Here is a 57,671-nt window from a genome sequence, read left to right as displayed (position 1 = left end):
ATAAATCGCAATTCGTACATTGAAAATTATTGTTGTATATGCCTCAATTTGATTTTTTAGTGATTGGCTCTGGCATCGCGGGCTTGAGCTACGCCGCCAAATTGGCGCGGCATTTTGATGCGCAAAAAGAGAAGATTTCTATTGCGGTTATCACCAAAGTACAAGCCGACGAAACCAACACCAAATACGCTCAGGGGGGAATTGCCGCCGTGTGGGCCGAGGAAGATTCGTTCGAAAAACACATCGAAGATACGATGGTAGCGGGTGGCGGAATCAGCAAAAGAAATATTGTAGAGATTGTGGTAAAAGAAGCTCCAGAGCGCATTATGGAGCTCATTTCATACGGTACTCGCTTTGACAAAGAAGCCGACGGCGAGTATGATTTGGCCAAAGAAGGCGGGCACTCCGACCACCGTATCCTGCACTTCAAAGATGCCACGGGGGCCGAAATAGAACGGGCGCTTCTGAGCGAAGTCAAAAGCCATTCGTCGATTCAGATTTTTACGCATTATTTTGCCGTAGATTTAATTACCCAACACCATCTAGGAGAAACCGTCTACCGTCACCGCGACGATATTAAATGTTTTGGAGCATACGTTTTGAACACAAAAACGGGAAAAGTAGAGAAATTTTTGGCCAAAACAACGATGCTTGCCACGGGGGGAATCGGCAATATTTATCAAAATACGACCAATCCGCGCATCGCTACGGGCGACGGCATTGCCATGGCCTACCGCGCCAAAGGCGTCTGTGACAACATGGAATTTATTCAGTTTCACCCCACAGCCCTCTATCAACCTGGCAAAAAGCCCAATTTTCTGATTTCAGAAGCTGTGAGAGGTTTTGGGGGGATTTTACGCAACAAAAAAGGCGAAACATTCATGGAGCATTATGACCCGCGCCTTTCGCTTGCACCCCGAGATATTGTAGCGCGCTCCATTGACTCCGAAATGAAAAAATACGGCGATGAGCACGTTTATATCGACGTTACGCACTGCGATTACGAAAAATTTATTGAACATTTTCCCAATATTACCGCCTACTGTAAAGACAATCTAGGCATTGATATACGCAAAGATTACATTCCAGTAGTGCCCGCGCAGCACTATATGTGCGGTGGCATCAAGGTGAATGAATTTGGACAGACGAATATTTTTTACTTGTACGCAACTGGAGAGTGCGCCTGCACAGGCCTACATGGAGCCAACCGCTTGGCTTCTAACTCGCTCCTCGAAGCCGTGGTTTTTGCACATCGGGCTTTCGAGAAAACAATCGAAAATTTAGCCGACGCCTACATCCCTGACAACATCCCTGAGTGGAACGACGAAGGAACTACGCATCCCGAAGAAGCCATTTTGGTTACCGAAATGACCAAAGAATTGGAAGCAATCATGTCAAATTATGTCGGAATTGTGCGCACCAACCGTCGTTTAAAACGCGCCCACGACCGTGTAGAACTTATCTTTCAAGAACACGAAGAATTGTACTGGCAATCAAAGGTTTCGGTACCGATTATGGAACTCCGCAACATGATTAACGTATCATATTTGGTCTTGAAAATGGCCATGGCTCGCCGCGAGAACGTGGGACTTCACTTTAATTTAGACCACGTGAAGAAATAAAAATAACATTCTCGAAACGTAGAATTTAATATTTTTGGGTGTTTATCAACAAACACCCTTTTTTTAGTTTTACTAAACCCTTTTATGAAAAAACCTTCTGAATTTCGCCTCATGGTATGGGGGTCTACTGCCGCTTTTTGTGCCTATGCCTGTATGTACGCTTTTCGAAGGGGAATTACGGCCGCCACGTTTGACGGGTTGGTTTTTTGGGGTATCAATTATAAAATCTGGTTGATTACGCTGCAAGTACTTGGTTATGCTTTTTCCAAACTTATTGGTATTAAGGTAGTTTCAGAAATGAAACCTGCCCAACGCGCCATTTATTTGCTATCTTTTGTGGGGTTTGCAGAATTAGCTTTGTTAGGTTTTGCCGTCGTTCCAGCCCCTTATAATATTCCTTTTCTATTTTTAAATGGCTTACCGTTGGGCATGGTGTACGGCACAGTGTTAGGCTTTTTGGAGGGCCGTCGTCAAACAGATGCGCTAGTGGCTGGACTTACTGCGTCGTTTATTTTTGCTTCAGGATTTGTCAAAACCATCGGCAAAACGCTCTTAAATTCGGGCGTATCAGAATTTTGGATGCCGTTTACGACGGGCTTGCTGTTTGCGGTTCCGTTGGTGTTGGCGGTTTGGGCATTGGCAAAATTACCAGCCCCTACGGCCGAAGACCGCGCCGAGCGCACCGAACGCGCTCCCATGAATGCCGCCGACCGCAGCCGCTTTATCCAAACCTTTTCCGTAGGGCTGATTACCCTGATTGTATCCTACGTTTTCCTAACGGCCTTCCGTGATTTTAGAGACAATTTTGCTCCTGAAATATTAAAACTAGCGGGCGTAGATAATCCCCTAATTTTTACCCAAACCGAAACCTTTGTGTCGGTCTTTATTTTACTCCTGATGGCTACTCTGCGGTGGGTAAAGGACAATTGGAAGGCGTTTTATCTCATCAATCTGCTGTTGATTGCAGGTGGTATTACGGTCGGCGTCAGTACGTGGATGTTTCAGCAGGGAATGCTGTCGCCTGGCGTGTGGTTTACGCTGACTGGCGTGGGGCTGTATTTAGCGTATGTGCCTTGCAACGGCCTTTATTTTGAGCGTTTTGTGGCTTCGTTCAAGTACGTAAGTACGGTGAGTTTTGTGGTGACCCTAGCCGATTGGTGGGGGTATTTGGGAACGGTGGGGGTGTTACTTTACAAAAACTTCGGCCAACCCAACATCAGTTTTCTGGACTTCTTTATTTACGGAGCCTACATTTTGGCGGTGGTGTATGTGGTGCTTGTAGTGGTTTCGTTTGGGTATTTTAAGCGAAAGTACAAAACCATGCAACCTGAAGTTGTCAGCTAAAAACTTGCGCCCTAATACAGCAACGTTGCAGTATTAGGGCGCAAGGCGTTCCTCTTTTATTTCGTCTTTGATTATTCCTTCGCCAAAAACGCTTCAATCTGCTCCGCCGTTAGGTACACTTTTCCTGAACGGGTTTTGAGGTGCTCACGGAAAGCGGCTTTGATAGGCTCTGACCATTTCATGTCTATTTCGCCCGGCGTAAATTTATTTTCGCGGAGCATTTTGTGGCCAAATTCATCTTGAAGGGCAATAAACTCTGCTCTATTCACCACTTTTTCGGCCAAATGCGCTGGAATAAAAATCACGCCTTCGGGTTTTCCCAAGACTAAATCTCCCGGCAATACCGACGCTCGACCGATACGGATGGGGCAGTTGATACAGGTCATGGTCATGTCTTTGATGGCCGATGGATCGTAGCCACGCGTAAAACCCACAAAGCCATCAATGGCGCTCAAGCCCTCCAAATCGCGCACGCTGCCGTCAAACACCACGCCCGTTTTAGATTTGGCGTAAATAGAATTGCCGAGGTTATCACCGATGAGCGTTCCATCCACGATTTTTCCGAAACCATCGGCTACGTACACGTCATTGATCTGTAGGGCATCAATCGGCCAAGAATTAGAGGCGCCTTTTCGCCCCTCAGCTTTACCTTTTTCTTTAATTGGCTTTTCCATGTCGGGGCGGGAAGGCATGTATTGGGCCGTAAGCACGCGCCCGACGAGTGGTTTTTCGGGGTGAATAATCTGAAAGCCTCCTTCAAATTGGTTGTTATACCCATCGCCGCGCATAATCCCCCAAGCTTCTTCGATAGATACATTGGCTAGGCGTTTCACAATCTCATCGGGCACTTTCGGACGACCATCGGGAAAGCGCTCACCTTTCCATTCTTGGGTGTAAAATTGGATAAGCTCTTTGGGAGCTTGGATTTGGGCCAGTAGTGCGTAGTGAGTAGCGAGTAGTGAGAAAAGTATAATTAGCTTTTTCATAATCAAAATAGTCCACCTCCCCCGAGGAGGATGTTAAGTTTGGTTTACTCCCCCTCTGGGGGATAAGGGGCTTACAAAAATCAAACAATTACCTCATTTACACTTCTATCTTTTTCCAACGGTGAATTTTGAAATATTTTCAGAAAAAATTGACCTAATCTTGTGTTTCCGTACTGTTGACCATCAGAGAAGCAGTAGTTCGGAGCCTAAATTCGTTATCCCCGGTTTCATTATTTCTTTTCACATTTTTAATTCTAAACCCCAATGAAAAAACTATTAGACCGATTCAAGCTCCCTGATACCCACGCCCAATCCGAAAACAAGCGCCGCGATTTTCTAAAAAAAGGTATGTTGGGCGGGTTGTCGTTAGGGTTAATGCTGGATGGTAAACATGAGCAAGAAATGGAATACATTACGCAAAAAGTAAAGCGTGATTCTAAACCTGCCGATCTTAAAATTACGGATGTACGCATCGCGCATTTGCAGGGAGTTCCGTTCAAAAGCCCCATCATCAGAATTGATACCAATCAGGGGTTAATAGGTTGGGGGGAAGTACGTGATGGGGCAAGTCCCAACTATGCGCTCATGCTCAAAAGTCGCTTGCTGGGCCAAAACCCCTGCAACGTTGAGAAAATTTTTAAAGAAATCAAGCAATTTGGCGGACACGGTCGGGCCGCTGGTGGCGTTTGCGGCGTAGAAATGGCGCTCTGGGATTTGGCCGGCAAAGCCTACAATGTACCTGTTTATCAAATGTTGGGTGGAAAATACCGCGATGAAATCCGGATGTATGCCGATACGCCCGAAATTACAGACCCTACCAACTTTGCAAAAAAACTAAAAGAAACCCGTTTGGATAAAGGCTATACCTTCCTTAAAATGGATTTTGGTATTGGTCTGTTGGCAGATAAACCTGGAATGCTCACGGGAGCAAATGTTTGGAAACTCAACCAACGCGACAATAAGACCAAAACCGTGGGTAACTATGGCGCCACCAAACACCCTTTTACGCGTATTCAAATTACCGATAAGGGGTTGGATTATATTGCCGAGTATGTAAGCAAAATTCGTGAAGGAGTGGGGTACGAAATCCCCGTTTCAGCCGATCACTTTGGACACTTTGACGTTAACACGGCTATTCGTCTTGGCAAAGCCGTTGAAAAATACCAATTGGCGTGGCTCGAAGACCTTGTGCCTTGGTTTTATACCGACCAATGGAAGCAAATTTCGGACGCTATCGACACGCCCACACTGACGGGAGAAGACATTTACTTAAAAGAAGAATTTATTAAACTCATCAACGCCAAAGCCGTTGACATGATTCACCCCGATTTGGCCTCTTCTGGGGGTATTTTGGAGACCAAGAAAATTGGCGATTATGCCGAAGAGCACGGCATTCCGATGGCAATGCACTTTGCAGGTAGTCCGATTTCGTTCATGGCCAATGTTCATTGTGCCGCTGCTACCGAAAACTTCGTAGCGCTTGAGCACCACGGCGTAGATGTACCCGGCTGGGAAGACATTGTAACGGGCAGTAAGCCACTCGTGGTCAATGGATTTGCCCCCGTACCCAACAAACCAGGCTTGGGCGTGGAGCTAAACGAAGAAGGAGCAAAACGCTTCTTGATGAAAGACCAGAAATGGTTTGCCCCGACCGACGAATGGAACACCAAAGATTCGTGGGACCGGGATTGGAGCTAGTTCATTTTTAACCTATCAATAAGTACATGTGATGTAGGCGTCGGGCGGTTCAAAACCGTCTGACGCTTTTTTGTTTCCAACCATTTAGGCTTGATTTTCGTCCAATAGAAAAAAGAATTACGCAATGAAAAATCTCCTGCTGTTGGTGTTTTTAGTGGGTATGGTGGGGTGCCGTGAAAAGGCCCTTTCGCCAGAAGAATTACAGCCTCTGGTAGGTAAGTGGCGATTAAGCGCGGTTCAACCAACAGGCAAAAACGAATGGGAGGATGTGACCCAAAGCAGCCAGTATCAATTTGAAATACGCTACGATGGCGTCATCCTTGATCAAAATAGTTTACCTGCCTGCTGCGCCCCAAAATACCTCAGTGTAAACGGAAAAACATTTACCATTGTGCCCAAGGAAAGCCTTCCCAACAATCCCCAATGTGCATTGGTGAGTTGTTTAGCTTGTGATACGTGGAATATGGATTTACAGGGTGATAAGCTGATTGTCAGTTACTGCGAGGGAAGCGGTCGCAACCGTTTTGTGAAATTGTAAAGAGTTCCTTCCCTGTCATTCAAGCAAAAAAATCACGGGCAAATTATATTTAACCCGAACTTTTTGACCGCGTTCCACACCAGGAAGCCATTTTCCACTCATCTCTTTGACCACGCGTAGGGCTTCTTCGTCGCAACCACCACCGATTCCTTTGAGTACTTCGTAGTCGCACAGGGAGCCATCTTCACATACAACAAAAGAAACAAAGACTTTTCCTGAAATATTTTTTCGAGACGCCTCTTTGGGGTACTTGAGATTTTTTCCCAAAAACATACCCAAGGCTGACACCCCACCCTGAAACTGCGGATTTTGCTGTACTTCGGTATAGGTATGCTCAGTACCATCCAACATCAAACGTCCCTGTACCAATTTTCCTTTATCGTAAATTTCATCATAATAAAGCGTGCTGTCTGGGCGTTTGGCAATCCATTTTCCTACTTTCTTCCCATTTTCAAAAGCGCCCTGTTCTATAATCAACTGCTCTTTTCGAACTTTGGACTTATAAATACCCCAACCGTTCCCTCCTTTGACATAAACTTTCCCTTCACGTGACCACAAATCAACGACCGAAATTTCCGCTGTTTTGGTCGGGTCGGGCGCTTCCTGTGTTCGAACTTCTTTCAGTTGACCGTTATCATACCATGTCACTATCTTTTCACTTTTCCCGTCTACCATCTGCCGTTCTCTCAAGGCGCCGCTTGCATAATATTCAGCGTAAGAAACGACCTTATTTCCCTGTTTTTCTATGGTGGACAATAGTTGTCCATTTTTCTGAACAATCGTTTCGGGCACGTATGAATTCAAATCTTTATCACTGACCGTCAACCGATAAGCTCGAACCGAATCGGTCATTGTTTCATGCGTAATCTTGTACATCAATGAATCCCGTTTAAACGGCACTGACAAAAAAGGCTTCCATTCTTTTTTCTTCAACTCTTCAAAAATCACATCATCCCTTACAAGACCGTTTTTATCAACGGGAATGTATCTCCGAAAATGGTACTCGGTGGGGTCTTGCGTAAACTGGAATTTTTCGTTAAAATAATCCACCAGTCGTTGGCTGGTGCTGTCATAATTGGTAACGGGCATATCAGGAAAAACAACGAAAAAATTGAAATCCTGACGAACGGGCTTCGTGTCTTTAAGGGCAGGCTCCCACGCCCGATATAGCCCCACAACCCTCAACGCTTCGGCATCACAAAGTGGATGAATGCCTTTGATGATTTTCAGGCCAGAAACACTGCCGTCGGTTTCTACAATACCACTAATAAATACCCGCCCCTGTACTGATTTAAGTCGTGCCTGAAAAGGTATCTGCAAATTATCCTTGACGAATTGCTGCAAATACGCAAACCCGCCTTGGGGTTGAGCCGCTTTGTCTACGTCACGTTCGGGATAAACGGTCTGGCTGTAAGCAGTAAGCGAGAGCAGGGTGGATACCCATAGAATCAAAGTAAATTTCATGGAGCTGTAAGTAGTTGAGGTTGTATTGTGTAAAAATAAAAAGACCGGCATTTAAACAAAAAGTGATGGATTGTCCAAGGTTTTTTGGCAAATTATGTGATTACTCATTCACTGTATGCCATGTTTGGGTAGATGGGATGATTTTAGCAATTTTGTTGCTGCTTACTTATGACAGACGGGCAGTCTGTACCACTAAATATGAAAATTGGATTTGTCGTTTCTTTCTTTGATTTCCGCAACGATGTGCGGCGCGTAATGGCCGAAGTTGATAAACAACACGAAGTAATCATTTTTGGCCGCCCCGAAAATCGCGACGAAATTCTGCGGCATCTGCCCAAAGGACTGGAATTCAGGGTTATCAACGAGCGCAAAAACAGTTTTTGGAATAACGTTTGGATGAAATTGTTCGTACTCTTCAAACGTATTCCCAAAAGTCGTCATAATTTTTTCCTGATGGAGTTGTTCAAAGCCTCTCATGCCACCGACCCAGCAGTTCGAAAAAAGAATTATAAAATCATCCAATGGATCCGACGACTGCCCAAGTTCATTTCATACGATACTTACCTAAAAGGTCTAAACTATCAGAAAGGTACTGACTTAAGCGAAATCGACCAATTTGTGTGCTTTACGGCCATTGCCGACGATTTCCTATTGGCCCGCCTTCTCCACGAAAAGTATCCCGTAAAAGTATATGTATACAGTTGGGACCACGCCTGCAAGCACATCTGTTTTTCGGAACGCGCGCATTATATCTGCTGGAATGAGCGCATCAAAGAAGACATTGTTCATCTACAACATGTTCCACCAGCCCACGTAAAAGTAGTTGGCGCAAGCCAATTTGCTTACATCCATGAGTATCAGCAACGACAAGCACAACTACCCCGAACTTACTCCTTTCGGTATGTATACTTTGGCTGCGCCATTGGCATTGATGATCTGGTCAAAGAAGAAGTCAGTGTGGCCATGTCAGTGGCACAGGTGTTAGCAAAAACCCGCCCAGAGCTCACATTAGTGGTTCGTCCTTATCCAGTACAGAGCAATTGGGAAGTGTATCAAACCCTCCGTAATCTACCCAATGTAATCATGGACGATGGTTTTCGGACGGTTGATTTGTCGGTAAAAGACGGGCATATTCTGGAGAAATTTGAGAAAATTGCCCACGCCGAGGCCTTTTTTCATTTAGGCACCACCATGGGCTTGGAAGCATGTTTCACAGATACGCCTTCGTTCATCTTAGATTATGGCTACAAAAACAAAGACGGTCTGAGTTTGTACAGTTTTATTCACCAATACCAAAACGACCGCCACTTGATTGACCTTGCGCCCCAGAATGCCGTTCGGTCCGAACGTCATTTGACAGAAATTTTAAAAGAATTAAACAACCCCACGTATCGTCTACTCAATAAACAGGTACAAGCACAATATCAAATCAAGTCATTTGAACAATTCTCGGAGGATTTGTTAACACCGTAGTTTCTCTTAACTTTGGTCATTTTCAAACCCTTAACGATATGCCCTTGAATCAATTTTGCCGTGCCGTGGTATTGATGCTGTTGTCAGCATTACCTCTTTTTTCTCAAACGGGTACCCGACAAGCCCCTCCTCTACTATCGACGGCTACGCCCGAGTCGGTGGGGATGTACTCAGAGCGGCTCAATCGGCTGGACGGCATGATTCAGTCGTATATCGACAAAGGCGCTTTTCCGGGCGTGGCGGCCATTGTGGTTCGTAATGGTAAAATTGTGTACTACAAAGCCTTCGGAAAAGCAGACCTTGAAAACAATAAACCGTTGGCCAAAGATGCCATTTACCGAATTGCTTCTATGACCAAAGCCATTACATCGTTGGCCGTGATGATGCTCCACGAAGAAGGCAAAATCATGCTCGATGATCCCATCAGCAAATACATTCCAGAGTTTGCTAAGCCAGTTGTGCTCGACCAATTCAACCCGAAAGACAGCAGCTTTACGACCGTGCCCGCTAAGCGGGAGATTTCGGTGCGGCATTTGTTGACACACATGTCGGGAATCAATTACAATGTCATTTCCAGCGATGAGCGTCTTCGGGCCATTTATACCAAAGCAGGAATTGTGGATGCCTTTACCACCGAAAATCTCAAAATCGGGGATAACATCCGAAAACTAGCAAAACTTCCGCTCAATCATCAGCCCGGCGAAAAATGGACCTACGGCCTAAGCGTTGATGTACTAGGGTATTTGGTGGAAATTGCGTCCGGAATGACCCTTGACCAGTTTTTTCAGCAACGGATTTTTGCCCCAATGGGCATGAAAGATACTTACTTTTATCTGCCTGATTCTAAAAAAGACCGTTTGGTGCCGCTGTATTCCGAAGATAAAGACAAGAAGTTGGTCAAAGGCACCACCAACTCGTTATCGGCAAACCCCAATTACCCGATTGAGGGAGCCAAAGCCTTTTATTCAGGCGGCGGTGGCCTATCAAGCACGGCCTACGACTATGCCATTTTTCTTCAAATGCTCCTGAATGGCGGCGTGTACAACGGCAAACGGCTGTTGAGCCGCAAAGCCGTGGAGCTTTTTACCAACACCAACCAAAGTGGAACGTTGTTTCCCGACCCACGCAGCTACTTCAGTTTGGGGTTCAGCGTCGTAAGCGAAGCAGGGCGCTCAAAAGGTTTGGGCAGCGTGGGCACATTCAGTTGGGGCGGGGCATTCAGTACCAACTATTTTGCCGACCCCAAAGAAAAAATTTGCGCCGTTATTATGAAACAAATGTGGCCTACCAGCTACGGTGGCGAAATAGACCGTAAGTTTGAAATGATGATTTATCAGTCATTGGATGATTAAGGCACAAGAACGATTTTCCCGATGTGCTCGGAGCTTTCCATCAAGCGGTGGGCTTCGGCCGCCTCGCTAAGGGGAAAGATTTTATAGAGAATCGGTTTGTATTGACCCGTACCCATGAGGGGCCAAACGTACTTTTCTACTTCGGCCGCCAAAGCCGCCTTAAATTCGGCATCACGGGGGGCAAGCATGCTTCCCGTGATGGTCAGGCGTTTGCTCATCACTTCCAAAATATTGAACTGCGTTTGCGCGCCGCCCAAGCTGGCAATAAAACACAGACGACCATCGGTTCGCAACAGACGTATATTTTTGGAGGTGTACTCTCCGCCAATGTAATCCAAAATAGCATCCATTCCGAAAGGTTTAAAGACGTCTTCAAAATTTTGGGTTTTGTAATTTACGCATTTTACCGCCCCCAATTCTTCACAAAATCGACATTTTTCATCCGTTCCTGCGGTAGCAAATACCTGTGCTCCAAAGGCTTTTGCTAGTTGAATAGCGGTGACTCCAATACCACTAGTACCACCGTGTATGAGCAGATTCTCGCCTGTCTGCAAGTGCATCCGTCGAAACACATTGTCCCATACGGTCATGCTTGTCTCTGGCAAACAGGCAGCTTCTTCAAACGAAAGGCCTTCTGGAATGGGTAAACAATGATGGGCATTGGCCAAGGCATATTCGGCGTAACCACCGTGACGAATGAGCGCGCATACCCGGTCGCCTACTTTCCAGCGGCTCACCGAAGAGCCTATTTGCTCCACTACCCCCGCGATTTCTAAGCCCAACGGCTCGACAGGCGCCTGACCCGAAACCCCGTAACGCCCTTGACGCATCAATAAGTCGGCCCGGTTGACCCCTGCTGCATAAACCCGAATCAGTACGTCTTGCAGCACAGGTACGGGCAAGGCACGTTCTTGCAAACTCAGGACTTCGGGCCCGCCCGTTTGGGAAACAATAACTGCTTTCATTATATTCGAAAATTAGATAAACAATTGTCAATACAATCCATGAAGGTACATGACACTCCAAAAATAAACATCCATTAACTTTGTATTATTACTTTTGAAGTATTTACTATAACAATCCTTAGAACGATCCAAACTACTAATACATAAATATGTCAGCGACAACCATTCAATTTAAGCATGTAAGCTACCTTTGGGATGACGCCAAAGCCGCCGAGTTGGCGGGCGATGAAGTAGCTCTCTTTATCTACCGCTCCAATATCCTTGGTGCCGACCTTCGCCTAACAAACTACGGGGGAGGAAACACATCGGTCAAAATTACGGATAAGGACCCACTTACCGCAAAAGATACGGAAGTAATGTGGATTAAAGGTTCAGGAGGGGATATTGGTACCCTCAAAAAATCGGGTTGTGCGGCGTTGTACCTGGATCGTTTGCGTAGTTTGGAGAATGTTTATCGCGGCTTAGAATTTGAAGATGAAATGGTAGAGTTGTTTAACCATTGTATCTTCGATTTAGCGTCAAAAGCACCTTCTATTGATACTCCTTTACACGGATTTTTACCGTTTGCCCATATTGACCACCTTCACCCCGACGCAGCGATTGCGATTGCAGCGGCCAAGGATGGCAAAAGAATTACGGACGAACTCTTCAACGGCGAAGTAGGCTGGGTAGAATGGCAACGCCCAGGCTTTGAATTAGGCCTCCAACTTCGTGCCTGTTTGGAAGAAGCCGCCGCAAAAGGCATCAAATTACGTGGTATCATGCTCGGCTCACACGGCTTGTTTACGTGGGGTGATACTTCTTATGAAAGTTACATCAACACGCTCGAAGTCATCGAAAAGTGTGCTGAGTATTTGGAAGCAAATTACGGCAAAACCCGTCCCGTATTTGGGGGTCAGAAAATTGAAAGCCTGTCGCCAGAAGACCGTCAAAAACAAGCGGCTAAATTAGCCCCTGTATTGCGCGGTTTTTGTTCGTCATACCGCACCATGGTTGGCCATTTTACGGACGACGAACGCGTATTGGAATTTATCAACTCCAATGATTTGGACAAATTGGCGCCTTTGGGCACTTCTTGTCCTGATCACTTCCTTCGCACCAAAATCAGCCCGCTGGTATTAACCTTGGCCCCTGACGAAGATTTGTCGGACGTAGCGGCGTTGAAAGAAAAACTTCTGCCGGGCTTTGTCGCGTACCGCGAGTTGTATACGGATTACTACGAAACCTGTAAACATCCTAACTCGCCCGCCATGCGTGACCCTAATCCAGTGGTGATTCTATACCCTGGCGTAGGGATGTTTACGTTCTCAAAAGATAAAACAACGGCCCGTTTGGCCTCTGAATACTACATCAACGCCGTCAACGTAATGAAAGGCGCCGAGGCAGTATCAGAATACACCTCATTGCCCCGTCAGGAGGCTTTCAACATTGAATATTGGCTGTTGGAAGAAGCTAAACTTCAACGTATGCCCAAGCCCAAGGCGCTTTCTGGACGCGTAGCGTTGATTACGGGAAGTGCGGGAGGTATCGGAAAGGCCATCGCTCGTCGCTTTGCCGAAGAGGGTGCGGTAGTGGTCTTGAACGATATTAATGAAGAGCGTCTGGCGGGAGCCAAAGAAGAGTTTGTGAAGAAATTCGGTAAAGATGCCGTGTCGACCACGCTTCTGAACGTGACCGATGCCCAGAGCATTTTATCGGCAATGGACGCCGCCGCATTGGCCTTTGGCGGTGTGGATATCATTGTCAACAACGCAGGAATCAGCATCTCTAAACCCATTGAAGCCCATACGATTGAAGATTGGGATAAGTTATATGACATTTTGGTAAAAGGTCAATTCCTCGTTACCCAAGCGGGTATTGCGGTAATGCGCAAGCAGGGCTTTGGCGGAGATGTCATCAATATTGTGAGTAAAAATGCCTTGGTATCAGGACCCAACAACGCAGGTTACGGTTCGGCCAAAGCTGCTCAATTGCATTTAAGCCGACTTAATGCCGCCGAATTAGGCGGGGATAAGATTCGGGTCAATACCGTCAATCCCGACGCGGTTATTGCCGATTCAAATATTTGGGCTGGTGGCTGGGCCGAAGGCCGTGCCAAAGCCTACGGCATTACAGTAGAAGAATTACCCGCATATTATGCCAAACGAACATTGTTGAACGAGGCTATTTTGCCCGACGACATTGCCAATGCCTGCTTCGCCTTCGTGGGAGGGTTGCTCAGTAAATCGACTGGTAACGTGTTGAACGTAGACGGCGGTGTAGCAATGGCTTTTGTTCGTTAATTAAAGATTGTTTTTTCATCATAGGTTAGTTTAATACTCGAATCTAACGTCTGACTTCAGGCGTTAGATTTTTTAAATCGTTTATTTCCTAACTTCAAATCAGTCATTACCATGCAACTCGAAAAATACAAGATACAACAACACAACGACGACCTACTCAAAGGCCACGAGCGCCGTTTGAGCTATATTACTTCCGAAATCGAAAACGCGGAAGCCATCATCCAAAAAGTCGTTGATTTTCAAATTGCCATTCCGTCCTGGGCATTGGGAACGGGCGGCACCCGTTTCGGGCGTTTTTCGGGCGGCGGTGAACCGCGTACATTAGAAGAAAAAATTGAAGACGTAGGTCTGTTGCATTCTTTAAATCAATCCAGCGGAGCTATTTCACTGCACATACCGTGGGATATTCCACAGGATGCCAAAGCCATCAAAGCCTTGGCAGCACAACACGGTTTGAAATTTGATGCCGTCAATTCCAACACCTTTCAAGATCAGCCTGACCAAGCACTGACTTATAAATTCGGTTCGCTGCAAAACGTCAATAAAGCCATCCGCAAACAGGCGATTGAGCACAACATTGAGGTGATCAAACAAGGCATTGAATTGGGCTCTGAATCTTTGACGGTGTGGCTTTCAGACGGTTCGTGCTTCCCAGGCCAATTGAATTTCCGCAAAGCGTACCAAAATACCCTCGAAAGTTTACAAGAAATTTACGCGGCTTTGCCAGATAATTGGAAGCTGTTTTTAGAATATAAAGCCTTCGAACCCAATTTTTATTCAACCACCGTCGGCGATTGGGGACAATCGTATTCGTACGTTCAGAAGCTCGGCAACAAAGCCTATACCCTCGTAGATTTGGGCCACCACTTACCCAACGCCAACATTGAACAAATCGTTGCGTTGCTGTTGATGGAAGGAAAACTAGGTGGTTTTCACTTCAACGATTCCAAATACGGGGACGACGACTTAACTGCTGGCTCCATAAAGCCCTATCAATTATTTTTGATTTTCAACGAATTGGTAGAAGGAATGGACGCACGCGGCATGAACCACGCCACCGATTTGGGTTGGATGATTGATGCCTCACACAACGTCAAAGACCCCCTCGAAGATTTGCTGCAATCGGTCGAAGGCATCATGATGTCGTACGCGCAAGCGCTATCGGTAGATAGAAAAGCGCTCGAAGAAGCCCAAAACAATAACGACGTGGTGCGGGCACAAGAGATTTTGCAAAACGCGTTCAGAACCGACGTTCGCGCCTTGGTCGCCGAAGCTCGTCTGCGGGCGGGTGGAGCCTTGAATCCTTTAGAATTGTACCGCAGCCAAAAAGTACGCGAGAATCTCATCGCCGAAAGAGGACTCAAAACAGTAGCGACCGGTTTGTAATATGAAAATTCCCGTTTGTGCCGTATTAGACATCGGCAAAACCAACAAAAAGCTTTTCCTTTTTGACGAAAACTATAAAATTGTCCTCGAAAAATCGGGGCAATTTCCCGAAACTACCGACGAAGATGGCGACCCGTGTGAGAACGTAGCACTCCTCACCTCTTGGGTTAGCGACTCACTACAAGAGGTATTTGCGTTAGAAGAATACGATGTCAAAGCCATCAATTTTTCGACCTACGGGGCTAGTTTGGTCCACGTAGACGAAAAGGGCGCACCAGTGGCCCCCTTGTATAATTACCTCAAACCTTACCCTGAAACGCTCCAAAAGCAATTCTACAGCGCCTACGGCGGCGAGCAGGAATTCACCCGCAAAACGGCTTCACCTATTTTGGGAAGTCTCAATTCAGCGATGATTATTTATCGACTGAAATACGAAAAGCCTGAACTGTTTGCCAAAATCAAGTATTCGTTGCATTTGCCACAGTATGTAAGTTCATTGGTAACACACCTGTTCGCTTCTGATATCACGAGCATTGGTTGTCATACCAACCTCTGGGATTTTGACCAAAACACCTACCACGCTTGGGTAGCGCAAGAAGGTATTCTAGAAAAATTAGCCCCGATTGAGCCTGGCGACAAAGTAGTCACCAAATCCATTAACGGCCACGACCGACTCGTGGGTATTGGCCTGCACGACAGTTCGTCGGCGCTGATTCCGTATCTGGTTAGTTTTCATGAGCCTTTTGTCTTGATTTCTACGGGCACTTGGTGCATCAGTCTTAATCCGTTCAATCATACGCCCCTAACCGACGAAGAGCTTCAATATGATTGCCTTTGTTATATGCAATACAACGGCAAGCCCGTTAAAGCGTCGCGGTTGTTTGCTGGTTACGAACATGAACAACAAACCAAACGGTTGGCTGAACATTTTCAAAAAGAAGCCAATTATTACAAAACCGTTGCGTTTGATGCGCGCATTATCAATGAATTGAAAGCCGAGAAAAAAACCGATGGCATTGATTTTGGGCGCCTTTCGAAGCCTCCCATGACCGAAGGTCTTTTCGGACAACGCGACTTAGCGGGGTACGATTCCTACGAAAAAGCGTATCACCAACTTATATTGGACATTGTCAATCAACAGATTATCTCGACGGGGTTGGTCCTGACGGGCTCAAGCGTGAAGCGCATTTTTGTAGACGGAGGATTTGGTAAAAACCCTATTTACATGAATTTGCTCGCGGGTGCATTCCCCGAAATGGAGATATTTGCGGCGTCGGTAGCGCAAGCCACGTCGTTGGGCGCGGCGCTGAGTATTCATCGTCATTGGAACACCCAACCCCTCCCCCCTGACCTTATTGATTTACGATTTTACAATAGCGGCTCAACTTATATTCAGCAGTAACAACTAAAAACAAAAATCTCTCTGTAAGAGCTTATAGTGGCTTTTGCAGAGAGATTTTTTTGATTGACGACAGTGAACTAACTAGCTAGCACTTTGTCTAAAAACAAAAAAACTCTGCAAATGCAGAGTTTCTCGTGACGAAGGCGAGACTCGAACTCGCATGCCGTGAGGCACACGCACCTGAAACGTGCGTGTCTACCAATTCCACCACTTCGCCGGTTGTTTTGATGTTGCAAAGTAAGCGCTACTTCCTCATTTTCGCAACTTTCAGAGAGTGTTTTTTAGTAAAATCTACAATCGTAGGGGCAGGCCTTTGAATCTGCCCAGTATAAGGCTTGGTAGACGCAAGCGGCCGCCGATGCGGTTATTTAAAGAAAGAAACCTTCGCCCTGCGCGGGAATTTCAACATTTCGAAATCCTTCGGCTTCGAGTCGTTCCTTGAATACTACTTGATTTTCGTATTCGCCATGAACCAAAAACACCGTTTTTACCTGCGTGGGGTCTTGGCATTTCAAGAACTGAATGAGTTCGGTATAATCAGCATGGGCTGAGAATGAATCCATTACCTCCACTCGTGCCCGTACTTGGTAAGTTTCTCCAAATATTTTCACCTCTGGTTGACCACGCTTGAGCGCAGCACCGAGGCTATCAGGCGAGCAATAACCTACCAACAAAATAGTACTGTCGGGGTCAAGAATATTATTTTTAATGTGGTGCTTGATACGCCCCGCTTCGGCCATACCCGAGGCTGAAATAATCACACAAGGTTCTTTGAGGTTGTTAATCGCCTTGGATTGTTCTACATCAGATATGTAATGTAAGTTAGGAAAATTGAATGCATCCCCGTCTTTTTCGATGTATTCTACAATATCGGGGTTAAAATATTCGTCGTGCTTTCGCATGATAGAGGTTGCTTTTATGGCCAACGGACTATCAATAAACACTTTGAGACGCGGCAATAATCCTTCATTTTCAAGTTGGTCAAGCGCATATATTAGCTCCTGCGTACGGTCAACGGCAAAAGCAGGAATGATAAGCTTGCCCCCACGCGTTACGCAGGTATCGCGCACAATGCGCAGCAAATGCGCTTTCATGTCGGGCTCGGGCTCATGGACCCGGTTGCCATAGGTAGATTCACAAATAATCACCTGTGCTTGTGGAAAGGGCTCGGGACTGCGTAAAATTTTATCATTCGGACGACCCACATCGCCTGAAAAAGTTAACTGCTTTTTAACACCTTGCTCTTTAATCGTCAAATGTACCGCAGCACTGCCTAAGATATGGCCCGTGTCGGTAAATCTGACTTTTACTTCATCGCGATTGAGCCAAAAATCTTCGTGGTATCCGACCGTGACAAATAACTCAAGCGTTTGGCGCACATCATTTTCGTCATACAGTAACTCCAGTACAGCATCTCCTTTACGGCGGCGACGCTCGTTGATGCGTTCGAGGTCTTTTTGTTGAATAAACGCACTGTCGAGCAGCATAATATTACACAAGTCGGCCGTCGGTGGGGTACAGTAAATAGGCCCACGGTATCCCTGACGGACCAAACGAGGTAATAAACCCGCGTGGTCAATGTGGGCGTGAGAAAGAATAACAAAATCAATATCTTTGGCGCTAAACCCAAGGTTTTGATTGAGATCTTGAGTATTGATACCCTGAAAAAGCCCGCAATCAAGCAAAATTTTCGTTCCCTGTTCGGTCGTAATCAAGTGCTTAGTGCCCGTTACACGGCGTGCTGCACCATAGAAGTTTATTTTCATCTGTTTTCGGAATCGTTTATCTTCCAAGTATACTAAAAATTTACAAGGAATGCTTTGAGGACTGAAACTAAGAAGCAGGAAACATGAAGTAAGAGCGCTAATCGTCTATTCTTTCGTCACTACTTCATCCAAATTGAGCATGGCGTTGGTGGTTACGGTCAGGGCGGCGAGTTCTGGTCTCGCATTGGGTTCGTTGGCTAATAGTTTCTTTGCCCCTTCGGGGTTTTTGCGGTATTCGGACAGTGATTTTTGATATAACTTCGTCAACACCTGTAAGCGTTTGGTCGAAATAGTACGGTACGTCAGGCGGCGATATGCCTCCCGAATCTGCTGCTGAGGCTGCGAATATTGCGCCGCAATCGTTTCGGAAAAACAATGAGCCACTTCCAGATACACGGGGTCATTGAGCGTTACTAAGGCCTGCAAAGGCGTGTTGGTCCGTAAGCGTCGCACTTGACAAAACTCCCGACTCGGCGCGTCGAAAGTCACCATAGAAGGATACGGTGCAGTGCGTTTCCAATAAATATACAACGCACGGCGGTAGCGATCTTCACCCGCGCTGAGTTGCCACTTGGCCCCATCGTAGGGCGACAGCCAGATATTATCGGGCTGCAAAGGCATTACGCTTTTTCCGTACATTTTTCGGGACAATAATCCACTTACGGCCAGCATTTGATCGCGTACCTGCTCGGCCGTCAGGCGGACCCGCGCCCCGCGCGACAGCCATTTATTGTAGGGGTCTTTTTCCAACTTTTCGGGTGTCACCGCCGAGCTTTGACGATAGGTAGCCGACAACACAATCTGTTTCAACGCCTTCTTAATGCTCCACTGCTGCGTTTCCATAAGCTCTACCGAAAGCCAATCAAGCAATGCTTGATGGGTGGGGGCAATCCCCTGAGATCCAAAATCTTCTACCGTTTCTACAATACCCGTTCCGAACAATTGTTCCCACAAACGATTTACGGCCACGCGGGCTGTCAGTGGGTGGTTGCGCGAGGTCATCCACTGGGCCAACCCCAAACGATTGGGCGATTTTTGTGGCAGTTGATCGTTTTCTGCGCCTTTTACTTTAAAAATACCTGGTACATCAGGCTGAACTTTAGCCCCTTTTACGGTCCAATTTCCGCGAATAAACACGTGGGTTTGGCGCGCCAAGTCCCCGTGACCATCGTACATAATAGGTGTGTTTTCGACATTACCCGTCAGGATTTGGGCGTATTCTTTTTCAATTTCGGCAAATGCGGGTTGGTCACTTCCCGGTAACGCCTGCTGAAACGTCGCCCATTTAATCTGCACCCATTCTTTGGGTGTTTTGGGGCTTTTGAGCGTCCAGTAAAGCGTTCTTTTTCCAGCATCAGGCAATACTGGCAAAATCACAACGGTATCTCGCCCTGCGCCTCCCGTCTTGGGAACCGCCAACGATGCTACTATTTTGCCGCGCAAACTATCCTGATGAAGTTCTAACAACGCATTTTCGGCGTTGGTCCCAATGGCTATCAAAAGGCGACGTTTGCCCGTCAACGTCACATTCTGCCAACGCGCCGAACCATTGTCTTGAATACCAAAATATTTAGCATCTAGCAACGACGCATTGACATGTTGGTCAAAATCGTGCGAGTTAACCTTAGGCTCCATGATGCGTACAAACTGCCGAAACTCCGCAAGATTCATTGCCTTCGTCCCATTTTTGGGGGCATTTTGTTGAATCCAGCTTTCAACTTTCGCAATCCTCAGCGAGTCTTCGCTCTTATAAAAACGTAGGGTGGGCGTTTCGCTGGTGACGTCTTCATCACGAGAATTATTGAAAAAAGCCATGTATTTGTAGTATTCTTCGTGCCTGAAGGGGTCGTAAGGATGGCTATGGCATTGCACACAACTGAAAGTCGTTCCCTGAAAAACATCCCAAGTGGTATTGACCCGGTCGATAACCGCCGCTACGCGAAACTCTTCGTCCTGTGTACCGCCTTCATCGTTGGTCATGGTGTTGCGGTGAAATCCCGTGGCAATGAGGTTATCGTCCGTCGCGTTGGGCAACAAATCCCCCGCCAACTGTTCCGTCACAAATCGGTCGTAGGGTTTGTCTTCGTTGTAGGCTTTGATAAGCCAATCGCGGTAGCGCCAAATGCTGCGTCCGGGGTCGCGCTCGTAGCCTTTGGTATCGGCATAGCGCGCCAAATCCAACCATGTACCCGCCCAACGTTCTCCGTAAGCCGACGAAGCCAACAGCGAATCGACGAGCGTTTCGTAAGCTTTAGGCGACGTATCTCGAAGAAATTGTTGCACCTGAGCATCCGTAGGTGGGAGACCCGTCAAATCGAGACTTACTCGCCTAATGAGCGTGGCACGGTCGGCTTCTGGGGCAGGTTTAAGGCCTTGCTCTCGTAGTTTTTCAAGAACAAAATGGTCTATTTCATTTTTGGCCCAACGGGTTTCTTCGTCGTCAGTTAAGCCGATTCGCGCCAAAAAACTACCAATCTTGGGTACATCTGGGCGCTCGATGCGGTTATAAGCCCAGTGGTTTCCCCATTGAGCACCTTGGTCAATCCACTTTGTGAGTACCTCCACGTCTTCTTCCGTCAACGGCGGACCGTCTTTGGGCATTTTATCTTCGTGGCCTTCTGGCAATAAAATACGCCGCATCATTTCACTATCATCGGCATCACCCGCCACTACGGGCGGTTTGCCTGATTTAGCGGGTTGGTACATATCCTGTTCGAACAGAAAACTTACCCCCCCCGCCTTTTTGACACCTCCATGGCACGCCATGCAATGCTTGTTCAAAATGGGTTTCACTTCGTCGTTGAAATCCACCCGATGTTCAAACATTCCTAAAAACGAAAATGAGCTCAGCAATACCACTGCGACCCCTCCCGTAAATATCCATTTTGGTTTCATTGCCATTTTAATCTGCACATTAAACTACTTTTTATAAAGGCAAGAAATGGGTTTTTCTTACCCGTTTGGAGCGGCGGTTTTAGGTTTTTGTTTATCTTTCATCCAAAAACCTAAACCATGTCAGAAATTACCCAAAACCTTATTGCAAAAGATGGGCTTGCGCTGTTTACACGGGCATGGCCCATCGAAACCCCCAAGGGCGTCATTGCGCTCATCCACGGTTTTGGAGAACACAGTGGCAGGTATGTGCACGTAGCCGAATTTTTCAACAAAAATGGGTATTCAGTTTATGCCCTTGATAACCGAGGTCATGGAAAATCGGAAGGTAAACGCGGGCACGCCCCCAAATACGACGCGTATTTAGATGATATTGAGAACTTTTTGGAGTTTGTCACCTCAAAAGCCTCTTCCGCACCTTTGTTTCTTTACGGACATTCAATGGGCGGAAATTTGGCACTAAACTATGTATTACGCCGCAAGCCAGCCCTGAAAGGACTGATTGTCAGTGGACCGTGGATACAATTAGCGTTTGAGCCTAAACCCATTTTGATTACGTTGGGCAAACTAATGCGCTCGGTTTTCCCTGGATTCAGTCAAGACAGCGGCTTGGCCCAGGAGCATATCTCAAAAGACCCAACGGTGGTAGAAGCGTATAAAAATGACCCGTTGGTGCATGGTTTTATTACGGCATCGGCCAGTATCGGCATTTTAGAAGCCGCCGCTTTTCTCAACAGTTATTCGGGTGCCATGCCTGTTCCAACCTTGCTGATGCACGGCGCAGAAGACAAACTTACCTCACAACCTGCGAGTGAGGCATTTGCGCATCGGGTAAGCGGCCCGATCACCTATAAAAAATGGGATGGAATGTACCACGAAATTCACAATGAACCCAATAAGTTGGAAGTGTTTAACTACATCCTCGGGTGGATGGAAAGAAACGGTTGACACCCTTCTAAACCAATAAAAAAGCCCTGCCAAAAACAATCAGCAGGGCTTTTTTAGGTAATAACCGTTATGCCAGCGCTCGACGGCAGTAGTAACCTGCCATACCCGCAAAACCTGATACGATTCCGCCAATCAGCGTTGTAATCACTACCAGAACCAGCACATTGGGGATTTTAAAAATGTCGGCTACTTTTTGGCCAATGAGCCCTTCATTGACAAAATGCTGATAAGAAGCGTAACCTAACCATAACGTTGCCGCTGCAAAAAAAGCAACTCCAAAAGCTTTTAAGGCAGCATCTGCTTTCCACAAGCATAACACAAAACACACGATAGGCATCAACCACCAAGGGCCAAAATATTGCGCAATGGCACTGAATAGAATGATAAGAACGTAAAGCATAACTTTGAGTTTAGGAGAATGAAAACGTACTTTAATCTATGAAGTACTAAGGAATTACACAAAAATAGTTAGTTTACACTTATTTTAATAGTATAATTCCCTAGTTTTCAGTGGATTTTAACAAAATCACCATCAAATACCTAGTTTAATCACAATTTCGGTAGCATTAAACCGTTCACTTACCCAATTTAAGTGTCGAAATAATCTTAGGATGATTCTCTTCTTTTGATTTCAAAAACACCAATTCGTTCAATTCTCCCTTGGCCCAGCGGTCAATCATATTGTCATACAAACGGCTTCCTGGGTTTCCAGACTGACCTCCCGGATACAATCCGAAGGCTTTGGGCCATGTTTTGTCTAATTGCACCACCATCCGCCACGACGGACCATGACCTCCCTCAGTCGTGGCATTGACGATGTTTGCACCACCACCGTTGATGACATCCATCCGTGAGAACGACTTAAAAAGTGGCACAAGATGTTTAATATCAGTGCCTTTTGCCTTCCCCCACGCCCAAGATTCTTCATTGATACGTCCGTGTTTATCAATGAGGGAATCTATCGTAGCCGCAAAGGTCGTGCGAACAATATCGGCGGCCGTTTCAGTCTTTTTAGGAGTTCTTTTATCATCAAACCATTTCGAATTTGGTTGCTTTTGAAGCAAGGCCCACGTGCGGTCACGGGTGGGAAGCATCATGGGAGCTTTTTTATCAGTTGACGGAAAATCATCATCCCATATTGCCAAACGCAGTTCTTTGACCCAACGCTCAAAAATCGTCGGCCCCAGCTCTTCGGGGTCATTTCTTAAGTTCCAGCTCGCCAAAATCTGATACGCAGGATTGGCTTTTGAGCTTGAATCTTTTTCCAATATTTTGAGCAAATCGGGCAAAACCCGGCGAGCTTCTACGTTAAAATTGTCGTTTTGGAGCAGGCGTAGACTGTCGATGGTGGCTTGTGTCATTTTTTCCAGACGCTCATTTATCCGAATTCCCCTCTCGCCTGGCGCAAATTTCCACCCCAAATAATAGGGATAAGAAGGGTCAGCAGGAAATTGATTGGCCGAACTGACGTACCCACGCGCTGGATTTTTGACGTACGGATTTTGCTCAACGGGAATCCAATCACGCCAGTCATGTGCAGGATTAGCCCCATCTAGCACAAACTTGCCCTGCTCCTTCCATTTAAGCGGCAACTGTCCCGCCGATGTGATAGCCACGTCATTTTGATTGCTTGCAAACACCACGTTGAACGCTGGTGAAGCCAAATAAGGCATGATAGCGCGGTAGTCATCGTAGTTTTTGGCGCGATTAATCATGTACAACGCTTTCAACGAATTGCCCACCGCCACGGGCCCAATCCACGTGAGGGCATGACCCACGGGCAAATCTCCCATAAACGGCGTTTGTCCGTCACTGTAAAGAATCGGCCCGTGATGGGTATACCGAACCGTATCCTGCACGGCTTTTGCCTCCTCTTTCACCCTAAATTCATTGATTTTCATGGTTACTGGTCGCCATTGCCCGTCGTGTTGGTACTCTTTCTGCGTTTTGTCTTTGAATTGAATTTGGTAAAAATCAAAGACATCGGAGCCTACATTGGTCATTCCCCAGGCAATGTCTTTATTAAAACCAATCCCTATCCCAGGCCAACCGGGCACACACACACCATATACATTAACCGTAGGCGACACGAGTTGCATCTGGTACCAAATAGAAGGAAGGGATAGACCCAAGTGCGGGTCATTGGAAAGCAAGGGCAATCCAGTTGCAGTGCGCGAACCATGCACAGCCCAGTTGTTGGACCCAATGCCAGGGTTTTCTGATTCTATGTCTAACCGGGCGGCTACGCTTGCTTTCAACATTTCGGGCACTTTGGGCACGGCCACGGGCGTAAAACCCCACTTGGTCCCTTTAGGAATGATGGGTGATTCTTCGATAGGATAATTGGGGAACAAATCTTTGACGACCTCTTTTCCGTGCGCAGCCAAGGTATTTGACATACGATAATCATCGGAGCGGGCGTTCATGTCTTTGCGCATTAGCATCTCCACCAAGGCCGTTTTTAACGGCGACCATGGTTCGGGGCTATACCCCAAAATCTTGAACTCAATCGCTAAATCTTTGTATTCAACCTGCTCGATATACGCATTTATCCCTGCCGAATACGACTCCGCAACCAGTTTTGAATCAGGGTCTTTCATGAATACTTCGGCGAGTTTTGCGGCTCCTTCTGGTAATTGGAGACGGCGATTATAACGGTCAAAATCAAGCGCTAAAGGCCCCATTACTTCGCTCAAACGACCAGAAGTAACCCGGGTATAAAAATCCATTTGCCACAGACGGTCACGCGCAATGATGTATCCTTGCGCAAAAAATAAATCCTCGTCGTTTTGGGCAAAAATATGGGGTACACCGTTGTCGTCGTATTTTACAATCACCTCGCCCTTTAGACCTTGTAATTTTAATTCAGAAGAGGATACTTTTTGGGGCGCTTCGTCATTTTGCCAAAACCCAGTAAAAGGACTAAAAAAAGGCCCTAAAGCGGGAGCAGGACCTAATGGTTGATTGAGCAGGTACGTCAGTCCACCAGCTACCAGCAGACTCAACAACGCACGGATGTACTTCATTGATGAATAGAAAAAAATAATTAATATGGATTTTTTAATAAAAAATTGACTTTTAGAACCGCAATTTAGAACAAAACTAGACGAACAACTCATACAGGATTAAAAAATCGTAAACTAATTTTTAAAAAAGCGACAAAAAACAAAAAGCCTCAGAGAATGACAAAACCATTCACTCAGAGGCCCTTAATTCTATACTTATAAAAAAAAGTCTTTGCGTAGCTTCTATTTCTTTTTACGTTTTTTCTTTTTCCGCCCTTCTTCCAATTCCTCTATTTCGCGCAAGAGCACCTGCAAGTTTCCAGAATTATCATTTGTAAAATCAATCATGCTGTCGTATTCGGCTTTGCTGATTTGGAGTACATCGATGGGCTTATCGAGATAAGTCTCAATTTCGTCCAAAATGGGTTTTTCTTCTGGGCTGCAAAACGAAACGGCATGGCCCTTGAGCGTACCACGCCCAGTACGCCCTACCCGGTGGACGTAGTTTTCGGCTTGTTCGGGTAAGTCATAATTAATAACATAATCTACTCCTGTAATATCAATACCACGGGCGCTGATGTCGGTGGCTATCAGCACTTTGGTTTTTCCGCTTTTAAAATCATTAAGTGCCGCCAATCGGTCTTTTTGGTCTTTATCTCCGTGCAGCGTCAGGCTCTTGATTTCCATGCGCTCCAACGCCTTGAATACCCGCTCGGCACGCACTTTGGTCCGCACAAAAACCATGATTTTACTTTCAGGATGCTCATTGATGATGCGTTCGAGAAAGAAGCGTTTATCGTCCATTTCCACATAAGCCACAAAATGTTCAATATTTTTGGCTACGGGGTCTTTGGGAGAAATCTGAATACGAATGGCCCCGCTGTTGATGAGCGAATAGGCCAATTTCTTGATTTTATCGTCAATGGTAGCCGAAAAAAACAAGGTCTGCCGCCGACGCGGTAGGTGACGAAGCAAATCGCGAATGTCTTTGATAAAACCCAAATCCAGCATGTGGTCGGCTTCGTCGAGAATCAGCACTTCAACGCGGTCCAGCTTGAGGTGGCCCTGACTGACCAAGTCAAACAAGCGACCAGGGGTTGCCACCACCACATCAACACCCTTGTTCAATTTGGCTATTTGTGGGTCCTGCGCCACGCCTCCAAATAAGCCCAAGGTTTCTACTAACGTAAAATGGCCAAGGCGGTTAAACACTTCGGTAATTTGCAAAGCCAACTCATGCGTAGGCACCATCACGACGCATTTGACGCCGTCGGGGCGTCGATTGTTGCGTTTGCGCTCGTTGAGCAAATGAATGATGGGTATGGCAAACGCGGCGGTTTTTCCCGTACCCGTTTGGGCAATGGCCAACACATCTTCCCCTTTCAGAATGGAAGGAATCGCTTTAAACTGAATGTCGGTAGGACGTTTAAATCCCAGATTCACTAAACTTTTCTTGATTTCGGGGGCAATGTGATACTCTTCAAACTTCATACGCTTTGCTATTTATAAAACACAAAGGTACGAAGGAGATTGGTCTTTTTGCGAGAAGGCGTTTTTTGGGGCGTTTTGTTTATTTCTGTGCCTGTTTGTTGCCGCTCATGGTTCGCATGTATTTTACCAAATCCAGTACTTCCTGTTCGGCCAATGCATCAAACAATCCCACGGGCATCAGCGACGTGGGCATCACCTCCCGCGACTGAATCGACGATTTGTTGACTACCACCGCATCTTGGCCCACCACGCGCATTGTCAACTGTCGCTCATTTTCTGAGATAACATTGCCAGAGTACGTGCGTCCATCGCGGGTGGTCACCACCACCAACTTATAATCTTCTTGGATTTCGCCACTGGGATTTAGTACATTAAACAACAGATAATCCAGATTGGCACGGTTAGACCCCGTTAAGTCGGGGCCAATGTTTCCACCTTTGCCGTACATTTTATGACAACTTCCGCAGGTGCGTTGAAAAACTACTTCACCCTTAACCGCGTTGGCCGTGGCAACGGCTTTATCGGTAATCATTCGTTGGTATTTTGAATACGATTTTTCCAACGACGGCTCCTGTTCAATGGGGCCCCACACTTCAATAAATCCACTACCCACTACCCGTAGCAATTGTCGAGCGGCATAGGGCGGTACATCACGTTTAGGAATCGTCTGATTTTTAAGGGCCTGCGTTAATTGCCAACCATATTTAGGACGGGATGAAAGGGTCTGTATGGCCTGTTGTTTTTCGACAGCACTAAGGTCTTTATATTTAGAAATCAACAATTTAGCCAACGGCTCCTTGTCATAATCGGCAATAGCCCTAATCACATCCATCCGCAATTTAGGTTCATTCAACAAGTTGGGAATTTCATTTACCAGCTCCTCTCGTTTACGGGCTGCAATGGCTTGCAGTGCCTGTTGGCGCAGGAGTAAGGGCGCATTTTTATTTTTGAGCGTAATCATGGATTTTTGAGTAGCTTCAGTATCCCCAAAACGTTGGGCTATTTGGGTGGCAAGATTTGCTACTTCGCCTTTTTCTTGGCGCAGCTTAGCGTATACGGCGGCCCAATTCGCAGGTGCTTTTAAGTCAAATCGCCCTTCCAATCCATCGCGCATACCTTCCAGAATACTTACCTGATTTTTAGGTGATTTGCCCACCATCGCAATTACCGTTTCGGGGGCATTGGCATCTATCAACCGACGCGCCACGTACTTAGCAATCAGTGAAATCTGCGTTTGTGACGCCAATTCAAGGGCGCGATTGGGGTTGGTTTTGACCAATGGCTCCAGGCCAAACCATATCATCTTGGGCAGGTTGTGGTCTTCGTTGTCTTCGCCGTGTTTGGCCAGATGTTCCACAATTTTCCACCCAGATTCAGTATCAATCCGCTGCATAGCCGAAGTCAAATAAAGCCGTACCACAGGCGATGCATCTTCTTTCGCCATTTTTACAAACGCGGCTAAGGCTTCGGTAGGTGGTGTTTTGTCTTCGCATAACAGTTGAATTGCCCAAGCGCGAATGTATTCATCTCGGTCGGTCAAGGACTTCTGTAACTCTGCCGCCGTGATACTTCCCGTAATATGCAACGCCCACAGCGCCCGAAGTCGGTAATCAGGATTCGCATTTGTCTGAAAAATAGTTTGTAAATCAGCCAAGGCACTTTTGTCTAAACTTCCTTTGGTGGCCCTAGATTGAAGAATCACCCTGCCCCTTCTTGAATGCCAGTCGCTAGGGCTTGTTTGCAGCTCAACCAATTGTTTATCTGACAGTTTAGTCAAATCACCAAAGCGCCCATCCCAGTTTTTAGCCAATGATTCTTTGGGCATAATTCTAAAAATACGCCCCGTTTCTCCGTTTATAACTTCTTTGCCGCAGATGTCGGCGTCGTGCCAGTCGAGTACGTATAAGCCACCGTCGGGGCCTACTTCCATGCTAAACCCTACCCATTGGGCGTTGTTGGCCATGAGCAATTCATCGCCGTGTTTGGCCACAAAACCCGAGCCTTTTTTCTCTAAAACATCCGACAAAACGGCGTGCTCGTGGATGTTGGCCATGAAAATTCGACCCTTATGCTCCTCAGGAAACGCATCCGATTGATACACCCGCGCGCCGCCATGCGCCGAGCGGTGGCTGTGGTCGGCAATTGTACGAATATCGCTGTAGATATACGGATTAAAATGTTGTCCACCCTGCCGGTGATAAATTCCACCCAGAATGACATGCCACATGTGCGGAATCACGCAGGCGCTGATAAACAGCTGCCCCTTAGCATCATAATCAATTCCCCAAGGATTACTGAAACCATGCGCCACCACTTCAAATTTATCTTTTGTTGGATGATAGCGCCACACGCCACCGTTGATATCTACGCCTTCACCCTGCAAAATATCTTCGGGAAATGGGTCTTTATGCTTGTAAATTCGGCCTTTGCCTTCGGGTTTGCGCACTTTTGAGGGCGTAGCAAATCCTTGGCAGCCATACAGCCAACCATCGGGCCCCCAATGTAAACTATTGAGCGTTTCGTGGCGGTCGCGGATACCCCAGCCCGTAAGCCGCACTTCAATATTATCCATATCGGCCACGTCGTCGTGGTTGCGGTCGGGCACAAAAAGGAGGTTTGGCGGAGCACCTAAATAAAGTCCGTCGAAGCCAACCGCCATGGCGGCGGGAAAAGCAATTCCTTCCAAAAACACCTTTTTGGTATCGGCTACTCCATCATGATTGGTATCTTCCAGAATGAGAATTCGGCTGTTGCCCGCGTTGGAAAATCCATGCCCGCGCGATTCATAGTCACGGTTTTCGGCCACCCACAGGCGACCTCGGTCATCCCAGCAAAAAGCCATCGGCTGCGTCATCATGGGCTCAGATGCCCACGTATTTACTTTAAAACCTTCTTTAAGGGTCATGTTGGCAATGGCTTCTTCGGGCGACAGGAACTTAGCATCACGGCCTTCCTGCTGCGCCACTCCCCAGAGGGCGTATGCCATATCTTGCCCGCTAAATTCACTCCAAGTGCCCGACAATTTAACATCGTTGAACTCGCCCGTATAAATCACCAATTGATGCTTTATGACCTCCACTTTTCCCTTTTTAATTTGCCAGTCTCCCGTACGAGCCCGGGCAGGTCCAGCCCCCAATTGGCCGTCTACCCGCCAATATTGCGGAAAGCCTTTGTTTTCAGGATGGTCAAAAATAGCTATATGCGCCAAATCACTGCGACCTTCTACCTGCATTCCAATGTCAACCCAAGTGGCGCGTTGCCCTTCGGCTTTCTCATTTTTTTGACGAGCGGCGTTTATCACTTCGCCTTTGATTCCCTGTTTCCAAGGCATTCTTACAAACAACCCGCCGTAGTCGTATTTCCCAATCGTTACATCGGTTTGGGCTTCCCCCGCCCATTCAAGATTAAGAATATATTTCCCATCTTTCTCCGTCATGGTCCAAGTTTGGGTTTCGGTCAGTACCGCGTTGCCCTTTTCGTCGAGCAAATCGTACACCGTTTCCCACTTTACTTCTGGGCCTTTGCTTCTGATTACTTTGGCCGAAACCCGCCGCCAATAATCCCCCTCAGGATGATGAAAATAATCACGCCCGTTCACGCGTGTGTAGCCCCAATAAATACCCGTTTGGTGTTTGTGGTGCCCCGGACTATACTCGGTCAGAACTCCCTTGCCATCGGGGGCCATGATGGGGTGCAGATAAGGACGAAAATCTGCCTTGGCATTTTGGGTCAAAATGGGTTCTTTTCCGTTGAGTCGAAACACTGAAATGGTCCCAGCTTTTTCATCCTGCACCAATCGCAGCTCCGTTTTTTTGGGCGGAGCTTTCACTATATTGGGGGCTTGGGGCTTAAAAGCGAACCATCCTATACTGCACAGGGCTACCGAGAGAAAAAAATGAAAAGGTTTCATTCTGAAATAAAGTTAGGAACAATGAACGTCATGGTAATTGCTGGAACCAATTTTCCTGGGCAATCAAGTATAAAAGGCAAAAACGCCTTTTTATTCCTGCTTTTATTTAAATATTCCTAAAAGATTTTGAAGAAAACTGAGAAAACATCTCAGCCAATTTGCCGCAAAGCCAAGTATTCGGCCACCAATGTCCAACAATGGGCTTCACATTCCCAGCGCATCTGAAACCACGGAGAGATGGCCAGACGGTACAACAACGGATTTTCGTAAGCCGTCAACAAACCTGCAATGAAGAAATAAAAACCCTCAAAATCAGCGTTCGAAACGGGAAGTCGGGCTTCAGGCACTTCTTTTACGCCCAGCCTCATCAATGATGTTTTTAGGCAAATTTCGTCTAGTATAGACAGCGGCTTTTGCAGAAGACACTGAGTATCAGCAATTAGTTTTTCGCGAATAGGCTCTAACTCGGAAATCACAAATGCCCCCATCAAACGCGCAACGTGGTAAATAATCGGCACCGTACGCGGATACTGGTGCGCGCATCTGAAGGGCTTATTCAAATAACGATCGGTTTCAATCACCGACTGGATATACTTCAAACTGTCTGTATCATGCTGATTAATAGGCAAATTATATTCATAAATACAATACAGGGCATTAGCCAAAACACAGGCATCAAACTCAATGTACATGTTTTTACCAAACCAGGTTGAATACCCTTTCAGTTGCCTGTATTCGGGATAGGTATTTTGAATGAATTGCTTCGTCCCGTTGGCGTGCAAACTCAATTTTTCTTTCAGCCAAAGCACCTCCTCCCGCGTGGGCGCCGAAGTGAGATAAATCATGGCCGTGTCGTCGGTATCGTCAGGAATTCGAAAATGCTCAAAATGTCGAAACACATGGCCGTTCGGAAAATGTTTGGAAGGTGTTGTTTTCCAGAAATTGTAGGTTTTGAGCCCGTCTTTATTCTGAAATTTTGGGTAATTCTGAACGCCCTTTTGCGCAATTTCATCCACCAATCGCTGACTCTCCGTCGAAAGAAACGGTTTTAGTTTTTGCAGCGTAAACACAATCACCGCCGTAAAAAACACGGTCGTATCGGGGCGTTGGTATCCAATCAGGCGATTAGTGCGCTGCGCTGGAAATAGTCCTTCGTCAAAATACTCCTCTCCTCTCGACTGCAAGGCTGCAATCCGCGCTATGGTTTCATCCAATACATTCATTCTGAAAATTTCAAGCTGCGAATATCGTAAAACATTTTCTGTTCAAAGAAATCAGTCGAAAGTTGTCTTGTAAATCAAGCTATTAAAATTTGGCACGAATGTTGTGGATAGCCTTTTATACCAACCTTAATCCCATAAGTTGTTATGAAGAAAATATACACTCTTGTCATTGGGTTACTCGTAACGGGCATGAGTTTTGCCCAACAAAGTTTTATTTTATCACACATTGACCACCGAGGTTTTGTGAATTTTTCGGGCGGCACTAGCATTCCCGTCAAATCTCTGATGAAAGCAGATCCCAACGCATCTTCGGAAATCAGCACTTTGCGAGGCTCGTCCATGCAAGTATCGGCGGGGTACCGCCTTACGCGGCGGATAGGAATTATGGGGTCTTTTACCAATTGCCTTAACCAAACAAGCACACTCAAGCTTGTTGAAAGTATACAAAAAAGCCATCCAGGAGGCACATGGGCGTCTTCGGGCGGCACGTGGAACTGTTCGCATTTTTTGGCAGGGCCTTACATGACCTTCAAAGCAGGAATTTGGATGTTTGACGCCCGCGTTACGGGAGGCTATTCGTGGATTCAGCGTCCCTTCACCGAGCTGAAAGGAACATTTTTTGACGTTCCGCTGACTATTAAAACCGCCCAGAGCCGCAACGGCTCGTTTTCGGTAGGAAGCGGCGCGAGCGTTCGTTGCAAAATCACGCGCAATTTTGCCCTTGCCGTCCATGCCGACTACGTAAGCACCAAAGCGTCTTTCAACGACATTACCAGTACTTTAACCATTGGAAAAGACAAAGGCGACGAAAAAATCAGCGAAGTGCACCCTATCGGCTTACTAAGTATCGGCGGTGGACTGAGCTTGTTATTCTAAGCCAGCAAATGCTGAAAATTTAACGATATAAAAAAGCAGGGCGGTTGAAGCAAAATCTTCAACCGCCCTGCTTTTTATAAAATCTTCTCAACGCTGGATGGTACATTTGACAAACGAGCTCGGTTGCCAGCCTTTTTTCCAACCCGTTTTGGGGAGGGACTTACGCGCAGTTTTCAATAACCCCTCCGCGCTAGACTGCATTGGCACATACCGTTGGGTCAAGTCACTAGCCGACGAATCCTTCAATCTCATTTCAACATTGGTCCAGTTAAATTCCACAAAATTCAGAAATTGTTGAACCGAAGTCCGCAGTTTGGAATCTTCGTCGTAACGAAAGGCCGTCACATAGATGGAACGGCCGTCGGGCAAGCCGACGGAGGTGTGTGTTTGTAAGAAATTATTACCAGAAAAGTTCTTAAACTCGTAGCGCTCTCCCCTCGACACTTTATTCACATCCGCAAAATTTTCTTGTGGAATATACCAGTTAAATTTCCAAAGAATATCGGTCGCTTTGCAGGACTCTACAATGAAGCCGTTGTAGAGCGGAGTATCATTTTTAAACTTATTCTCGCGACTTTCAAACGTCGCCTGCGTGCCCACTTCCTGCGTGATGGCTCCGATTTTACAGTTTCCCATCGCAAACGTCACCCCTGTGCCTTTGGCCAAATGTAGTCTGTCGATGGTTAAATCCGAACCCAAAGGTTGCACATAATTCTTCTTGGCGGGGATTCGGCACACAAATGTACCGATGCGGTGCCGCCCGTCGGGCACGTCGGGATAGTTAAAATAATACCCGTCGCCATAAAGCTTTAGCCGAACGTCGGTTTCTATCTCGTCAAATACCGCTCCCGTAATGGCTTTATTGAGCCACAACACCGTCATTTCGTTCATCACCGACTCACTCATAAACGCCGAATTGGTATTTTTGACCAACATTTTTTTGATATGAAAACTACTTTTCGGACTTCGATAGGAGGTCCAAGTATGCTTAGAGCCAACCCAAGAAAGATTTTTTTTCAGCATATTGGGGTAGGCCGCGGCATCGGCTACGCCTGGCTTTCGTAGTACGTCTTCCATCACATAGTTGTCGATGCGTACGTTGTTGATGGCCTGCGTGTACAGCACAATAGCGCAGGAATACTTGACATACAGGTGTTTAACGTACAAACTATCCTTGCGTTTGTGAACGGTAGGGTCTACTTGGTTTTCAAAAGTAAACGTATAAAAAGGCTTCTCGATGGGCGCATCCCCCCACACTTCTTTGTCCTGCTGCGCATACAAAGAATCAATGATAACGGCTCGGTGGGCGCCCCGCACGTTGACACCCCACACCGCAAAATCATCTTTTTGCAGATTCAAGCAATTAAACCCGTTGATTTCACGAAAAGCTTTGACCCGTATTCGATCATAGCCGCTGTCACGTTCTTGGTCGCGGGTAAAAATATTTATTGCACACATTGGGATATTTCTAAACGTAATCGACCCTATAGTTAATCGCGACTTGGGGTTATTGGCGGGGGCTGTGATTTGCAGAAACGCCTCTCCGCCTTCGTTTATCGGATTAGCAATTTTAAGATTAGAAGTATTTCCATCAAGGGTTAACGAACCTCCTAACGTCAACTCCTGAATATCTTCCAAATGAAGCACTTTGATTTTGTTAAGTCCATTTTGGGCTTTTAAAACGGTATTTTGGAAGTACAAACGTAACCTTCTGGGATTGACGAGTTGTTTAGGCGTAATGACAATTGGAGCAATGATGTAGGTTTTGGCCGTAAAATTGACGCGGTCGCAAGCTGCTAAGGCCCACAACAAACCCTCATTGATGGGGGCTGAGGGATTGTCGAGAAACCAGTCGATATTTACACCGTCTTCATACTCAAACACCCGCTTATATCGGCCTTTGATGGTCCGATTGGCACTTTCCAGCACCGTACCACCGTTGGCAATAGACTCATTATCAGTAGCATCGTACTTCCAATCGCCTTGCTTTCCAGCGTCAGTAACACGATAGATTTTGTTAGAAGAGGGGTTTTTCAAAGTTATTAATCCACGGAGACTTATGGATTCTATCTGCGCCTGAGCCGAACCCACTAGTGCAGACAGTAAGAGGCAAAAAATATAAAAAGACGATTTAGGCATGGGCATACAGGTGATTCTGCTTATTAACTCCGAATGGCCCCAAAATCGTTTATGCTTTTGGAAAAACCTTGCTTAAAAAGCTAAAATAAACATTCTAAGTAGCGGAGTGAATGTCTCCCTCAAATGTATTTTGAGGGGTTGAAAGACTACAAAAAGGTGATTGATAGAAAATGCGTTATTGAAATCTAGCTAATTTTTTCTTTGGAAAATACCAGAACAATGATGCTTTTGACTATTTTAGGTATTTTCGTCCCGAAGGCAAAAAAACCATGCGACTACGGCTATTACTTCTTTTGATATGTATAGGTTGGGGCTGTCAAACGCCCACTGAAAAGAAAACCTATACCATTGGTTTTTCGCAATGCACAGGCGGCGATGAGTGGCGGCGGGTCATGCTCAACGACATGAAACGCGAACTGGCCCTTTACCCTCATTTTCAGTTACTCTACAAAGACGCCGCCAACAGCACGGCTACCCAATTGATCCAAATAAAGGAATTGGTACGGCAAGACATTGACTTACTTATTATTTCCCCCAACGAAACCTCGTCCGTTTTAACGGCTGCCATTGATGAAGTTTTCCAAAAAGGCATTCCCGTGGTATTGCTCGACCGCAAAATTACCTCCGACTCCTACAATTCCTTTATCGGGGCCGACAACCTTGAAATCGGGCGTATGGTGGGTGAGGCAGTTCCTACGCTCTTAAAAAACGGCGGTAAAGTGGTTGAAATATGGGGACTTGCAAGCTCCTCACCCGCGCAGGAACGCCACAAGGGGCTGATGGAAGGCATTGCTAAAGCGCCTAAGATTCAGATTAGTAGCCAATTGTATGGGCAATGGGAACAAGATACCGCCCGAAAAGTAGCATTGGCAAACCTTGACATACTTCGTGAAGCTGATTTGGTTTTTGCGCACAACGACGTCATGGCGCTGAGTGTTCAACGCGTCTGCCAAGAATCGGGCATCAGTCCGTTGCCGCTTTTTGTGGGCATCGATGGACTTCCTGGCCCTAAAAGTGGTTTACAAAAAATCATGGATGGTACCCTCACGGCCACGTTTTTGTATCCTACTGGCGGAGAGGAAGCCATCGAAGTCGCTGCCCAAATTTTAGCAGGGAAAGCCGCCAAACGCGAATATCTATTGAATTCCATTCGGATTGACCGCAGTAATATCAAAGCCATCAAAGCCCAGAGCGACAAGTTATTACACCAACAACAAGACATCGAAAAGCTCAACCAACGAATCGGTCAGCTGAACGATACCTACGCCAGTCAAAAAAATGCGCTGTATGTAATCATTACGTGTCTGGTGTTGGCGGTATTGCTGGGAATTTGGGCGTTGTATTTGGTGAGAGCCAAGCAGTTGTCCAATAAAAAATTAGAACTCCAGAATCGACAAATCAATGAGCAGAAAGATAAAATTGAGGAGGTTTCCAACAAAGCCCGTCAGGCTACGGAAGAGAAACTTCGCTTTTATTCGTACATCTCCCACGAGTTTCGAACGCCGCTGAGTTTGATTCTTACGCCCGTAGAAGATTTACTGATTCAAAAAGCTATTTCACAAAAAGACCTCAAATCGGGTTTGTTATATATCCAAAAAAATGCCCATCGGTTGCTACGACTGGTAGACCAAATGCTCGACCTCCGCAAAACCGACGCTGGAAAACAACTTCTTTTAGCATCAGAGCAGGACATTGTGCAATTTCTCAGGGACATCGTAACGGATTTTCAGCAGAAGGCCCACAAATCCAAAATTGATTTACAATTTATCACTTCTACCCCACGACTTCCCCTTTGGTTTGACGCCGAAAAGCTAGACAAAGTATTGTTCAATCTGCTTTCCAACGCCTTCAAATACACGCCGAAGGGCGGTTTTATCCACGTAGTATTGCAAGAAACCGCCAAAAACGTGCAAATTATTATCAAAGACAACGGCGAAGGAATGTCGGAAACCGAAAAAGAGCGTGCGTTTGATTTGTACTTTAGCGGACAAAAAAAGTACAGCCTCGGCACGGGACTCGGTTTAGCTTTGTCGCGGGAGTTTGTGCATTTACACCACGGCGAAATTGAAGTCACTTCCACCAAAAACGAAGGGACAACATTCGCCATTTCGTTACCCAAAGGAGACGCCCATTTGATGCCTGATGAAAAGGCGCTTTTGGACAAAACGGAACGCCCAACTCCTACCTTTTTGGAAGAAACCGAGGTAGTGGCCCCCACGCCAACCGCGGAGGTTTCTGGCGAACCAACCACCGTTGTATTGATTGAAGACAACATTGATTTGAGTCATTATATAGTAGACAAACTGGCTAAAATCGTTTCTATCAAGTCATTTACCACCGCCGAGCGCGGCTGGGAAGGAATTTTGTCTATGATTCCAGACCTGATTATTTGCGACGTAATGTTGCCCGGCATGGATGGATTTGAGCTGACCCAACGCGTCAAAGAAGATTTTCGAACGTCGCATATTCCCGTTTTGCTGCTTACCGCAAAAAGCCAAATCGACGCAAAAATCGAAGGCTCAAAAGCGGGAGCCGACGTGTATTTGACCAAGCCTTTCAACACCACGCACCTGACCGAAACCATCAAAACCATGCTCAACAACCGCGCCAAGATTCAGCGGCGGTTTAGTTCAGAATACGTATTTGCCAAAGAAAACAAAACCGAAAAACGCTTTCTCAACGAACTCACGGCGCGCATTGAAGCGCACATTGCCGATACTGAATTTGGAGTCGAAAAATTAAGCACCGACATGGGCATGTCGCGGGTGCAGTTGTACCGCAAAGTACACGCGCTGTTGCAGATGAACGTCAACGATTATATTACCGAAATCCGAATCAACAAAGCCAAAGCGCTCCTGCGCGATACCAACAAGAGTATTGCCGATGTAGCCTATGAAACGGGCTTCAACTCCGCCGCCTATTTCACCACGCTCTTCCGCCAAAAGCAACATCAAACGCCTTCAGAATTCAGAAAAGGCGTTGGGGTTTAAGAATCCCCAAGTGTCGGTTACTTATAACCGACGCCACGGTTGTGAACGCCGTTGTGCCGTGGTTGGTGTTTTCAACGCCGTTGTTGGTGTTTTTTCACCAACAACATCCTGACCTCCTCTTACCCCTTCCTTTAGAGTGCAGAGGCCAATCTACTGCTCCATCTACGTACTTCGCCCCTGACCCATTGCTCCCAAGCCATGTACGATTTTTGAAAATAGCCGTAACATTTTTGAAAGAAAATTATCATTCAATGACTATAAAAACCTAAAAAACAACAACTTACGCATTGTACGAAATTTATAAGTATTTGAAAGAATACCAAAATCCGATGCGCTGACCACCAGCTACTTTTGACCCATTCATTTAAATCTTTTACACGAATGAGTCGTCAGAACAGCATCTTCTTTTGGTCAATTACCGCCGCGTTGGGCGGCTTTCTTTTCGGGTTTGATACGGCCGTTATCTCGGGTGTAGAGCAAACCCTGCAACGGCTTTGGTCGCTCACTCCTTTCCAACACGGCCTGACCGTTTCTATCGCCTTAATCGGAACCGTGGTGGGGTCGTTTTTTGGCGGCATTCCCGCCGACCGCCTCGGGCGCAAAAAGACGTTGTTCTGGATTGCCATTTCGTATTTACTCTCGGCGCTTGGTACGGCCTTGGCCCACGATTGGAGTTTATTTTTGGTGTTCCGTTTTTTGGGCGGTTTGGGCGTGGGCGCTTCGTCGGTAGCGGCACCGATGTACATCACCGAAATCTCGCCGGCCCGTTCGCGCGGCAAAATGGTGGCGCTGTTTCAATTCAATGTCGTTTTCGGAATTCTGATTGCTTACATTTCCAATTATTTTCTACAAGATATACCGCAGGAAGCATGGCGTTGGATGTTGGGCGTGCAGGCATTTCCAGCGCTGTTGTTTATCATTACGGTGCTCAACATTCCCGAAAGTCCGCGTTGGTTAGTCTTAAAGAAAGGCAAAACCGCCGAGGCCTTGTCTATTCTTCAAATCATTGACCCCGAAACGGCGACCCAAACGCTTGAGCGCATTTCCAACAGCCAAGCCGATACCACTCAACGCAAACCTCAACTTTTTTCGGGCAAGTATAAAACCCCTGTGATGCTGGCGGTGCTGTTTGCTCTTTTCAACCAACTTTCGGGCATCAACGCCATCATCTACTACGCCCCCCGCATTTTTGAAATGACCGGTTTGGGCAAAGATTCGGCCTTACTTTCGTCGGCGGGGATTGGGTTGACCAATTTGGTTTTCACGCTGTTGGCCCTGAATGTCATTGACCGTTTCGGTCGTCGTAAGTTGATGCTCGTGGGTTCAATAGGTTTGATTGTGACGCTGGGTTTGGTAGCACGTGCCTTCTATTTAGAAGATTTTGGCATGACCGTTCCAGTTTTGCTTTTTGTGTATATCGCTTTTTTTGCCTTCTCTCAGGGAGCGGTGATTTGGGTGTTTATTTCAGAAATCTTCCCCAACGAAGTACGCGCCAACGGTCAGGCATTGGGCAGTTTTACGCACTGGATTATGGCGGCAATTGTAGCCTTCAGTTTCCCGTCTATTGCGGCCTATTTGGGCGGCGGCAATACGTTCCTGTTCTTCTCTGGCATGATGCTACTCCAACTGCTTTTTGTCTGGAAAATCATGCCCGAAACCAAGGGTTCTTCGCTCGAAAAAATCGAACCTACCGTTTTTGCTCACTAAGACTTTAATCCTTCTACCAATATGAAAACCAACATTATTTGTTTTGGAGAAATGCTTTGGGATGTGTTGCCCACGGGAAAACAGCCTGGTGGAGCGCCGATGAATGTGGCCGTTCACCTCAAAAACTTAGGCCATAACCCTCAGATGATCAGCCGAATCGGCCACGATGAATTAGGTAAGAAACTCCTCGACTTTCTCAAAGAAAAAGGACTAACTACCAGCTTGATTCAACAGAGCGAAACGCACCTGACGGGCGTGGTCAAAGCCAACGTCAGCGACAAAAACGAAGTTACCTACAAGATTGTACAGCCCGTGGCTTGGGACTATATCCAATGTGATGAAGCCCTCGAAACCACCGTCGCCAATGCCGAGGTATTTGTCTACGGCAGCTTGGCCGCTCGCAGTGCGGCGTCGGCAGATACGCTTTTTCGATTGCTCAAAAAAGCACGCTTCAAGGTTTTTGACGTCAATTTGCGCGCTCCGCATTATGCCCAAAATACCCTTGAACAACTCTTGCGCGCTGCCGATATGGTCAAGATGAATGCCAACGAACTAGACATGTTGGCAGCGTGGTATGCGCCCAATGACGACGAGCAAAGCGCCATCATCACTTTGGCCGAAACCTTTGATATTCAAACCATTTGCATAACCAAAGGTGAGCACGGAGCTGTGCTCTGGACGGGTGGGGAATTCTACCAAAGTGCAGGTTTTCAGGTCGACGTCCAAGACACCATCGGCAGTGGAGATTCGTTTTTGGCCGCCTTGCTCACCTGTCTGTTAGAAGGTCAGTCGCCCGCCGACAGTGTACAGTTTGCCTGCGCCATGGGCTCGTTGGTTGCCACATACCGTGGTGCTACGCCTTTGGTTACTGCTTCCGAAATTCATTCTTTTCTCACCCCCCAAATACAATAACAATCTACTATGAACACTAAAATTCTCTACTTAACCAAGATGAAGCACTATCTTCCGGTCATCGCAGCATGGCTGCTTTCGCTGCAAATCGTTTTGGCGCAACGCGTCGTAACGGGCAGCGTTATGGGCGACGACAACAACGAACCACTCGTAGGGGCCAGCATTCTAGTGGCTGGCACCACCATCGGAACTACCGCCAACGGCGAAGGTAAATTCTCGATTTCAGTACCCGACAACGCCACCACGCTCAAAGTTTCGTTCATTGGTTACACCACCAAAGAGGTGTCAATTACCGGAATCAGCACAGTAAACGTCAGCCTCACTCCTGGCGGTGCCCTCGGCGAAGTAGTGGTGGTGGGCTACACTACGCAGCGAAAAGAAGATTTGACCGGCTCGGTAGCGGTGGTTGAATTGGCCCCCATCAAAAACAACAGCTCAGGCAATCCCATGCAGTCTTTGCAAGGACGGGTACCAGGCTTGTATATCGAAAGAGACGGCTCTCCCAACGGTTCCAACAGCCGAATCTTGATTCGCGGGGCCAATACTTTGGGAAACAACGACCCGCTTTACGTCATTGATGGCATTCCGACCACACGCCCCGAAGTGTTCCAAAACATGAACCCAGCCAACATTGAGTCTATTCAGGTGTTGAAAGATGCCTCGGCCGAATCCATCTACGGAGCGCGCGCTTCCAACGGTGTGATTATCGTCACGACCAAAAACGGCGGTAATACCAACGGCAAAATCGAATTTCAGTTCAACAGCAGTGTATCGGCACAATCGGAAAAATCAATGCGCTTCAAAATGCTGAACGCCGTCGACAGAGGGCGCGCTTTGTGGCAGGCTTCGGTCAATGACGGCCAAGACCCAGCGGCAGGTTACGGTGAGATTTACGATTTTAACTGGAACAAAAACTTTAGTAATCCCGTATTGACGGGCGTGACGGTGAAGCCTTTCGTGGGCGGCGACCCCAATACACCCGCCGGTGATACCGATTGGCAGGACGTGATGTACAAAACGGGTATCGTGACCAGAAATGACTTTACGGCTTCATACGGCACCAAAACCTCCTCACTCGAAATAAACTTGGGCCACCTCAAGAATACAGGGATGCTGCGGTTTACCAACTACGACCGTTTGAGTGGCAGCATCAATGCCCTTACCCGTGCCTTTGATGATAAAGTGCGGTTTGGCATCAATTTACGCGTTGCCAACTCCAACGAAACCCTGACTTCCACCGACTTAGGAGGGGCTTCCACCACTTCATTGGCCGTTACGTTGGTGCCTACCATTCCTGTTTTCCAAAAAGACGGAGTTACTTATGCGGGGGCTTCTGGCGCAGGCTATTCTGATAGAAACAACCCGCTACACATGCAGGACATTGCCAAGTGGAACAACGCCAATCGTTTGAGCACCTTCGGGAATATTTTTGTGGAAATTCAGCCCATCAAAAATCTGTTTTTTAAATCCAATTTGGGTGCAGATGATGCGCGTTTTTTGAATAAAGTAATCACGCCAACCTTTTCAGAAGGAGCGTTTAACCGCACAACCAATAGCTTATTCTTTGACCAAAACCATTTTTTGAGCACTACTTGGTCAAATACATTACGGTATAATTGGGACCTAAACGACAAAAATCACTTCAAGTTTTTGGTTGGTACCGAGTACATCAAAACAGATTTGAACTTCCAAACCACCAAAAAAGAAGGCTTTGCCCTGCAAACCGAAGATTATTTTACACTGAACGCTGGCACAGGCAACACCACCGTAACGGGCGGCTCAACGGGCCACCGTTTGCTGTCGCAGTTTGCGCGGGTTGATTATAATTTTTCGGATAAATACTTAGTGGCGGTCACTATTCGTCGCGACGGTTCGTCTCGTTTTGGTACCGACAACCGCTACGGTATTTTCCCAGCAGCTTCATTGGGATGGAGAATTGACCAAGAAGAATTCATGAAAAACAACAGCCTCTTTTCAGAACTGAAAGTAAGAATCGGCGCTGGGCGCGTTGGAAATCAACAAATTGGCGACTTGGCTCGTTTCGGATTGTTTGATACCCGCTATGGCACCACGCAGGCACAGTTGGTGGGTGGTTTTTGGGAACAATACATGAACATCGGCACGGCCTATGCTTTATCAGGGGCCAATACGGGCACATTGCCTTCGGGATTTGTTCAAACCCAAGCCGCCAACTCAGCACTGAAATGGGAAACCACCGACGAAATCAACGTCGGAACTGATTTTGCCATTTTGAACAATCGCATCTTTGGCTCTTTTGATTATTTTACCCGTAAAACCTCGGGTATTTTGATTACTCCTCCCGTTGCTTCCGCGCTTGGCGAAGGACAGTCAAAAGCCGTAAACGGAGCCTCAAAATCAAACAAAGGCTGGGAATTTGTGCTGGGCTATCGCGGTATGACGCAACGGGATTTGAAATACAATGTTGTGGCAAACTTCACCCACTTCCGGGATAGAATTACCGAACTGCCCGAGAACGTACGCCCTGCCTACGCTGGTAACCTCGTCAATACCATCATCGGTCACTCCCAATTTGACATCTTTGGCTACAAAACCGACGGATTGTTCCAATCGCAATCGGAAGTAGACGCCGCCCCCGTGCAAGTAGGCGCAGGGCCAGGCCGAATCCGCTACGTGGACATCAACAACGACAACAGAATCGACGATTTGGACAGAACTTGGATTGGTACTACCCTGCCCGCGTTGGAGTACGGGTTACGGGTTGATTTGACCTACAAAAAGTTTGACCTTTCTCTCTTTGGTTCAGGCGTCGCTGGCCGCAAAGGTTTTGATGTCTATACGCTGTTCAATAATTTAATGAAAGGACGTGAGAACGTAGGCCCCGGCGTATTTGACGCCTGGACACCTCAAAATACCAATACCAATGTTCCCGCTTTGACCCTAAAAGATAACAACGGCGAAGGACGCACTTCTGACTACTTCATCGTCAATACCTCCTACTTCAAAATGCGTAACATTCAATTGGGATACAGCATTAACGCCAAAGGAGTCTTTACTCGACTGCGCGTATTCGCCATGGCCGAAAACTTGTTTTGGTTTAAGAGTAAAAATTATTTAAGTCCTGACCCTGAGCGCATTGACCTTGGACCAGTGCCTATTCCCAAAACGTTCACTTTCGGTGTTAATGCGTCATTTTAATACATTCTAATTAGAGAAAACATGAAAAAGAAACTATTCTCCACTATATTTATTTCGGGAGTGCTGGCGTTCAGCTCCTGCCAAAATGCCCTTGATTACACTCCTACGGGCGTATTGTCGTCCTCTGACCTCACCTCACCCACGGCCATTGACGGCTTGGTGACCTCCGCCTACGCCGCCATCGGCAACGGCGACATGATTGGGCCCATCTATAGCAACTGGGTATACGGCAGTGTACGTTCCGACGACACCTACAAAGGCGGCGGCGGTACGGGCGACGTGGGTGAAATCGACGCCCTTGAGCACTACAATTTGGTCACGCCTACCATGGGGGCTTTCGTGACCCGCACGTGGCAAAATTTGTTTAAGTCCATTTCGAGATGCAATGTGGCGCTACGCGCGGTCAACACCCTGACGGAAGCCAATTTCCCCAATAAAAAAATACGTTTGGCGGAGTTACGTTTTTTGAGAGCGCACAGCTATTTTACCATGAAGCTGTTGTACAAAAACATCCCAATTTTTGACGAAACGGCCACCGAAGCGGATATTTTAAAAGTCTCCAATACCCTGACCAATGAAGAATCATGGAACAAAATTGCGGCAGATTTCCAATTTGCCATTGACAATCTGCCCACCTCGCAGGCAGAATTGGGAAGAGCCAATAAACTATCAGCGCAGGCGTATTTGGCCAAATTAAGGCTGTATCAAGCTTACGAGCAGGACAGTAACCACAAACTAACCAATATCAACAAAGGCCGCTTACAGGAGGTAGTGACGCTGACACAGGCCGTGATTTCTTCAGGAAAATACAGCTTGAGCAAAGACATTGCCGACAACTTCCTGCCCGAAACCGAAAACGGTCCCGAGTCTATTTTCGCCATTCAGTTTACCGTCAACGACGGCACCACTGCGGGTCGCATGAGCTACGAAGATGGTCTGAATTACCCACACGGCGCGCCTCAATACGGGTGCTGCGGGTTTCATGCAGGAAGCCAGAATTTGGTCAATGCCCACACAACCGATGCCAACGGACTGCCCAATTTTGATACTTTCAACAATAAACCCGCCGATTTGGCCACCCAAACCGTTGACCCGCGCCTCGACCATACCGTAGGTATTGACGGGCACGTGTACAAATACGACAACACTAAGTTGTTCAGCAACAGCTGGGTACGCGACCCAGGCGTGTATGGCAATTTTCATACCATGCGCTTTCAGCAATTGGCCACGAGCGGGTCGTATTTCAAACTCGGTCCTTTTATGGGAACCGCTAAAAACTACGATATTCTTCGATACGATGATGTGCTGCTGATGCAGGCCGAGGCCTATATCCAATTAGGTCAACCCGCCAACGCGTTGCCGCTGATCAATCAAATCCGAGAAAGAGCCGCCGCCAGTACGGGCCGCCTCAAAAAACTCGACGGGACCTTTGCTTCAAAGTACAACGTAAAACCCTATTCGGCTACGGGCTGGACGCAGGAGTTTGCTTTCAAAGCTTTGCAATGGGAACGCCGTTTGGAGTTTGCAACCGAAGGTTCGCGCTTCTTTGACTTGGTTCGTTGGGGCATTGCTGAGCCCACGCTCAATGCCTACATCGCCAAAGAGAAAGTGAGCAGAACATACTTGGCAACGGCAAAATTTACCGCGGGACGCGATGAATATTTACCCATTCCGCAGGCTGAAATCACCTTTACCAACGGGCTTTATAAGCAGAATCCAGGGTATTAAAAGGCAAATACTGATAGATTAGAGACACATGAAAGAAATGGTAGTGGTTATATCTTACTGCTACCATTCTTATTGTAAAAAAGTACATTTGGAAACTTTTTAATGACACATACGAATGAAAAAAATAGCCCCTTGTCTGTTGTTTCTCCTTTTCTCAGTGGCTTGTTTTGCACAAAACAAACCCCAAGATTATCGTCCGCAGTACCACTATACCGCGCCAAAAAACTGGGTAAATGACCCCAATGGAATGGTGTATCTTGACGGAGAATATCATTTGTTTTACCAATACAACCCTTTCGGGAATGTATGGGGGCACATGAGCTGGGGACATGCCGTGAGCAAAGACCTCCAAAAATGGGAAACGCTCCCCGTGGCCCTGCCCGAATTTGACAACGCCGACGGAACCCAAACCATGATTTTTTCGGGCTGTGCCGTCATCGACAGCATGAATACTTCGGGCTTTTTTGAGAAAGGCTTTACCAAAGGAATGGTGGCGATTTTTACGTCGCACATTGAAGGCAAAGCCCAGCACCAGAGTATCGCGTACAGCGCCGATAAAGGCAGAACCTGGAAACGTTACGACAAAAACCCCGTGTTGGACTTAGGCATGAAGGACTTCCGCGATCCCAACGTAATTTGGTATCCCGAAAAGCAAGTCTGGATTATGACCGTCGTAAAGCCACTCGAATACATAGCTCAGTTTTATGAATCCAAAGACCTGAAAAATTGGACATTACTGAGTGAATTTGGCAAGCAGGGCGACATGACCAAGATTTGGGAATGCCCCTCCCTGACCAAAGTACCCGTGGAAGGCACCAATGAAACCAAGTGGGTTTTGATGATTTCGAGTGGGCACCGCCAAAAGAATTACTTGGCCATGCAATATTTTGTGGGCGATTTTGACGGAAAAACCTTCACGCCCCAAAAACAAAATGAAATCCTGTACGTGGACGAAGGCAAGGATTTTTATGCGGCCATTCCCTTCAATAATTTGCCAAAATCGCACGCCAAACCCGTTATGATTGGCTGGATAAACGATTGGGAATACGCCCGCGAAATCCCCACGGGTGACACGTGGCGGGGAGGGTTTTCGGTGGCTAGGGAGTTTTCATTGAAAAAAACAACCGATGGACTCCGACTTGTTCAACAGCCCATTATTCAACTTAAAAGTGCCCAAAAAGAAGCTCTCAGCGTTAAAAATAAGGTGGTTAATGGCACCTATGAAGTGCCGTTCAAAGGCGAAGTGTTTGATTTGACACTAGAAATCCAGCCACAACAGGCCAAGATAGTTACGCTCAATGTCTTCCAAAGTCAAGGCGAAGCTACGGCCATTCGCTACGATGCCAACACTCAGGAATTATCCCTCGACCGCACGCGTTCGGGACAGGTAAATTTTCACCCGCGCTTTTCGAGCGTGGAACGCGTGAAAGTGCCGTTGAAAGATGGGAAGCTTAAAATCAGGCTATTGGCCGACAAATCAATCCTTGAATTGTTTGCGCAGGACGGCGAGCAAGCCCTGACCGAATGGGTTTTCCCCACAAAACACGAAGGCCGAATCACGTTGACGTCGGAAGGTGGAAAGGCGAAGATAACGACCCTTTCGGTTTATACTGTTCATTAAAAATACAAACATCGGCGAGGTTTGAACCAGGGCGTGCAGCCCTCGCCGATGTTATAAATGAGTTTAGCCTTTCGTGCGATACAATGTACCGTTTTCAATGACGTAGAGTGTGTTATCCATGGCAATAATGTGCGTTACCGCGCTCAGGAGGCCTTTTTCGCCTACTTGCTCATAGTTTCCATTTTTATCCGTTTTGAAAAGCGTTCCGTCGGCTTCTACACTCCACAAAAAGCCACGGTCGGCCACCATCGCGATGGTATTTTCCCAATCTCCCACCTTTCCTACCTGCTGCCAGCGCAGGGTCTTCATGTTGCTTTTGTAAAGCGTACCTTTTTCGACCGTCCACAGATGCCCGTCCATGGCAGCGAGCATTTCGGCATCGGTAAATTCCCCATCATTACCGATTTGTTGCCAAGTGCCGTCTTTTGAGGTTTCGTAAAGTGTTCCGCTGGTTTCAATGCTGTAAAGCTTTCCATTCAGCCCTACCATTCCTTGCGTATCTTTCCAATCGCCCGTTTTGCCCACCTGCCGCCAAACTGCCTTTGAAGGAATGGTCTGGTAAAGAGAACCATCTTCAATGGTCCAAATTTCGTTGTCCAACGACACCAACAGGTCGGCATTATCAAATAATCCCTTATCGCCAAGCTGTCGGTAATTCCCCTGTTTATCAGTTTGAAACAGCGTCCCGTCTTTTTCAATGCTGTATAAGTAGCCACCCATGCCTACCACACCGATAGTATTTGCCCAGTCTCCTTTTTTGCCTACCTGTTCCCAGCGTTGGGCGTTTAGAAGCAGAGGTGATAAAAATGCCGTACAAACCAAGGTTGCGAGTAATAATTTTTTCATTTTCATTCAAAGTATTTTTTAGCGTTCGGCTCAAAATTACTACAAATCGGTATAATTTATTAACTCTTAAGATTTTCTTATTTTGGGCTAGAAAACGAATATTTTGGGGCAAATCGTAGGCCTTAAATCAATAACATTCAAAAAAATAAAAATATTTTTATATTTATGTAAGGAGTTCCGACCTCCCAACTTGTCTTAGTAATAGATTACGGAAAGGTATATAAATCCTTCAGCAATATTACCCTCAGGCACAAACGATGGAGCAGGCCTACAACGAACCTTACGAAGAGCGAAACCCAAAAGCCTTGGGGACTCCTTCCATTCCGCTTAACCCAGCCAACCCACCTCTCAAAACCGCTTTTGAGTTGGATGATGAATTGTTTATCCGCAAAACGCTGGAAACCAACCTACGGCTTGGGGTAGAGTTGCTGTACAAACGCTATTACCAACCGATGTGTACGCACGCGGTGAAGTTTGTCGGCTCGCGCGAAATTGCCGAGGACTTGGTTTCTGAGATTTTCTTTCAGTTTTACGCCAATCAAACTTTTCTTACAATCGACTCTTCTTACCGTCTGTATTTGTTTCGTACGGTACGCAATCGGGCGTATAACTACCTCCGTTGGGATTTGAGCCGCAAAGCCGATTTGGGCGAAGCCTCCCAAAAACCCATCCTCGACGAGCAACAACCCGACCAAATCAGTCAGTTTGAAGAATTATACCACGACGTAGAAGAGGCCGTCAACAAGCTACCTCTCGAACGGCGGCGGATTTATCTGATGCAAAAATTTGAAGGTAAAAAATACCGCGAAATCGCCGACGAACTCAATCTTTCCGTCAAGACCGTCGATGTACAGCTCACCCGCGCCAACCAGTACATTCGAGATCTTTTGAAAGACAAGTGGTTGCTCTCATTATTCGCCTTCCTTGCGGGGCTTTTCCACTGATTTTTTATGTAGAACTCCCCGCTTTAAAGGAACAAAAAAACGATTCTTGTCGGGTCACAAAAGAAAGCATCAATGAACGCAGAAATCAACAAAGAATTCATATTCAGCTATTTGTCAGGCAAAACATCCGCTTTACAAAAACAAATGGTTGACGAGTGGGTTAAACAACCCGCCAATGAAGAGCTATTTTATAAGTGGTTGGTCGAGTACGAGTACCAACGTCCTCAATATTTGACGAGCTTGCCCGAAGCCCTTGAACGCTTTCATGCCTACGCCGACCAATTTGACCAAAATCCGTCCCTTATTTTCCCAACGGAAGAAACCCCACTTCCTACCCCGCGACATTTCGGGCTATGGATGCTGGCGGCCTGTTTGATTGGAGGGCTGTTGGTTGGCAGTTGGGTGTTCAGAAACAATATCATATATCAAACCCACAGCACGGGGTTTGGTGAGACCAAATCATTGGAGCTCAGCGATCAGACCAAAGTGACGCTCAACGCAAATTCATCACTGCAGGTACCGCGTTTTGGTTTTGGGGCCAAAACCCGTGAAGTATTGTTGACGGGAGAAGCCAATTTTGACGTAACGCATACACCTAATCATCAGAAGTTTATCGTCAAAACCAACAAAGGGTTTGAGGTTGTGGTGCTAGGGACGGAATTTACGGTGTACTCACGTCAGCAAACCGCCAAAGTAGTACTCAATAAGGGTAAAGTGCAGTTGCGCTACCGCGAAGGGCAAACCCAAAAACAGGTCATTATGAAACCCGGCGACTTGGTGACGCTCGACCAAAGCAATCACCTCCAGCAGGAAGTAACCCCGCAACCCGAAAAATACGCCGCGTGGAAAGACCATCGCTTTGTATTTGATGATACTACGCTGGAAGAGTTTGCCAAAATAATGGATGAAAACTACGGGATTCAGGTCATTATCAAAGATGAAACCCTTTCAAAACGCACGCTCGTAGGGTCTTTTCGCGCCGAAAACGCGGACGAATTACTCGGTATTGTCTCCGAAATCTTCAATATCAAAATTGTAAAAACGGGTAACACCGTGATTCTAACTGATAACCAATAGCCGCTAAACCGTTCTCTACTATGAAAAAAAGCCTACAAAAATCCTGCGGGATGGGTTTCATGCTCCTAGCTTTGTCGCTAAGCGGGCATCCCATTTGGGCGCAAACCTACGCCCGTGCCTACAAGCTACCTCAAAAATCAGAGGCCGCCGCGCCCACCATGCTGAAGTTAAGGGATGTTCTCAAAGACCTCAAAAGTCGCTACCAAGTAGATATTTTGTTTGAGGGTGGCCTAGTAGAAGGCATTACCGTTTCTTCTGATGTCGTCAATTTGAACGCAAATCTGGAACAAAATCTGGACCGTATTTTACGGACATCGGGCCTGAGTTACAAGAAAGTCAAAAACGGTTCCTACGTTATTTTAGAAACCAAAAAATCTCCTAAAACGGCGGAAGCTGACGCCCGATTTCAGGAGAGTGTCAGTCCCGAACAACCCACCGAAAAACCCATAACGAGCGAAATACCGCAAGTGAAGAGTTTGGAAAAGGCGGAGGTAATGGCACAAACCGTCAAAGGAAAAGTTACCGATGAAAAAGGCACGGGGCTACCTGGTGTGAGCGTGTTGATTAAAGGCACCCAGCGAGGCACCACCACCAACGTGGATGGCGCTTTTCAGTTGGAAGTACCCGAAACCGCTGCCGTATTGGTTTTCAGCTACGTAGGCTATGAAAGCAAAGAAATCACCATTGGCAATCAGACCAATATTTCCGTTTCTTTAGCCCCCGAAAGCAAATCTTTGGGCGAGGTTGTCGTGACGGCCTTGGGGATTAAAAAACAGGCCAAAAGCATCGGCTACGCCACCGCCACGGTAGGTACGGAAGAAATGACCATAAACCGCACCGCCAATTTTATGAATGCTTTGCAGGGAAAAATGGCAGGGGTAAACATTACGTCGTTAGGCTCTGGTCCAGCGGGAACAAGCAAAATCCGTATTCGCGGGCAATCTTCGTTCGGCGGCAACAACTCACCCCTGATTGTGGTCAACGGTGTGCCGATTGACAACACCAACAACGGTGCCCGGGGCGATGTTTCCGAAAAGGGAAGCAACCGAACCTCCGACGGTGGCGACGGGTTGAGCAGCATCAACCCCGACGACATCGAGGCCATGACGGTCCTGAAAGGGGCAGCCGCGTCAGCCCTTTACGGGTCACGAGCCAAAGACGGGGTTATCATGATTACCACCAAAACACGTGGCACAGGCTCGGGGATTTCACTAAGTTACAACTCTAATTTTACGTCTGAAACTCCGTTGGATTACACTGATTATCAATACGAATACGGACAAGGTGAAAACGGCGTTCGTCCTACGGCACCTTTTCCCACCTCAGGTCAGTGGAGTTTTGGAGAGAAGTTTCAGCCTGGCATGACCCATATTCTTTTTGACAACATCACAGTTCCGTACGAGCCGCAGCGCAATCAAATCTCAAAGTTTTATCAAAAAGGTTACACTTGGACCAACACCTTGACGCTGTCTTCCGGCAACGAAAACGGGGGCTTCAGTCTTTCTGTTTCCAACTTAGACAACCGTACCATTTTGCGCAACTCTGGCTACGACCGCCGAACCATTAATTTGGGTTTTACGCAAACGCTTAAAAAACTGACCGTTTCGGGCAACGTTAACTACTCTAACGAGTACCGCAAAAATCCACCAAACATTGCCGAGCAGGATTATAGCCCAGTAATTATCTTCAACATGGCCAATTCGATGCCGTTGGATTTATTGGAAAAATACGCCTCCGATGCCAACGGCAACGAAACTGTATGGTCGCGCTTTACCAACCGCACCAACCCTTATTTTGCCCTCAAACGTTTTGATAACATCCGCAACGACCGTGTGTTTGGCAACCTGACCGCTCGCTATAATTTCACCAATTGGCTGTTTTTGCAGGGTCGGGTTGGTCAGGATTACTATTCTCGTGAACAAGACTACAACTTGCCCACGGGCACCCAACGTCAACCCGCCGCTCCCGCCGGATTTGTGAACGGCCAATACGTGCAGGATGCCCGCAACGTGCGCGAACTCAACGCTGACTTCTTGTTGGGAGCCAATAAAACCTTCGGTGCTGTGGGCGTAAACGTGAACGTAGGGGGCAACCAAATGTATCGTCGCATCAGCCGCCACAATGTATTTGTGCAAGATTTTTACACCCGCGACCTGTACACCATCGGCAATAGCCGCCAGCGCGACGCTACCTATGAGTTCTCAGAGCGTCAGGTAAATTCGCTGTATGCATCGGCAGAGATTTCATTCAAAGATTATTTATTCTTAAACGGAACCGTCAGAAACGACTGGTTTTCAACATTATCACCCGCCAATCGCAGCATTTTATACCCTTCCATTACGGCAAGTTTTGTGTTCTCTCAAGCATTTGCTACCTCTTTACCTTCTTGGATTAACTTCGGTAAAATCAGGGCAGCATATGCCGAAGTGGGAAGCGACACCGACGTGTCGCCGTATGCCAACAACCTTTTTTACGGCATCAATCCCCAACAGTTTCCGTCGCCAAGCGGCGTAGCACAGCCTTTGGGAAGCATCAGCGGCTCTACCGTTCCGAATGCCAACCTTCGCCCAATGCGGGTTTCGGAGAAAGAGTTTGGATTGGAGTTGAAGCTGTTTAACAACCTGATTGGATTGGATTTTACGTACTATGACAAATTGTCGTCCGACCAAATCCTCCGCGCTCAAACCTCCAACGCGGGCGGCTACCTCAATCAATTAATCAACGTCGGCCAAAGCCGTAATCAAGGTTTGGAAATGTTGGTCAATCTAAACCCCATCAAACGTCAAGATTTCAGTTGGAATTTCATCTTCAACGCGGCTTACAACAAAACTAAAGTACTCGATTTGGGTAGCGGCGTGAGCGACAACATGATTACCGTCGGCACGGGCGACTTTACGGGCGAACTGCGCCAAGTGGTAGGCCAACCAATGGGACAATTGTTTGGCTTTGGTTACCTCCGCGACGCCCAAGGCCGTCAGGTATTTGATGCTGGTAATGGCCGTCCGTTGCGTACGCCAACCCAGATTGGGTTTGGCAGTGCACTGCCGCTGTGGGTGGGTGGATTTACCAATAACCTCACATACAGAGGTATAAGCCTTTCATTCTTGATTGATTTCAAACTGGGTCATAAGATGATTTCGGGCACCAACCACAACGCGTGGCGGCACGGCTTGCACAAAGCGACGTTGGTGGGAAGAGCAGAAAACTTCGTCATCGGAGATGGTGTAAACCCCAATGGTGAGGTCAACAAAACCAAGTCAGGCGTGCAAGCCTATTATGAAACGGTACGCTCTCAAAACATCGCCGAAGAGTTTGTCTACAACGCAGGTCTGTGGCAATTACGCCAAATCACGATTGGCTACGATTTCACCAAATTCCTCCCCACAGCCATTCCGTTTATCAAAGGACTTCGGCTCAATGCCGTCGCCAACAACGTGGCCGTGCTCAAAAAATGGGTTCCCAATATCCACCCCGAACAGTTCGGTTTTCCTTCCGATAACCTGATTGGCCTAGAAGCCACGGGATTGCCCGTTACGCGCAGTATCGGATTTAATCTGAATGTTAAATTTTAAGATTCAAATCACCAAAAGAGAATCAAAATGAAAAAAATACGTATTTATCTCCCAATAATCGCCTGTTGCTTTCTGGCTTCCTGCGACAAAGGATTTGACGAAATGAACGTCAACCCCATTGCCCTGACCGCCGTTGACCCCGGCTATCAGCTCAACACCGCCATAGTCAACACCGCGCCAGGCTACGGCAATTTGAGTTACGAAACCACCATCGTCAAGCAAATGATTACGCCTTTCAGTGGTCAGGGTTCGGCGGCAAACTTCAACCAGGACAATCGGGGCGTAGCCTCTGGCAACTGGAATACCTACTATCAGACCAATATCAAGGAATTGACCGACGTGGTGGCCAAAACCAAAGACCTTCCTGCGCGTTCTAATCTTTACAACATGGCCCGCATCTGGAAAGCCTATTCCTTCATGCTGTTGACCGATACCTACGGCGACATTCCGTATACGCAGGCGGGCAAAAACTATCTAGAAGGCATTGCCACCCCCGTTTACGACACGCAGGAGTCAATCTATACCGCTATTTTGAGTGAATTGGATGCCGCTTCGGCTGGTCTGGATGCTTCCAAAGCAAAAGTAGCCAGCGATGTGTTGTACGACGGAGATGTGACCAAATGGAAACGATTGGGTTATTCGCTACTGCTGCGCGCGGCCATGCGCCTTTCAAAAGTTAACCCGGCCAAAGCCGCCGAATACGTAGCCAAAGCCGTGGCGGGTGGGGTCATGCAAGCCAATGCCGACAACGCCATCATTCGTCATAATGCCAATTTTACCAACCCTGTGGGTTCGCAACTCAACGGCGGCCAATCGGCTTTCTTTTATTTAGCCGAAGATTTTGTCACTTTTTTAAGCAAAAACAATGACCCGCGGTTGGCTTCGATTGCGGTTAGGTACGTGGGGGCCACCAGCGGCGCACAGCAGGTAGAAGCCCGCGCTAATCGTACACCGGGGGTTCAAATCGGGGCACCTTTGGGCTACGACAACACCACCATCAGCGCAGCCGTAACGGCCAACAAACTGGCGAGTCTGTGGGATTACAGCCAACTTGACCGCACCCGCATGGCGGGTCTGGCCGCGCCAAGTTTTCTGGTTACCTACGCCCAAACACAACTTTTACTGGCCGAAGCCGCTTTTCGGAAATGGACCACAGGCGACCCCGCCGTCTTGTACGCCAACGGTATTCGGGCACACATGCAGCAATTTGCAAATTATGGAGCAAGCACGGCCATCGCCGACGCCGCCATTACCACTTACGTCCAAGCCAATCCGCTCGCGGTTGGCAAAGAATTGGAGCAAATCAACACCCAATACTGGGTTGCTTCTTTTCTGATTGGGCCCGAAGCGTGGGCTAATTTTCGTCGCAGTGGTTACCCAATTTTGACGCCAAACCCTTATCCGGGCAGCGACCTTAAGACCGAGCCGTTTATTCGTCGCCTGACTTATACCGACGCCGAGCTGAACGTAAATAAAACCAATGTAGAACAGGCCATTAGCCGCCAAGGCCCTAACCTTTTAGATACCAGAATATGGTGGGACAAGAAGTAAATCATCTTGTTTTCATCCTTTTTTATACATGAAAAATTTAAAAAAACGACTCCAACAAGGAGAAACCCTCAACGGGTGTTGGTTAAATCTTGGAAGCCCACTCACGGCAGAAATCGTAGGACTCTCTGGGTTCGATTGGGTATTGATTGACTTGGAACACGGTGCTGGTACGGAAAAGGATGTATTGGCGCAGTTACAGGCGCTGGAAAGCACGCCGACTGCCGCCTTTGTGCGCGTCGAAAGCAGTGATTCTGCCCGTATTTCACGGGTGTTGGACATGGGTGCGGCGGGGGTTATGTGTCCTAAAGTAAACAATGCTATCGAAGCAAAAAAGGTAATCAACGGCCTGCATTATCCGCCGTTCGGCAACCGAGGTGTGGCCAAAATGGTCCGGGCAACAGGATTTGGACAAAATTTTCAGGCGTATTACGACGCCTCAAAAGAAAGCCTTTTAGGTATTATTCAAATCGAAACCGTGGAAGCCCTGAACCATTTGGACGAAATCGCCGCTTTGGAAGGGGTAGATGTGCTTTTCATCGGGCCAGCCGATCTTTCAATGGAACTCGGAATTTTCGGTCAGTTCGACAATCCGATTTTCATCAACGCCCTCCAAAGAATCATTCAGGCCGCCCAAAAAGCGGGCAAATCGACGGGTATCTTGTTTTTCAATCCCGACGATTACCCAAAGTACCACGACATGGGCATCCGTTTCATTGCCTGCGGTGCCGATGCCACTTTTGTGGCCGATGGCGCACGGGTCATGGCTAAAAAATTGGCTGCTGCCCGGGCAACGTATACCTAGTACCGAAGCTTTCCGACGATTACCCACCAACCAACCTCCGTTCCTAAACCTTTTTTTGAATGACTGATCCCATTTTTATCCTATCCGTTGGTGTTCTTATCGTAGTCGGTGGCATCATTGGGCTTAAATTACACCCCTTTTTGGCGCTTTTGTTAGGGGCTTTCGTAGTGGCGTTGATGACGCCTGCTGCCGTCATTGAGCAGTTTGCATTGGCCAAAGGCACCGCTTCTGCGGCGGCATTGGCGTTATCCAAAAAAGGCATCGGCGAGCGCATTGCCACCGAATTTGGGAATACCTGCGCCAAAATCGGTATCCTGATTGCCATGGCCGCCATCATCGGCAAATGTATGCTCGAAAGCGGTGCCGCCGAGCGCATCATACGGTCGGTTTTACGCCTCACGGGCATCGACAAAGCACCCGCCGCATTTTTAGTGAGCAGTTTCTTTTTGGGTATTCCCGTGTTCTTTGACACCGTTCTTTTCCTGATGATTCCTTTGGCCAAAGCCATGACTTTACGAATTGGCAAAAACTACCTTTTACTCGTCTTGTGTATTATGGCGGGTGCGGCCATGGCCAATTCACTGGTGCCACCCGCCCCTGGGCCGTTGTTTTTGATTGGAGAAATGCACATTCCGATTGGTTTAATGATGATTGCTGGCACGATTGTCGGGCTGTTTACCATTACTGCTGGCTATTTTTTTGCCCTGTGGGCCAACAAAAAATGGCCAATTGAACTGCGAGATTCATTGGATGCTAAACTGGAAGACCTAAAATCCATTGCCGCCAAAGAAACAAAACACCTGCCCGGGTTGGGCGTTTCATTGCTGCCAGTACTGATTCCCATCGTGTTTATCTGCGCCGACACATTCCTGAGTAATCTATTCAAGCCGGGAGAGGCACAATCGCCCTTTTTGAGCAATCTTATCACAGTTGTAAAGTTTTTCGGCGACAAAAACATTGCCATCGTCACGGGCGGGATTGCCGCTCTGTTGCTGTTGGCCAGCCAAAAGAAAGACAACAAAGAGGGCCTTACACCTTTTGTACAGGCGGCTTTGATGAGCGGCGGCGGCATTATTTTGATTACGGCGGCGGGCGGAGCCTTTGGCGGAATGTTGCAGCAAACAGGCATCAGCGCCCGAATTGCCGACATGACCAAGGAATACCAAATGGCCCTCATTCCGATGGCATTTTTCATTGCCGCCGTGGTGCGTACTGCCCAAGGCTCGGCTACGGTTGCACTGATTACCGCGTCCGGAATTTTGTCGGGAATGGCCAATAATGCCAATTTGGAGTTTCACCCAGTGTACTTGGGCTTAGCCATCGGCTGTGGCTCTAAGTTGGTACCTTGGATGAACGATGCAGGTTTCTGGATTATCTGTAAACTCAGCAATTTGACCGAAAAAGAAGCCTTGAAAACCATTTCACCCCTACTGGTGGTGATGGGGTTGACGGGCCTCGTGGTCATCATGATAGGCGCAAAACTATTCCCTTTAGTATAAAGAGTCTAAGCATAACATCATCATTCTTTGCCCCTTTGCGGCTCTGCGTGATACATTTATTTTTAAAAATATGGAAAAAGTAGGATTTATCGGACTGGGAATTATGGGGAAACCCATGGCTTTGAACTTATTGAAAGCCGGCTATTCCGTGTCTGTTTTAAGTACAAGCGCCGCCGCTACCGAATTGACGGAAGCAGGCGCTACGGCATACGCCACGAGTAAAGAACTGGCGGCGCAATGCGATGTTATTATCACGATGTTGCCCGATTCACCCGATGTGGAGCAGGTGGTTTCGGGAGCCGACGGCGTGTTGGAAGGCATTCAAGCGGGGACACTGTTTATTGATATGTCGACCATTGCACCAGCTACGGCGGTGAATATCTATCACTTAATGCAGGCCAAAGGCGTAGAGGCCTTAGACGCTCCCGTTTCGGGCGGACAAGTCGGGGCCGTTGGCGCCACGCTTTCAATCATGGTTGGCGG

General features: G+C 47.2%; 36 protein-coding genes and 1 tRNA gene (1 of these 37 cut by a window edge). 24 read left to right on the top strand and 13 right to left on the bottom strand.

The window, feature by feature from the left end:
• Nucleotides 1–38: 38 nt before the first annotated feature.
• Both nadB and GVN20_RS01885 read left to right on the top strand, forming a co-directional pair.
• A complete protein-coding gene (nadB, locus tag GVN20_RS01890) occupies nucleotides 39–1,622 on the top strand; it encodes an L-aspartate oxidase (RefSeq protein WP_166556706.1) in 1,584 nt (527 codons plus the stop codon).
• 84 nt (nucleotides 1,623–1,706) lie between these two features.
• Nucleotides 1,707–2,966, top strand: a complete 1,260-nt coding sequence (locus GVN20_RS01885) for a DUF5690 family protein (RefSeq protein WP_166556705.1) — start codon at nucleotides 1,707–1,709, stop codon at nucleotides 2,964–2,966.
• Between the two features lie 71 nt (nucleotides 2,967–3,037).
• Here the strand turns inward: GVN20_RS01885 and GVN20_RS01880 are convergent, their stop codons facing one another.
• Nucleotides 3,038–3,952: an RraA family protein gene (locus GVN20_RS01880; RefSeq protein WP_166556704.1), complete on the bottom strand. Its 915-nt coding sequence runs from the start codon at nucleotides 3,950–3,952 to the stop codon at nucleotides 3,038–3,040.
• Nucleotides 3,953–4,216: 264 nt separating this feature from the next.
• Between GVN20_RS01880 and GVN20_RS01875 the strand changes: the two genes are divergently transcribed.
• Nucleotides 4,217–5,650: a mandelate racemase/muconate lactonizing enzyme family protein gene (locus GVN20_RS01875; RefSeq protein ID WP_166556703.1), complete on the top strand. Its 1,434-nt coding sequence runs from the start codon at nucleotides 4,217–4,219 to the stop codon at nucleotides 5,648–5,650.
• Between the two features lie 124 nt (nucleotides 5,651–5,774).
• Entirely contained in the window at nucleotides 5,775–6,188 is a 414-nt protein-coding gene (locus tag GVN20_RS01870; protein ID WP_166556702.1) for a hypothetical protein, read from the top strand.
• 15 nt (nucleotides 6,189–6,203) lie between these two features.
• Here the strand turns inward: GVN20_RS01870 and GVN20_RS01865 are convergent, their stop codons facing one another.
• Nucleotides 6,204–7,652: an energy transducer TonB gene (locus GVN20_RS01865; RefSeq protein ID WP_166556701.1), complete on the bottom strand. Its 1,449-nt coding sequence runs from the start codon at nucleotides 7,650–7,652 to the stop codon at nucleotides 6,204–6,206.
• Nucleotides 7,653–7,850: 198 nt separating this feature from the next.
• Here GVN20_RS01865 and GVN20_RS01860 point away from each other — a divergent pair, with 198 nt between their 5' ends.
• Complete coding sequence (locus GVN20_RS01860; protein ID WP_166556700.1) at nucleotides 7,851–9,125, top strand: hypothetical protein; 1,275 nt, start codon at nucleotides 7,851–7,853, stop codon at nucleotides 9,123–9,125.
• Nucleotides 9,126–9,163: 38 nt separating this feature from the next.
• On the top strand, nucleotides 9,164–10,477 hold the full coding sequence (locus GVN20_RS01855; protein WP_166556699.1) for a serine hydrolase: 1,314 nt from the start codon (nucleotides 9,164–9,166) through the stop codon (nucleotides 10,475–10,477).
• On the opposite strand, the gene GVN20_RS01850 is transcribed toward GVN20_RS01855, so the two are convergent.
• Nucleotides 10,474–11,442, bottom strand: a complete 969-nt coding sequence (locus tag GVN20_RS01850) for an NAD(P)H-quinone oxidoreductase (RefSeq protein WP_166556698.1) — start codon at nucleotides 11,440–11,442, stop codon at nucleotides 10,474–10,476. The two genes, GVN20_RS01855 and GVN20_RS01850, sit on opposite strands and share 4 nt — an antisense overlap.
• A 149-nt stretch (nucleotides 11,443–11,591) precedes the next feature.
• Here GVN20_RS01850 and GVN20_RS01845 point away from each other — a divergent pair, with 149 nt between their 5' ends.
• The 3 genes from GVN20_RS01845 (at nucleotide 11,592) to GVN20_RS01835 (ending at nucleotide 16,512) form a co-directional block, all read left to right on the top strand.
• Entirely contained in the window at nucleotides 11,592–13,724 is a 2,133-nt protein-coding gene (locus GVN20_RS01845; RefSeq protein WP_166556697.1) for a bifunctional aldolase/short-chain dehydrogenase, read from the top strand.
• Nucleotides 13,725–13,835: 111 nt separating this feature from the next.
• Nucleotides 13,836–15,110 (top strand): TIM barrel protein, encoded by a 1,275-nt coding sequence (locus GVN20_RS01840; protein ID WP_166556696.1) that lies wholly within the window; start codon nucleotides 13,836–13,838, stop codon nucleotides 15,108–15,110.
• Nucleotide 15,111: 1 nt separating this feature from the next.
• Complete coding sequence (locus GVN20_RS01835) at nucleotides 15,112–16,512, top strand: FGGY-family carbohydrate kinase (protein ID WP_166556695.1); 1,401 nt, start codon at nucleotides 15,112–15,114, stop codon at nucleotides 16,510–16,512.
• 135 nt (nucleotides 16,513–16,647) lie between these two features.
• Here the strand turns inward: GVN20_RS01835 and GVN20_RS01830 are convergent.
• From GVN20_RS01830 to GVN20_RS01820, 3 genes are all read right to left on the bottom strand, one after another.
• Nucleotides 16,648–16,729: transfer RNA gene (locus GVN20_RS01830), tRNA-Leu, on the bottom strand.
• A 151-nt stretch (nucleotides 16,730–16,880) separates the two neighbouring features.
• On the bottom strand, nucleotides 16,881–18,278 hold the full coding sequence (locus GVN20_RS01825) for an MBL fold metallo-hydrolase RNA specificity domain-containing protein (RefSeq protein WP_166556694.1): 1,398 nt from the start codon (nucleotides 18,276–18,278) through the stop codon (nucleotides 16,881–16,883).
• Nucleotides 18,279–18,383: 105 nt separating this feature from the next.
• Entirely contained in the window at nucleotides 18,384–21,173 is a 2,790-nt protein-coding gene (locus tag GVN20_RS01820) for a DUF1553 domain-containing protein (protein ID WP_166557266.1), read from the bottom strand.
• 117 nt (nucleotides 21,174–21,290) lie between these two features.
• Here GVN20_RS01820 and GVN20_RS01815 point away from each other — a divergent pair, with 117 nt between their 5' ends.
• Nucleotides 21,291–22,118, top strand: coding sequence for an alpha/beta hydrolase (locus tag GVN20_RS01815; RefSeq protein WP_166556693.1), 828 nt, complete (start codon nucleotides 21,291–21,293; stop codon nucleotides 22,116–22,118).
• A 67-nt stretch (nucleotides 22,119–22,185) separates the two neighbouring features.
• On the opposite strand, the gene GVN20_RS01810 is transcribed toward GVN20_RS01815, so the two are convergent.
• From GVN20_RS01810 to GVN20_RS01790, 5 genes are all read right to left on the bottom strand, one after another.
• Nucleotides 22,186–22,518 carry a hypothetical protein gene (locus GVN20_RS01810; RefSeq protein ID WP_166556692.1) on the bottom strand — a complete coding sequence of 111 codons (333 nt, stop codon included), beginning with the start codon at nucleotides 22,516–22,518 and terminating at the stop codon, nucleotides 22,186–22,188.
• A gap of 175 nt (nucleotides 22,519–22,693) precedes the next feature.
• The gene (locus GVN20_RS01805; protein ID WP_166556691.1) at nucleotides 22,694–25,144 is read right to left on the bottom strand and encodes a penicillin acylase family protein; all 2,451 of its coding nucleotides are present in this window, start codon (nucleotides 25,142–25,144) and stop codon (nucleotides 22,694–22,696) included.
• A gap of 222 nt (nucleotides 25,145–25,366) precedes the next feature.
• Nucleotides 25,367–26,614, bottom strand: coding sequence for a DEAD/DEAH box helicase (locus tag GVN20_RS01800; protein ID WP_166556690.1), 1,248 nt, complete (start codon nucleotides 26,612–26,614; stop codon nucleotides 25,367–25,369).
• Between the two features lie 79 nt (nucleotides 26,615–26,693).
• Complete coding sequence (locus GVN20_RS01795) at nucleotides 26,694–30,524, bottom strand: PVC-type heme-binding CxxCH protein (protein ID WP_166556689.1); 3,831 nt, start codon at nucleotides 30,522–30,524, stop codon at nucleotides 26,694–26,696.
• A 149-nt stretch (nucleotides 30,525–30,673) separates the two neighbouring features.
• A complete protein-coding gene (locus tag GVN20_RS01790; protein ID WP_166556688.1) occupies nucleotides 30,674–31,747 on the bottom strand; it encodes a hypothetical protein in 1,074 nt (357 codons plus the stop codon).
• A 144-nt stretch (nucleotides 31,748–31,891) separates the two neighbouring features.
• Here GVN20_RS01790 and GVN20_RS01785 point away from each other — a divergent pair, with 144 nt between their 5' ends.
• Nucleotides 31,892–32,623: a hypothetical protein gene (locus tag GVN20_RS01785; RefSeq protein WP_166556687.1), complete on the top strand. Its 732-nt coding sequence runs from the start codon at nucleotides 31,892–31,894 to the stop codon at nucleotides 32,621–32,623.
• Nucleotides 32,624–32,710: 87 nt separating this feature from the next.
• Here the strand turns inward: GVN20_RS01785 and GVN20_RS01780 are convergent, their stop codons facing one another.
• Nucleotides 32,711–34,660, bottom strand: a complete 1,950-nt coding sequence (locus GVN20_RS01780) for a hypothetical protein (protein WP_166556686.1) — start codon at nucleotides 34,658–34,660, stop codon at nucleotides 32,711–32,713.
• Nucleotides 34,661–35,031: 371 nt separating this feature from the next.
• On the opposite strand from GVN20_RS01780, the gene GVN20_RS01775 reads away from it, so the two are divergent.
• The 6 genes from GVN20_RS01775 (at nucleotide 35,032) to GVN20_RS01750 (ending at nucleotide 46,897) form a co-directional block, all read left to right on the top strand.
• Nucleotides 35,032–37,752, top strand: coding sequence for a substrate-binding domain-containing protein (locus tag GVN20_RS01775; RefSeq protein ID WP_166556685.1), 2,721 nt, complete (start codon nucleotides 35,032–35,034; stop codon nucleotides 37,750–37,752).
• 381 nt (nucleotides 37,753–38,133) lie between these two features.
• A complete protein-coding gene (locus tag GVN20_RS01770; RefSeq protein ID WP_166556684.1) occupies nucleotides 38,134–39,459 on the top strand; it encodes a sugar porter family MFS transporter in 1,326 nt (441 codons plus the stop codon).
• A gap of 21 nt (nucleotides 39,460–39,480) precedes the next feature.
• Nucleotides 39,481–40,371: a carbohydrate kinase family protein gene (locus tag GVN20_RS01765; protein WP_166556683.1), complete on the top strand. Its 891-nt coding sequence runs from the start codon at nucleotides 39,481–39,483 to the stop codon at nucleotides 40,369–40,371.
• Between the two features lie 9 nt (nucleotides 40,372–40,380).
• Complete coding sequence (locus GVN20_RS01760) at nucleotides 40,381–43,548, top strand: SusC/RagA family TonB-linked outer membrane protein (protein ID WP_166556682.1); 3,168 nt, start codon at nucleotides 40,381–40,383, stop codon at nucleotides 43,546–43,548.
• Nucleotides 43,549–43,569: 21 nt separating this feature from the next.
• Nucleotides 43,570–45,276 (top strand): RagB/SusD family nutrient uptake outer membrane protein, encoded by a 1,707-nt coding sequence (locus tag GVN20_RS01755; RefSeq protein ID WP_166556681.1) that lies wholly within the window; start codon nucleotides 43,570–43,572, stop codon nucleotides 45,274–45,276.
• Nucleotides 45,277–45,391: 115 nt separating this feature from the next.
• A complete protein-coding gene (locus GVN20_RS01750) occupies nucleotides 45,392–46,897 on the top strand; it encodes a glycoside hydrolase family 32 protein (RefSeq protein WP_206023177.1) in 1,506 nt (501 codons plus the stop codon).
• Between the two features lie 63 nt (nucleotides 46,898–46,960).
• Here the strand turns inward: GVN20_RS01750 and GVN20_RS01745 are convergent, their stop codons facing one another.
• On the bottom strand, nucleotides 46,961–47,743 hold the full coding sequence (locus tag GVN20_RS01745; RefSeq protein ID WP_166556680.1) for a hypothetical protein: 783 nt from the start codon (nucleotides 47,741–47,743) through the stop codon (nucleotides 46,961–46,963).
• Nucleotides 47,744–48,000: 257 nt separating this feature from the next.
• On the opposite strand from GVN20_RS01745, the gene GVN20_RS01740 reads away from it, so the two are divergent.
• The 7 genes from GVN20_RS01740 to GVN20_RS01710 all read left to right on the top strand — a co-directional run.
• On the top strand, nucleotides 48,001–48,687 hold the full coding sequence (locus GVN20_RS01740) for an RNA polymerase sigma-70 factor (protein WP_166556679.1): 687 nt from the start codon (nucleotides 48,001–48,003) through the stop codon (nucleotides 48,685–48,687).
• 72 nt (nucleotides 48,688–48,759) lie between these two features.
• Nucleotides 48,760–49,764, top strand: coding sequence for a FecR family protein (locus tag GVN20_RS01735; RefSeq protein WP_166556678.1), 1,005 nt, complete (start codon nucleotides 48,760–48,762; stop codon nucleotides 49,762–49,764).
• Between the two features lie 20 nt (nucleotides 49,765–49,784).
• Nucleotides 49,785–53,336: a SusC/RagA family TonB-linked outer membrane protein gene (locus GVN20_RS01730; protein WP_409033832.1), complete on the top strand. Its 3,552-nt coding sequence runs from the start codon at nucleotides 49,785–49,787 to the stop codon at nucleotides 53,334–53,336.
• 27 nt (nucleotides 53,337–53,363) lie between these two features.
• Nucleotides 53,364–54,887, top strand: coding sequence for a SusD/RagB family nutrient-binding outer membrane lipoprotein (locus GVN20_RS01725; protein WP_166556677.1), 1,524 nt, complete (start codon nucleotides 53,364–53,366; stop codon nucleotides 54,885–54,887).
• Nucleotides 54,888–54,915: 28 nt separating this feature from the next.
• A complete protein-coding gene (locus GVN20_RS01720; protein ID WP_166556676.1) occupies nucleotides 54,916–55,689 on the top strand; it encodes an HpcH/HpaI aldolase/citrate lyase family protein in 774 nt (257 codons plus the stop codon).
• Between the two features lie 59 nt (nucleotides 55,690–55,748).
• Nucleotides 55,749–57,188, top strand: coding sequence for a GntP family permease (locus GVN20_RS01715; RefSeq protein ID WP_166556675.1), 1,440 nt, complete (start codon nucleotides 55,749–55,751; stop codon nucleotides 57,186–57,188).
• Between the two features lie 70 nt (nucleotides 57,189–57,258).
• Nucleotides 57,259–57,671: the 5' end (the start) of a 2-hydroxy-3-oxopropionate reductase gene (locus GVN20_RS01710; RefSeq protein WP_166556674.1), read on the top strand. The gene runs 448 nt beyond the window's last position; the window shows 413 of its 861 coding nt (coding positions 1–413); it begins with the start codon at nucleotides 57,259–57,261; its stop codon lies beyond the right edge, outside the window.

Origin of the sequence: Runella sp. CRIBMP (assembly GCF_009905605.1) — a bacterium.
Lineage (GTDB): Bacteria > Bacteroidota > Bacteroidia > Cytophagales > Spirosomataceae > Runella.
This window is presented reverse-complemented; position numbering and strand designations above follow the sequence as displayed.

What these genes read in the sequence shown, in the direction of transcription:
- nadB (WP_166556706.1), top strand. Translation starts at nt 39, where the DNA reads ATGCCTCAATTTGATTTTTTAGTGATTGGCTCTGGCATCGCGGGCTTG.
- GVN20_RS01885 (WP_166556705.1), top strand. Translation starts at nt 1,707, where the DNA reads ATGAAAAAACCTTCTGAATTTCGCCTCATGGTATGGGGGTCTACTGCC.
- GVN20_RS01880 (WP_166556704.1), bottom strand. Translation starts at nt 3,952, where the DNA reads ATGAAAAAGCTAATTATACTTTTCTCACTACTCGCTACTCACTACGCA.
- GVN20_RS01875 (WP_166556703.1), top strand. Translation starts at nt 4,217, where the DNA reads ATGAAAAAACTATTAGACCGATTCAAGCTCCCTGATACCCACGCCCAA.
- GVN20_RS01870 (WP_166556702.1), top strand. Translation starts at nt 5,775, where the DNA reads ATGAAAAATCTCCTGCTGTTGGTGTTTTTAGTGGGTATGGTGGGGTGC.
- GVN20_RS01865 (WP_166556701.1), bottom strand. Translation starts at nt 7,652, where the DNA reads ATGAAATTTACTTTGATTCTATGGGTATCCACCCTGCTCTCGCTTACT.
- GVN20_RS01860 (WP_166556700.1), top strand. Translation starts at nt 7,851, where the DNA reads ATGAAAATTGGATTTGTCGTTTCTTTCTTTGATTTCCGCAACGATGTG.
- GVN20_RS01855 (WP_166556699.1), top strand. Translation starts at nt 9,164, where the DNA reads ATGCCCTTGAATCAATTTTGCCGTGCCGTGGTATTGATGCTGTTGTCA.
- GVN20_RS01850 (WP_166556698.1), bottom strand. Translation starts at nt 11,442, where the DNA reads ATGAAAGCAGTTATTGTTTCCCAAACGGGCGGGCCCGAAGTCCTGAGT.
- GVN20_RS01845 (WP_166556697.1), top strand. Translation starts at nt 11,592, where the DNA reads ATGTCAGCGACAACCATTCAATTTAAGCATGTAAGCTACCTTTGGGAT.
- GVN20_RS01840 (WP_166556696.1), top strand. Translation starts at nt 13,836, where the DNA reads ATGCAACTCGAAAAATACAAGATACAACAACACAACGACGACCTACTC.
- GVN20_RS01835 (WP_166556695.1), top strand. Translation starts at nt 15,112, where the DNA reads ATGAAAATTCCCGTTTGTGCCGTATTAGACATCGGCAAAACCAACAAA.
- GVN20_RS01825 (WP_166556694.1), bottom strand. Translation starts at nt 18,278, where the DNA reads ATGAAAATAAACTTCTATGGTGCAGCACGCCGTGTAACGGGCACTAAG.
- GVN20_RS01820 (WP_166557266.1), bottom strand. Translation starts at nt 21,173, where the DNA reads ATGAAACCAAAATGGATATTTACGGGAGGGGTCGCAGTGGTATTGCTG.
- GVN20_RS01815 (WP_166556693.1), top strand. Translation starts at nt 21,291, where the DNA reads ATGTCAGAAATTACCCAAAACCTTATTGCAAAAGATGGGCTTGCGCTG.
- GVN20_RS01810 (WP_166556692.1), bottom strand. Translation starts at nt 22,518, where the DNA reads ATGCTTTACGTTCTTATCATTCTATTCAGTGCCATTGCGCAATATTTT.
- GVN20_RS01805 (WP_166556691.1), bottom strand. Translation starts at nt 25,144, where the DNA reads ATGAAGTACATCCGTGCGTTGTTGAGTCTGCTGGTAGCTGGTGGACTG.
- GVN20_RS01800 (WP_166556690.1), bottom strand. Translation starts at nt 26,614, where the DNA reads ATGAAGTTTGAAGAGTATCACATTGCCCCCGAAATCAAGAAAAGTTTA.
- GVN20_RS01795 (WP_166556689.1), bottom strand. Translation starts at nt 30,524, where the DNA reads ATGAAACCTTTTCATTTTTTTCTCTCGGTAGCCCTGTGCAGTATAGGA.
- GVN20_RS01790 (WP_166556688.1), bottom strand. Translation starts at nt 31,747, where the DNA reads ATGAATGTATTGGATGAAACCATAGCGCGGATTGCAGCCTTGCAGTCG.
- GVN20_RS01785 (WP_166556687.1), top strand. Translation starts at nt 31,892, where the DNA reads ATGAAGAAAATATACACTCTTGTCATTGGGTTACTCGTAACGGGCATG.
- GVN20_RS01775 (WP_166556685.1), top strand. Translation starts at nt 35,032, where the DNA reads ATGCGACTACGGCTATTACTTCTTTTGATATGTATAGGTTGGGGCTGT.
- GVN20_RS01770 (WP_166556684.1), top strand. Translation starts at nt 38,134, where the DNA reads ATGAGTCGTCAGAACAGCATCTTCTTTTGGTCAATTACCGCCGCGTTG.
- GVN20_RS01765 (WP_166556683.1), top strand. Translation starts at nt 39,481, where the DNA reads ATGAAAACCAACATTATTTGTTTTGGAGAAATGCTTTGGGATGTGTTG.
- GVN20_RS01760 (WP_166556682.1), top strand. Translation starts at nt 40,381, where the DNA reads ATGAACACTAAAATTCTCTACTTAACCAAGATGAAGCACTATCTTCCG.
- GVN20_RS01755 (WP_166556681.1), top strand. Translation starts at nt 43,570, where the DNA reads ATGAAAAAGAAACTATTCTCCACTATATTTATTTCGGGAGTGCTGGCG.
- GVN20_RS01750 (WP_206023177.1), top strand. Translation starts at nt 45,392, where the DNA reads ATGAAAAAAATAGCCCCTTGTCTGTTGTTTCTCCTTTTCTCAGTGGCT.
- GVN20_RS01745 (WP_166556680.1), bottom strand. Translation starts at nt 47,743, where the DNA reads ATGAAAAAATTATTACTCGCAACCTTGGTTTGTACGGCATTTTTATCA.
- GVN20_RS01740 (WP_166556679.1), top strand. Translation starts at nt 48,001, where the DNA reads ATGGAGCAGGCCTACAACGAACCTTACGAAGAGCGAAACCCAAAAGCC.
- GVN20_RS01735 (WP_166556678.1), top strand. Translation starts at nt 48,760, where the DNA reads ATGAACGCAGAAATCAACAAAGAATTCATATTCAGCTATTTGTCAGGC.
- GVN20_RS01730 (WP_409033832.1), top strand. Translation starts at nt 49,785, where the DNA reads ATGAAAAAAAGCCTACAAAAATCCTGCGGGATGGGTTTCATGCTCCTA.
- GVN20_RS01725 (WP_166556677.1), top strand. Translation starts at nt 53,364, where the DNA reads ATGAAAAAAATACGTATTTATCTCCCAATAATCGCCTGTTGCTTTCTG.
- GVN20_RS01720 (WP_166556676.1), top strand. Translation starts at nt 54,916, where the DNA reads ATGAAAAATTTAAAAAAACGACTCCAACAAGGAGAAACCCTCAACGGG.
- GVN20_RS01715 (WP_166556675.1), top strand. Translation starts at nt 55,749, where the DNA reads ATGACTGATCCCATTTTTATCCTATCCGTTGGTGTTCTTATCGTAGTC.